The 56,838-nt window shown below is 62.0% G+C and carries 50 protein-coding genes and 2 tRNA genes (2 of these 52 cut by a window edge); 34 read left to right on the top strand and 18 right to left on the bottom strand.

Annotation, left to right across the window (positions count from 1 at the left end):
* Positions 1-1,090 carry the 5' portion of a glycerate kinase gene (locus P3T24_RS21700; protein WP_429405307.1) on the bottom strand. The gene continues 56 nt to the left of window position 1, outside the view, so only the first 1,090 of its 1,146 coding nucleotides appear in the window; its start codon is at positions 1,088-1,090; the stop codon falls past the left edge of the window.
* Between the two features lie 410 nt (positions 1,091-1,500).
* Between P3T24_RS21700 and tig the strand changes: the two genes are divergently transcribed.
* From tig to P3T24_RS21740, 8 genes are all read left to right on the top strand, one after another.
* Positions 1,501-2,847: a trigger factor gene (gene tig, locus P3T24_RS21705; RefSeq protein WP_074264770.1), complete on the top strand. Its 1,347-nt coding sequence runs from the start codon at positions 1,501-1,503 to the stop codon at positions 2,845-2,847.
* A 166-nt stretch (positions 2,848-3,013) separates the two neighbouring features.
* Positions 3,014-3,667, top strand: coding sequence for an ATP-dependent Clp endopeptidase proteolytic subunit ClpP (clpP, locus tag P3T24_RS21710; RefSeq protein WP_074264769.1), 654 nt, complete (start codon positions 3,014-3,016; stop codon positions 3,665-3,667).
* 180 nt (positions 3,668-3,847) lie between these two features.
* A complete protein-coding gene (gene clpX, locus P3T24_RS21715; protein WP_074264768.1) occupies positions 3,848-5,119 on the top strand; it encodes an ATP-dependent Clp protease ATP-binding subunit ClpX in 1,272 nt (423 codons plus the stop codon).
* A gap of 185 nt (positions 5,120-5,304) precedes the next feature.
* Entirely contained in the window at positions 5,305-7,725 is a 2,421-nt protein-coding gene (lon, locus tag P3T24_RS21720) for an endopeptidase La (RefSeq protein WP_074264767.1), read from the top strand.
* Between the two features lie 341 nt (positions 7,726-8,066).
* Positions 8,067-8,339 (top strand): HU family DNA-binding protein, encoded by a 273-nt coding sequence (locus P3T24_RS21725; protein ID WP_007585907.1) that lies wholly within the window; start codon positions 8,067-8,069, stop codon positions 8,337-8,339.
* 101 nt (positions 8,340-8,440) lie between these two features.
* Positions 8,441-8,516 (top strand) — tRNA-Val (locus P3T24_RS21730).
* A 36-nt stretch (positions 8,517-8,552) separates the two neighbouring features.
* Positions 8,553-8,629, top strand: a tRNA-Asp gene (locus P3T24_RS21735).
* Between the two features lie 86 nt (positions 8,630-8,715).
* The gene (locus P3T24_RS21740) at positions 8,716-10,647 is read left to right on the top strand and encodes a SurA N-terminal domain-containing protein (RefSeq protein ID WP_429405303.1); all 1,932 of its coding nucleotides are present in this window, start codon (positions 8,716-8,718) and stop codon (positions 10,645-10,647) included.
* 131 nt (positions 10,648-10,778) lie between these two features.
* On the opposite strand, the gene P3T24_RS21745 is transcribed toward P3T24_RS21740, so the two are convergent.
* Both P3T24_RS21745 and P3T24_RS21750 read right to left on the bottom strand, forming a co-directional pair.
* The gene (locus P3T24_RS21745; RefSeq protein WP_074264765.1) at positions 10,779-11,120 is read right to left on the bottom strand and encodes a hypothetical protein; all 342 of its coding nucleotides are present in this window, start codon (positions 11,118-11,120) and stop codon (positions 10,779-10,781) included.
* Positions 11,121-11,238: 118 nt separating this feature from the next.
* Complete coding sequence (locus P3T24_RS21750; protein WP_074264764.1) at positions 11,239-11,946, bottom strand: arylesterase; 708 nt, start codon at positions 11,944-11,946, stop codon at positions 11,239-11,241.
* On the opposite strand from P3T24_RS21750, the gene P3T24_RS21755 reads away from it, so the two are divergent.
* On the top strand, positions 11,945-12,631 hold the full coding sequence (locus tag P3T24_RS21755) for an ABC transporter ATP-binding protein (RefSeq protein ID WP_074264763.1): 687 nt from the start codon (positions 11,945-11,947) through the stop codon (positions 12,629-12,631). The genes P3T24_RS21750 and P3T24_RS21755 overlap by 2 nt on opposite strands.
* Before the next feature lie 34 nt (positions 12,632-12,665).
* Here P3T24_RS21755 and pgi read toward each other — a convergent pair whose 3' ends face one another.
* The 3 genes from pgi to P3T24_RS21770 form a co-directional block, all read right to left on the bottom strand.
* The gene (pgi, locus tag P3T24_RS21760; protein WP_429437750.1) at positions 12,666-14,288 is read right to left on the bottom strand and encodes a glucose-6-phosphate isomerase; all 1,623 of its coding nucleotides are present in this window, start codon (positions 14,286-14,288) and stop codon (positions 12,666-12,668) included.
* A gap of 258 nt (positions 14,289-14,546) precedes the next feature.
* Complete coding sequence (locus tag P3T24_RS21765) at positions 14,547-16,142, bottom strand: NAD(P)H-hydrate dehydratase (RefSeq protein ID WP_074264761.1); 1,596 nt, start codon at positions 16,140-16,142, stop codon at positions 14,547-14,549.
* A 135-nt stretch (positions 16,143-16,277) separates the two neighbouring features.
* On the bottom strand, positions 16,278-17,579 hold the full coding sequence (locus P3T24_RS21770) for an FAD-dependent oxidoreductase (protein WP_429405297.1): 1,302 nt from the start codon (positions 17,577-17,579) through the stop codon (positions 16,278-16,280).
* Between the two features lie 314 nt (positions 17,580-17,893).
* Between P3T24_RS21770 and purL the strand changes: the two genes are divergently transcribed.
* Positions 17,894-21,964: a phosphoribosylformylglycinamidine synthase gene (purL, locus tag P3T24_RS21775; RefSeq protein WP_429437752.1), complete on the top strand. Its 4,071-nt coding sequence runs from the start codon at positions 17,894-17,896 to the stop codon at positions 21,962-21,964.
* Positions 21,965-22,255: 291 nt separating this feature from the next.
* Here the strand turns inward: purL and P3T24_RS21780 are convergent, their stop codons facing one another.
* From P3T24_RS21780 to P3T24_RS21800, 5 genes are all read right to left on the bottom strand, one after another.
* Positions 22,256-23,035, bottom strand: coding sequence for a peptidylprolyl isomerase (locus P3T24_RS21780; RefSeq protein ID WP_074264758.1), 780 nt, complete (start codon positions 23,033-23,035; stop codon positions 22,256-22,258).
* 10 nt (positions 23,036-23,045) lie between these two features.
* Positions 23,046-23,360, bottom strand: a complete 315-nt coding sequence (locus P3T24_RS21785) for a BolA family protein (RefSeq protein WP_074264757.1) — start codon at positions 23,358-23,360, stop codon at positions 23,046-23,048.
* Position 23,361: 1 nt separating this feature from the next.
* Positions 23,362-23,895, bottom strand: coding sequence for a septation protein A (locus tag P3T24_RS21790; protein WP_074264756.1), 534 nt, complete (start codon positions 23,893-23,895; stop codon positions 23,362-23,364).
* Between the two features lie 188 nt (positions 23,896-24,083).
* Positions 24,084-24,503, bottom strand: a complete 420-nt coding sequence (msrB, locus tag P3T24_RS21795; RefSeq protein WP_074264755.1) for a peptide-methionine (R)-S-oxide reductase MsrB — start codon at positions 24,501-24,503, stop codon at positions 24,084-24,086.
* Between the two features lie 129 nt (positions 24,504-24,632).
* Entirely contained in the window at positions 24,633-26,189 is a 1,557-nt protein-coding gene (locus P3T24_RS21800; protein ID WP_429437755.1) for a protein adenylyltransferase SelO, read from the bottom strand.
* Between the two features lie 155 nt (positions 26,190-26,344).
* Between P3T24_RS21800 and P3T24_RS21805 the strand changes: the two genes are divergently transcribed.
* The 4 genes from P3T24_RS21805 (at position 26,345) to P3T24_RS21820 (ending at position 32,237) form a co-directional block, all read left to right on the top strand.
* Entirely contained in the window at positions 26,345-27,991 is a 1,647-nt protein-coding gene (locus P3T24_RS21805; RefSeq protein WP_429437757.1) for a 3-(methylthio)propionyl-CoA ligase, read from the top strand.
* 153 nt (positions 27,992-28,144) lie between these two features.
* Positions 28,145-30,229, top strand: coding sequence for a 3-hydroxyacyl-CoA dehydrogenase NAD-binding domain-containing protein (locus P3T24_RS21810; protein WP_429437760.1), 2,085 nt, complete (start codon positions 28,145-28,147; stop codon positions 30,227-30,229).
* Positions 30,230-30,321: 92 nt separating this feature from the next.
* The gene (pncA, locus tag P3T24_RS21815; protein ID WP_429288507.1) at positions 30,322-30,951 is read left to right on the top strand and encodes a bifunctional nicotinamidase/pyrazinamidase; all 630 of its coding nucleotides are present in this window, start codon (positions 30,322-30,324) and stop codon (positions 30,949-30,951) included.
* Positions 30,952-31,058: 107 nt separating this feature from the next.
* Positions 31,059-32,237 carry an acetyl-CoA C-acyltransferase gene (locus tag P3T24_RS21820; protein ID WP_429288450.1) on the top strand — a complete coding sequence of 393 codons (1,179 nt, stop codon included), beginning with the start codon at positions 31,059-31,061 and terminating at the stop codon, positions 32,235-32,237.
* Between the two features lie 95 nt (positions 32,238-32,332).
* Here P3T24_RS21820 and P3T24_RS21825 read toward each other — a convergent pair whose 3' ends face one another.
* Positions 32,333-32,851, bottom strand: coding sequence for an LEA type 2 family protein (locus P3T24_RS21825; RefSeq protein ID WP_074264750.1), 519 nt, complete (start codon positions 32,849-32,851; stop codon positions 32,333-32,335).
* Between the two features lie 261 nt (positions 32,852-33,112).
* Between P3T24_RS21825 and P3T24_RS21830 the strand changes: the two genes are divergently transcribed.
* Positions 33,113-33,703 (top strand): BPSL1445 family SYLF domain-containing lipoprotein, encoded by a 591-nt coding sequence (locus P3T24_RS21830; protein WP_074264749.1) that lies wholly within the window; start codon positions 33,113-33,115, stop codon positions 33,701-33,703.
* Between the two features lie 57 nt (positions 33,704-33,760).
* On the opposite strand, the gene P3T24_RS21835 is transcribed toward P3T24_RS21830, so the two are convergent.
* A complete protein-coding gene (locus P3T24_RS21835) occupies positions 33,761-34,747 on the bottom strand; it encodes a zinc-dependent alcohol dehydrogenase family protein (RefSeq protein WP_429437762.1) in 987 nt (328 codons plus the stop codon).
* Between the two features lie 100 nt (positions 34,748-34,847).
* On the opposite strand from P3T24_RS21835, the gene P3T24_RS21840 reads away from it, so the two are divergent.
* The 5 genes from P3T24_RS21840 to P3T24_RS21860 all read left to right on the top strand — a co-directional run bounded on the left by P3T24_RS21840 (position 34,848) and on the right by P3T24_RS21860 (position 39,377).
* Entirely contained in the window at positions 34,848-35,711 is an 864-nt protein-coding gene (locus tag P3T24_RS21840; RefSeq protein ID WP_429437765.1) for a LysR family transcriptional regulator, read from the top strand.
* Positions 35,712-35,921: 210 nt separating this feature from the next.
* A complete protein-coding gene (locus tag P3T24_RS21845; protein ID WP_074264746.1) occupies positions 35,922-36,263 on the top strand; it encodes a PadR family transcriptional regulator in 342 nt (113 codons plus the stop codon).
* Positions 36,260-37,423: a DUF1700 domain-containing protein gene (locus P3T24_RS21850; RefSeq protein WP_074264745.1), complete on the top strand. Its 1,164-nt coding sequence runs from the start codon at positions 36,260-36,262 to the stop codon at positions 37,421-37,423. The genes P3T24_RS21845 and P3T24_RS21850 overlap by 4 nt, the downstream gene beginning before the upstream one ends.
* A gap of 95 nt (positions 37,424-37,518) precedes the next feature.
* The gene (locus P3T24_RS21855; RefSeq protein ID WP_074264744.1) at positions 37,519-38,316 is read left to right on the top strand and encodes a BPSS1780 family membrane protein; all 798 of its coding nucleotides are present in this window, start codon (positions 37,519-37,521) and stop codon (positions 38,314-38,316) included.
* A gap of 80 nt (positions 38,317-38,396) precedes the next feature.
* Positions 38,397-39,377 carry an NAD-dependent epimerase/dehydratase family protein gene (locus P3T24_RS21860; protein ID WP_429437767.1) on the top strand — a complete coding sequence of 327 codons (981 nt, stop codon included), beginning with the start codon at positions 38,397-38,399 and terminating at the stop codon, positions 39,375-39,377.
* Positions 39,378-39,408: 31 nt separating this feature from the next.
* On the opposite strand, the gene P3T24_RS21865 is transcribed toward P3T24_RS21860, so the two are convergent.
* Together P3T24_RS21865 and P3T24_RS21870 are read right to left on the bottom strand one after the other, a co-directional pair.
* Complete coding sequence (locus tag P3T24_RS21865) at positions 39,409-39,876, bottom strand: GNAT family N-acetyltransferase (RefSeq protein WP_429437770.1); 468 nt, start codon at positions 39,874-39,876, stop codon at positions 39,409-39,411.
* 626 nt (positions 39,877-40,502) lie between these two features.
* Positions 40,503-41,417, bottom strand: coding sequence for a TrmB family transcriptional regulator (locus P3T24_RS21870; RefSeq protein ID WP_074264741.1), 915 nt, complete (start codon positions 41,415-41,417; stop codon positions 40,503-40,505).
* Between the two features lie 90 nt (positions 41,418-41,507).
* On the opposite strand from P3T24_RS21870, the gene P3T24_RS21875 reads away from it, so the two are divergent.
* The 13 genes from P3T24_RS21875 (at position 41,508) to P3T24_RS21935 (ending at position 54,101) form a co-directional block, all read left to right on the top strand.
* The gene (locus P3T24_RS21875; RefSeq protein ID WP_074264740.1) at positions 41,508-41,900 is read left to right on the top strand and encodes a RidA family protein; all 393 of its coding nucleotides are present in this window, start codon (positions 41,508-41,510) and stop codon (positions 41,898-41,900) included.
* A gap of 6 nt (positions 41,901-41,906) precedes the next feature.
* Positions 41,907-43,130, top strand: a complete 1,224-nt coding sequence (locus P3T24_RS21880; RefSeq protein WP_429437773.1) for an MFS transporter — start codon at positions 41,907-41,909, stop codon at positions 43,128-43,130.
* Positions 43,131-43,613: 483 nt separating this feature from the next.
* Complete coding sequence (locus P3T24_RS21885) at positions 43,614-44,330, top strand: autoinducer binding domain-containing protein (RefSeq protein ID WP_429437776.1); 717 nt, start codon at positions 43,614-43,616, stop codon at positions 44,328-44,330.
* 121 nt (positions 44,331-44,451) lie between these two features.
* Positions 44,452-45,696: a cation:proton antiporter gene (locus tag P3T24_RS21890; RefSeq protein WP_429437779.1), complete on the top strand. Its 1,245-nt coding sequence runs from the start codon at positions 44,452-44,454 to the stop codon at positions 45,694-45,696.
* Positions 45,697-45,742: 46 nt separating this feature from the next.
* Positions 45,743-46,009: an acyl carrier protein gene (locus P3T24_RS21895; RefSeq protein WP_074264738.1), complete on the top strand. Its 267-nt coding sequence runs from the start codon at positions 45,743-45,745 to the stop codon at positions 46,007-46,009.
* A 38-nt stretch (positions 46,010-46,047) separates the two neighbouring features.
* Positions 46,048-47,454 carry a class I adenylate-forming enzyme family protein gene (locus P3T24_RS21900; protein ID WP_429437781.1) on the top strand — a complete coding sequence of 469 codons (1,407 nt, stop codon included), beginning with the start codon at positions 46,048-46,050 and terminating at the stop codon, positions 47,452-47,454.
* Between the two features lie 11 nt (positions 47,455-47,465).
* Positions 47,466-48,227 carry a hypothetical protein gene (locus P3T24_RS21905; protein WP_429437783.1) on the top strand — a complete coding sequence of 254 codons (762 nt, stop codon included), beginning with the start codon at positions 47,466-47,468 and terminating at the stop codon, positions 48,225-48,227.
* Positions 48,224-49,336 carry a beta-ketoacyl synthase N-terminal-like domain-containing protein gene (locus P3T24_RS21910; RefSeq protein WP_429437786.1) on the top strand — a complete coding sequence of 371 codons (1,113 nt, stop codon included), beginning with the start codon at positions 48,224-48,226 and terminating at the stop codon, positions 49,334-49,336. The genes P3T24_RS21905 and P3T24_RS21910 overlap by 4 nt, the downstream gene beginning before the upstream one ends.
* On the top strand, positions 49,333-49,869 hold the full coding sequence (locus P3T24_RS21915) for a hypothetical protein (RefSeq protein ID WP_429437787.1): 537 nt from the start codon (positions 49,333-49,335) through the stop codon (positions 49,867-49,869). The genes P3T24_RS21910 and P3T24_RS21915 overlap by 4 nt, the downstream gene beginning before the upstream one ends.
* A 64-nt stretch (positions 49,870-49,933) precedes the next feature.
* Complete coding sequence (locus tag P3T24_RS21920) at positions 49,934-51,631, top strand: NAD(P)/FAD-dependent oxidoreductase (protein ID WP_429437789.1); 1,698 nt, start codon at positions 49,934-49,936, stop codon at positions 51,629-51,631.
* Positions 51,628-52,926, top strand: coding sequence for a 4-aminobutyrate--2-oxoglutarate transaminase (gene gabT, locus P3T24_RS21925; protein ID WP_429437791.1), 1,299 nt, complete (start codon positions 51,628-51,630; stop codon positions 52,924-52,926). The genes P3T24_RS21920 and gabT overlap by 4 nt, the downstream gene beginning before the upstream one ends.
* On the top strand, positions 52,919-53,701 hold the full coding sequence (locus P3T24_RS21930; protein ID WP_429437794.1) for a nitroreductase family protein: 783 nt from the start codon (positions 52,919-52,921) through the stop codon (positions 53,699-53,701). The genes gabT and P3T24_RS21930 overlap by 8 nt, the downstream gene beginning before the upstream one ends.
* 94 nt (positions 53,702-53,795) lie before the next feature.
* Complete coding sequence (locus P3T24_RS21935) at positions 53,796-54,101, top strand: hypothetical protein (protein ID WP_429437796.1); 306 nt, start codon at positions 53,796-53,798, stop codon at positions 54,099-54,101.
* A gap of 353 nt (positions 54,102-54,454) precedes the next feature.
* Here P3T24_RS21935 and P3T24_RS21940 read toward each other — a convergent pair whose 3' ends face one another.
* Together P3T24_RS21940 and P3T24_RS21945 are read right to left on the bottom strand one after the other, a co-directional pair.
* Positions 54,455-55,096: an MgtC/SapB family protein gene (locus P3T24_RS21940; protein WP_254368905.1), complete on the bottom strand. Its 642-nt coding sequence runs from the start codon at positions 55,094-55,096 to the stop codon at positions 54,455-54,457.
* A 102-nt stretch (positions 55,097-55,198) separates the two neighbouring features.
* On the bottom strand, positions 55,199-55,618 hold the full coding sequence (locus tag P3T24_RS21945; RefSeq protein WP_429438186.1) for an NUDIX hydrolase: 420 nt from the start codon (positions 55,616-55,618) through the stop codon (positions 55,199-55,201).
* A 194-nt stretch (positions 55,619-55,812) separates the two neighbouring features.
* Between P3T24_RS21945 and P3T24_RS21950 the strand changes: the two genes are divergently transcribed.
* Positions 55,813-56,172, top strand: coding sequence for a hypothetical protein (locus P3T24_RS21950; protein ID WP_429437798.1), 360 nt, complete (start codon positions 55,813-55,815; stop codon positions 56,170-56,172).
* 53 nt (positions 56,173-56,225) lie between these two features.
* On the opposite strand, the gene P3T24_RS21955 is transcribed toward P3T24_RS21950, so the two are convergent.
* Positions 56,226-56,838 carry the 3' portion of a LysR substrate-binding domain-containing protein gene (locus P3T24_RS21955; protein ID WP_429437801.1) on the bottom strand. 362 nt of this gene lie beyond the right edge of the window, so 613 of the gene's 975 nt are visible here — the last part of the coding sequence; its start codon lies off the right edge, out of view; it ends in the stop codon at positions 56,226-56,228.

Below are 56,838 nucleotides of genomic sequence, written 5' to 3' on the forward strand. Positions count from 1 at the left end.
GCGCGGCATCGCGAATCGCGACTTCGAGTGTGATCGGGCCGGGCGCCGGCGAGAAGCAGCCGCTGAAATGTTCGGCAAGGCGCGGCAGCGCGGAGGAGTCCACTGCGCCCGACAACAACGTGGCCGGCACGCCTAAGGCGCGTGCATGCGCGCAGGCGATAAACGGCGCCTTGCCGTGCAGCGTCTGGACATCCGAGCGGCCTTCGCCCGTGATCAGCCAGTCTGCGCCTTCAAGCGCTACATCAAGGCCGATCTGGCGAGCCACGGTTTCCGCGCCCGGTTCGAACTGCGCGCCGAGCATATGCAACGCGAAACCCAGACCGCCGGCTGCGCCCGCGCCTGGCAAGTTGCGAGCCGTGCGCTGGAGAGCCGGTTCGAGCAGATCGGCGAAGCGGGCGAGGGCCGCGTCGACGCTCGTGATCTGTTCGGGTTTCACGCCTTTCTGCGGCCCGAAGATCGCAGTGGCGCCATGTTCGCCCGTGAGCGGATTGTCCACGTCTGACATGCCGACGAATGTCGTATCGGCGAGTCGCGCATCCAGTTGCGAGACGTCGACGCGAGCCAACCGGGCAAGCTGCTCGGGTGTCGGCTCGAGTTCCTCGCCCTGGGCATCGAATAGCTTCATGCCAAGGCCTGCCAGCAATCCCGCGCCACCGTCATTCGTGCTGCTGCCACCGAGCGCCACGAAGAAGCGCCGCACGCCGAGGTCGAGCAGTGCGCGAATGGCTTCGCCCATGCCGCGCGAGCTGCGTGCTTCAACCGGTACGCCCATGCCGACAGGATCGGTAATGCCCACGATCTCGGCCGTTTCGACGATCGCGCTGCCGTCGCCTGTCAGCCCTGTGGCTGCTTCACGCACAGGACCCGCGGCGCCGCGCACGCTCAGGACGCGGCGTTCGCCGCCGCCGGTCAGCATGGCGTCGAGCGTGCCTTCGCCCCCGTCGGCCATCGGGCAGATGCGCACGATGACATCGGGCCGCGCACGCGCTACGCCGGACGCGATGGCTTGCGCCACCTGTTCGGCGCCAAGCGAGCCTTTAAAAGAATCGGGAGCAATGACGACGACGGGCGCGGACGACAGATTCGGCATGGTGTCTCTTGATAGTTGAATTCAGTGCGGAGGCGGTGCGGGCGGGCGCTAGCCCAACGCGTCCGCTAGCTTATCAGCATGCCGCGCGCGACTGAATACGTCGAACAGCATAGCCGGAATGGAGTGACTGAAGAGGCGCAAACATGGGCCCAGGCCGTCAAAACGGCTCTAAACCGACCCGAAACCCGCAGGAAACTGGACAAAAATGGGCGCGAAACTCCGAATCCCGGCTAAGCGCGCGAATAGTTTGCTAAAATATTCGGCTCTTTAGACCCAAACCGTGCTGCCGGTGGCCTGCAAGCCCGCGGCGCAGGCGCTGAATCGATGTGACGCAAGATGCGAAGCGACGTCGAATAGCGGCACGAAGAAGATAACTGATTCGCTCGAATAATTTTAGGACGATTGAAGCCATGGCTAACGTTGTTGAGAACCTCGGCAAGCTCGAACGCCGCGTCACGATTTCCCTGCCGAAAGACACCGTGCAGAAGGAAGTGGACTCGCGTATCCGCCAACTCGCGAAGAATGTGCGCATGCCGGGCTTCCGCCCTGGCAAGGTGCCGCTCAAGATGGTGACGCAACAGTATTCGGGCCAGGTGGAAGCCGAAGTGCTAAGCGACAAGGTTGGCAAGGAGTTCTTCGACATCAGCCGCGCCGAGAACCTGCGCGTCGCGGGTCAGCCGAGCTTCGCGCCGAAGGTCGATGCAGCGGAAGGCGACTACGCTTTCGACGCAACCTTCGAGGTTTACCCCGAAGTCAAGCTGGGCGACGTTTCCACGGCTGAGATCGAGCGCACCACGACCACCATCAGCGAAGCGGAGATCGACCGCACGCTGGACATCCTGCGCAAGCAGCGCGTGCACTTCCACGCCCGCGGCGACGCCGGCGAACATGGCGACGGCGGTGCAGACACCGCAGCCAAAGACGGCGACCGCGTGACGGTCGACTTCGCCGGCAAGATCGACGGCGAAGTGTTCCAGGGCGGTAGCGCGGAAGATTTCGCGTTCGTGCTCGGCGAAGGCCGCATGCTGCCGGAATTCGAAAAGGCAGCGCTTGGCCTGAAAGTCGGCGAAGCGAAGGAATTCGACCTGGCGTTCCCGGCCGACTATCACGGCAAAGACGTCGCCGGCAAGACGGCGCAGTTCACGATCACAATGAAGAAGATCGAGTGGCCGCACCTGCCGGAAATCGACGCTGAATTCGCTAAATCGCTCGGCATCGAAGACGGCGATCTGGTGAAGATGCGCGCTGAAATCAAGGACAACCTCGAGCGCGAAGCGAAGCGCCGCACGCAATCCATCGTCAAGAACCAGGTGATGGACGCGCTGTTGAAGATTTCGGAGCTGGACGTGCCGAACGCGCTGATCGAACAGGACCAGCAGCGTCTCGTCGAAATGGCGCGTCAGGATCTGACGCAACGTGGTGTGCCGAACGCCGCCGACGCGCCGATTCCTGTAGAAATGTTCAAGGAACAGGCTGAGCGCCGCGTCAAGCTGGGCCTCGTGCTCGCCGAACTGGTCAAGGCCAACGAGCTGCAGGCGAAGCCGGAGCAGATTCGTGCCGAAGTCGACGAATTCGCGAAAAGCTACGAAGACCCGAAGGAGGTCGTCCGCTGGTATTATTCCAACCAGCAGCGCCTTGCAGAAATGGAAGCCTACGTCGTTGAAGCCAACGTCGTCGATTTCGTGCTCAGCAAGGCCAAGGTGACGGACAAGGAAGTAAGCTTCGAAGAACTGGCAAGCGCAACGGCGCAAGCGTAAACGTCGCTGCAACGGCGTGCCGGCTGTCGGAGCGACGGCCCGCACGCCGTTTTTTTATAAAGCGTCGTGTTGAGCGGGGTTCGCCGGGGTCGGCGCACTTGAATACTGCGCTGTCGTACTTACCTGTCCGGTACCTGATAAATATTCCCAGACAAGGACCCATTGCATGACCTTTCGCGCCCAAATGCTGGACACGTTGACCTCCCAGTCGTCGCGGGATCTCGAAGCACAGGCGCTCGGACTCGTGCCGATCGTCGTGGAAACGAGCGGCCGTGGCGAGCGTTCGTACGATATCTACTCGCGTCTGCTCAAGGAACGCGTGGTGTTTCTGGTCGGTGAAGTGAACGACCAGACGGCCAACCTCGTCGTCGCGCAGTTGTTGTTCCTCGAAAGCGAAAATCCGGACAAGGACATCAGCTTTTACATCAATAGCCCGGGCGGTTCGGTTTCGGCCGGGATGGCGATCTACGATACGATGCAATTTATCAAGCCGGACGTGTCGACGCTGTGCATGGGCCTCGCGGCCAGCATGGGCGCGTTCCTGCTGGCGGCCGGCGCAAAGGGTAAGCGTTTCACGCTGCCGAATGCACGCGTGATGATTCACCAGCCGCTCGGCGGCGCGCGCGGTCAGGCATCGGATATCGAGATCCAGGCCCGTGAAATCCTGTATTTGAAGGAACGGTTGAATCAGTTGCTGTCGCATCACACCGGTCAGCCGGTCGAGCGTATCGCTCGCGACACCGATCGCGACAACTTTATGTCGGGCGACGACGCCCAGGCGTACGGCCTCGTCGATCAGGTGTTGCATAAGCGTCCATGATCCGGCGCGGTTTTCGCCCCGTTTTTGAGGGCGAGAACACGCCCGTTTATGGTGTGAAATAATTAGAATCGTCCAAGCGCCTGCGGCAAGCGCCGTCACTGCTTTTGCTCATTCGCCCCAACTGCGAGGCAGGGGCAAACGGCGTATCATGTAATCGAGTGTCCGGAGGCTCACACATCTATGGCGGACAAGAAAGGTTCTAACAGCGAAAAGCTGTTGTATTGCTCGTTTTGCGGCAAGAGCCAGCATGAAGTCAAAAAGCTGATTGCCGGCCCGTCGGTATTCATCTGTGATGAATGTATCGACCTGTGCAACGAGATCATTCGTGACGAAGCAGCAGGCGCGGGCATTGAAGCGGGCCTGTCCAAGTCCGATCTGCCGAGTCCGCAGGAAATCCGCGAAATTCTCGATCAGTACGTAATCGGGCAAGAACGCGCGAAGAAGATTCTTGCAGTGGCCGTTTACAACCACTACAAGCGCCTCAAGCATCTCGACAAGAAGGACGAAATCGAGCTGTCGAAGAGCAACATCCTGCTGATCGGCCCGACCGGTTCCGGTAAGACTTTGCTCGCGCAGACGCTCGCCCGCCTTCTGAACGTCCCGTTCGTTATTGCCGATGCAACGACGCTGACGGAAGCCGGCTATGTCGGTGAAGACGTCGAGAACATCATTCAGAAGCTCCTGCAGAACTGCAACTACGAAGTCGACAAGGCCCAGCGCGGCATTGTCTATATCGACGAAATCGACAAGATCAGCCGCAAGTCGGACAACCCTTCGATTACCCGCGACGTGTCGGGCGAGGGTGTCCAGCAGGCGTTGCTGAAGCTGGTCGAAGGGACGATGGCGTCGGTGCCGCCGCAAGGTGGTCGTAAGCATCCGAACCAGGACTTCATCCAGGTCGACACGACTAATATTCTGTTCATCTGCGGCGGCGCGTTCGATGGCCTTGAAAAGGTCATCGTCGACCGTACGGAAAAGACGGGTATCGGTTTTGGGGCCAGCGTCAAGAGCAAGCAGGACCGTGACGCCGGCGAAGTGCTGCGCGAAGTGGAGCCGGAAGATCTGATCAAGTTCGGGCTGATTCCTGAACTGATCGGCCGTCTGCCGGTGGTTGCCACGCTCGGCAAGCTCGACGAAGTTGCTCTGATGAAGATTCTCGTCGAACCGAAGAACGCGCTCGTGAAGCAGTACCACAAGCTGTTCAGCATGGAACGCGTCGAACTCGAGATCCGTCCTGGCGCATTGCAGGCGGTTGCACGCAAGGCGATCCGTCGGAAGACGGGTGCGCGTGGTCTGCGCTCCATTCTGGAACAGGCGTTGCTGGACGTGATGTATGAGTTGCCGACGATGAAAGGGGTTAGCAAGGTCATCATCGACGACAACGTCATCGACGGCGACGGTAAACCTCTACTGATCTACGAAGACGCACCCAAGGTTGCGGGTTCGAATTGATCGGCTTTAAAGGTTTTGCAAAAAAAGCCGTTCATGGCAACGTGAACGGCTTTTTTGTTTATCTTGGGTTAGGATGGTTGTGTTTCCTTTGGAGTCACTGAACTTTTCCCACACGCGGAGGCCTTGTAATCGTTTTTGCAGGCCTCACCTATCGAACGAACTGATACCACTCATGGGGAAATGAAATGTCAGGAACCCAACTCCTCCCGCCGGAACGCACTACGCTCCCGCTGCTCCCGCTGCGTGATGTAGTCGTTTTCCCGCACATGGTGATTCCGCTCTTCGTAGGCCGCCCGAAGTCGATCAAGGCTCTCGAAGCAGCAATGGAAGGCGGCAAGCACATCATGCTCGTCGCCCAAAAGACGGCTGCCAAAGATGAGCCGACCGAAAAGGACATGTACGAAGTAGGATGTATTGCCAACATCCTGCAAATGCTGAAGCTGCCTGACGGTACCGTGAAGGTGCTCGTCGAAGGCTTGCAGCGTGCGAAGACGCTCTCGATCGAAGAGCAGGAAACCCAGTTTTCGTGCGAAGTCATGCCGCTCGAACCCGACCACGCCGACAGCGCTGAAACTGAAGCGCTGCGCCGCGCGATCGTGTCGCAGTTCGACCAATACGTGAAGCTGAACAAGAAGATCCCGCCGGAAATTCTGACTTCGCTTTCGGGCATCGACGAAGCCGGCCGTCTGGCCGATACGATCGCGGCGCATCTGCCGCTCAAGCTCGACCAGAAGCAACACATCCTCGAGATGTTCCCGGTCATCGAGCGCCTCGAGCACCTGCTCGCGCAACTCGAAGCCGAGATCGACATCCTGCAGGTGGAAAAGCGCATCCGTGGGCGTGTGAAACGCCAGATGGAAAAGAGTCAGCGCGAGTACTACCTGAACGAACAGGTCAAGGCAATCCAGAAGGAACTGGGCGAAGGCGAAGAAGGTGCGGATCTCGAAGAACTCGAGAAGCGCATCACCGCTGCGCGCATGCCGAAGGAAGCCAAAAAGAAGGCTGACGCCGAGCTGAAGAAGCTCAAGCTGATGTCGCCGATGTCGGCTGAAGCTACCGTCGTGCGCAACTACATCGACACGCTGATCGGCTTGCCGTGGCGCAAGAAGAGCAAGGTCAACAACGACCTCTCGAATGCGGAACGCGTGCTCGACGAAGACCACTTCGGTCTCGAGAAAGTCAAAGAACGTATTCTCGAATATCTTGCTGTCCAACAACGTGTGGACAAGGTCAAGGCGCCGATTCTTTGCCTCGTTGGGCCTCCGGGTGTCGGTAAGACGTCGCTGGGTCAATCGATTGCACGCGCAACGAATCGCAAGTTCGTGCGTATGGCACTCGGTGGCGTGCGCGACGAGGCCGAGATTCGCGGCCACCGTCGGACCTACATTGGTTCGATGCCTGGCAAGATCCTGCAAAGCCTGACCAAGGTTGGCGTGCGCAATCCGCTCTTCCTGCTCGACGAAGTCGACAAGATGGGCCAGGACTTCCGCGGCGACCCGTCCTCGGCGCTGCTGGAAGTGCTCGATCCGGAACAGAACCATACGTTCGCCGATCACTACGTCGAAGTCGATTTCGATCTGTCGGACGTGATGTTCGTTGCGACGTCGAACTCGCTGAACATTCCGCCGCCGTTGCTCGACCGGATGGAAGTGATCCGTCTGTCAGGTTACACGGAAGACGAGAAGGTCAGCATTGCGCAACGTTACCTGTTGCCCAAGCAGAAGAAGAATAACGGCCTGAAGGAAGGCGAGGTCGAAGTCACGGAAACTGCAATCCGCGACATCATTCGTTACTACACGCGTGAAGCGGGTGTACGTTCGCTCGAGCGTGAAATTTCGAAGATCTGCCGCAAGGTCGTGAAGATGCTTCTGCTGAAGAAGGCAGAGGGTGCGGTGACGGTCGACGGCAGCAATATCGACACGTTCCTTGGTGTGCGCAAATACGACTTCGGTCTGGCCGCGAAGGAAAATCAGGTTGGCCAGGTCACGGGTCTCGCGTGGACGGAAGTGGGCGGCGATCTGCTGACCATTGAAGCCGCGGTGATGCCGGGTAAGGGCAACGTGACTCGCACGGGTTCGCTGGGCGACGTGATGAAGGAATCCGTCGAGGCAGCACGCACGGTGGTCCGCTCGCGTTCGCGCCGTTTGGGTGTTAAGGACGAAGCGTTCGAGAAGCAGGACATTCACATTCACGTGCCGGAAGGTGCGACGCCGAAGGACGGTCCGTCCGCCGGTATCGCGATGACGACCGCGCTGGTGTCGGTGTTGACCGGTATTCCGGTGCGTGCCGACGTCGCGATGACGGGCGAAATCACGTTGCGTGGTGAAGTGCTGCCGATCGGTGGCCTGAAAGAGAAGCTGCTCGCAGCGCATCGTGGCGGCATCAAGCTGGTGCTGATCCCGGAAGAAAACACCAAGGATCTCACGGAGATTCCGGACAACGTGAAGAATGCGATCGAAATCGTGCCGGTCCGCTGGATCGACAAGGTGCTCGAACTCGCACTCGAACGTGTCCCGCAACCGTTGCCGGAAGAAGAGCCGAAGCCTGCTGCGCCTGTCGCAGCGGAGGCCGGTAAAGACGCCGCAACGGAAGTGGTGAAGCACTAAGCCAATTCGTAGCAGAGTCTGCGCATCAACAGAAACCCGCGGCATTGTCCGCGGGTTTTTGCTATCTGCAGGTCGCACAAGGCGTTGCATTTGCCTTCGTTGTCCCACTCTTTGGATTAATGGCGCCGCATGCAACCCGTCGTTTTGCGCCGCAGCGCCCGGTCGCAAGATTTCGTCATAAAAGCGGATAGCAAAGTCCCCTCGAATCCGGCGCAACCCCGCTTGACATAAGGCTTTCGGCCAATTCTAATTGGTTGGCTCGGCGTCCTTGCCGTGCTGCGTTATTACCCGGCGCTATAAAGCGCCATTACGATTGCCCAAAAACATTCTCGGGGGTTGGAATGAATAAAACGGAATTGATCGATCACATTGCACAACAGGCCGATATTTCGAAGGCGGCGGCGGGGCGTGCATTGGATGCTGTGATCGGCGGCGTCAAAGGCACGTTGAAGAAGGGTGGTTCGGTGACGCTGGTCGGATTCGGCACGTTTGCAGTTGGCAAGCGCACGGCACGCACGGGACGTAATCCGCGCACGGGCGCTGCGATCAAGATCAAGGCAGCCAAGGTGCCCAAATTTAGGCCTGGCAAAGCACTAAAAGATGCGCTAAACTAATCGACTTGCTGCATAAGGGTGGTGCGTTTCGGAAGGCTCAGAATGCTGAAGAGCGCGGCGCGACTTAGGTAGTAAACAGGTATCACGCAGAATCGCGGAGCGGGTGCTTAGCTCAGTTGGTAGAGCGGCGCCCTTACAAGGCGTAGGTCGGGAGTTCGAGCCTCTCAGCACCCACCAGTTCCCGGTTCAGCATGCAGTGCATACGCAGTATAAGGAGTGGTAGTTCAGTCGGTTAGAATACCGGCCTGTCACGCCGGGGGTCGCGGGTTCGAGTCCCGTCCACTCCGCCAGTATCCTTGAAAGGCGAACTCCGGTTCGCCTTTTTTATTGCCCGCTGTTGTAATATCGGGCGTTCTGTTTTTGGCATCCTTAACGCATGCTCGATTTTTTTCGCAATCACAAACGCCTGATGATGTTCATGCTCATCCTCGTCATCGTGCCGGGGCTGGGTTTTGTGGGTATTCAAGGCTTCCGTGGCTTCTTTGACGAGAGCGCCAACGTCGCCAGCGTCAACGGGCACAAGATCACCCGTGCCGAGTATGACGACGCGATGCGTCAACAACTCGACCGCGCACGTCAGATGCTCGGCGCGAATTTCGACATGAAAATGTTCGACACGCCCGAGCGTCGCAAGCAACTGCTCGACGGGTTGATCGAACAGCGCGTGCTGAACGATGAGACGCAACGTCTTCATCTGACGGCATCCGACGACGCAGTGCGTCGCGTGTTGCTGAACGACCCGGTGATTTCGTCGCTCAAGAATCCTGACGGTTCGATCGACGTGAACCGCTACAAGGAACTGCTCGCCATGCAGGGCATGACGCCCGATCAGTATGACGAGCGCGTGCGCTATACGCTGGCCACGCAGCAGTTGCCGGCCAGCATCGAGGGCAGCGCCTTCACGTCGAAGACACTGGCGCAGAACCTCACGACGCTTGCCGAACAGCAGCGTGAAGTACAGAGTCTCGCGTTCAATCCGCACGACTATCTCGCCAAAATCCAGCCGACCGACGCGCAGTTGCAGGCGTACTACGACGCGCATCGCAATGAATTTGCGACACCCGCCACCGCGACCATCCAATACCTCGTGATGTCGCCGGACGCGCTGGCCGCTGGTCTGCAACCCTCGGACGCGGATCTGAAAAAGTTCTACGACGACAACATCGCGCATTACCAGACTGCCGCGCAGATGCGCGCGAGCCTGATCCTGGTGTCCGTAGCGCCGAACGCGAGCGCGGACGACAAGGCCAAGGCAAAGCAGAAGGCCGATGCCTTGCTGGCGCAAGTCAAGGCGCATCCGGACGACTTCGCGAAGATTGCCCAGGAGAGCTCGCAGGATCCTGCTTCGGCTTCGAAGGGTGGCGATCTTGGCTACTTCGGACGCGGCATGATGGCCGGTGGCCAGGCGTTCGACGACGCTGCATTCAAGCTGAAGAAGGACGAGATCAGCGATGTCGTGCCGACCGACGTGGGCCTGCTGATCCTGAAGGCGACGGATGTAAAGCCGTCTGTCACGCAGCCCTTCGACACGGTCAAGGATTCGATCGCCAAAGACCTGAAGGCTCAACTCGCGGCCAAGGCATTCAGCGATGATTCAGATGGCTTTACGTCGTTGGTGTACGAGAAGGCCAAGAGCCTGCAGCCGGCAGCCGACAAGTACAAGCTGCAGATCCAGACTGCAACGGTGACGCCGCAGCCTAACCCTGCGTTGCCGCTCACGAGCCCGCTGAACAACGCGAAGTTCCTCGCCGCGGTATTTGCGAACGACTCGGTGCAGTCGCATAACAACACGCAGGCTATCGACGCCGGCAGCAACACGCTGATCGCTGCGCACGTCACTGCCTACAAGCCGGCGGCCGTGCCTCCGCTCGACACCGTCAAGGACGCTGTGCGTCAGAAGGTCATCGCCGTACAGGCCGATGAGGCGGCACATAAGGACGGCATCGCCAAGCTTGCCGAGTTGCAGAAGTCGAATGCGACTACCGGTTTTGCGGCGCCACTGAAGGTCTCGCGCAATGACGCCCAGGGCTTGCCAGTCGCCGCATTGAGCGCAATCTACAAGGCCGACCCGCAGAAATTGCCGGCCTACGTGGGTGTCGACCTGGGTGATGCGGGCTATGCGGTGTATCGCGTGAATGCGGTGTTGCCTGGTGCACCGGTCGATCCACGCCGTCTCGTCGCCGCGCAGCAGGAGATCGCGCAGTCGGAAGCGCAATCCGAAGTGGAAGCTTATGTCGAAGCACTGCGCGCGCGTTCGAAGATCAAGTTCTACGGCTCGCTGGATAGCGCTCAAGCGGGTGGCGACTGATTGAGTTGAAGTCCACGCGCGGTGCCAGCAGCAAGCCGCACGCACTTTTCAAGGAATCACAAAAAAACCCCGCATTTGCGGGGTTTTTTCTTATCTGGCGAACTTCACCAGAGGCATTGTTGAGGGGAGCCTTAGAGGCAAGCGCTGATGGAGCTGGTTGCGTCGCTGCTCGCACCGCCACCACCGCTGCGGAAGCCGACCCACGAGCCGGTGCCATTACCCGGGCGCACCACAGCGGCCGCGCCGTTAGGCGGTTGCTGGCCCGGCACATACACGTCGACAGCCTGATTGTTTGCCAAGGTAGCTTGCGAGACGACCTGCTGTTGAGTGCCATCTGCCCACTTGTGGGCAATACATTGCGCGACGGCTGCTGGAGGTTGCTGGCTTTGTCCCACGGACTGGACGCCAACCGGCGGTTGAGCGGCGCAGGCAGAGATTGCCACGGTCAAAGCGATAAGCGGTAAGTATTTCACGTCATCTCCTCACAAAAGCGCTCAAAAACGAGCCGGATTTCGCGGTTAGCGAAAGTGTCTGATCGACCTTCCCCTGTGCGCGTTCCTCGCTCGTTCGCAACAAGTTGTAAGAAGCTTGTCAGTGTGAGGAACCCGTGCGCAACAACGGCTTGACGGTCGGCCACACGTTGTCAAGTAGCACGGGCTGTGCCTGCTGGGTCGGATGCATCTGATCCGCCTGGAACATGTCTGGTTTGTCCGCGATGCCGGCAAGCAGAAACGGCACGAGCGAAACATGCAGGTCCTTCGAGATCTGCTCGTAGACTCCGTGGAACTTTTGCGTGTAGTCGGGGCCGTAATTGGGTGGCACGTACATGCCGATCAGCACGACCTTTGCATGCGCCTGTTGTGCCTGTTCGACGATCGTGCGCAAGTTGTCCTCGGTGGTCGGCAAGGGGACGCCGCGAAGCGCATCGTTGGCGCCTAGTTCGACGATCACGATGCTCGGTTTGAGGCGCTGTATCAGTTCGGGCATGCGGGCGCGTCCGCCACTTGTCGTGTCGCCGCTGATGCTTGCGTTTGCAACGCTATAATCGATCCGCTCATTGGCAAGACGCTGGCGCATCAATGCAACCCAGCCCGTATCGCGGGGCAAGCCATACTCGGCTGAAATGCTGTCGCCGAGAACCATGATGACCGGCCTGGCCGTAACGGTTGCGTTGGGTGGATTGGCGGCACGGGCCGCAAGCGGTATTGCCGAAAAGGCCATCATGAAGAGGCCGGCGGCTGTGTTCAAAGCGGCGGCGCGCGGCGCAGCCAGGCGCACTTTCAATCTACGCCTCACCATGCAAAAGAAAACTGATCCAGTCATCGAAGTGCGGGGATTGTGCAAGAGGGTTAAGGATGCGACGGGTGAACTGACGATTCTCGATGATATCGATCTTTCCATCGAAGGCGGCAGCAGTGTGGCGATTGTCGGCGCATCCGGGTCCGGCAAGTCTACGCTGCTCGGTCTGCTTGCAGGTTTGGACAGCGCCACCTCGGGGTCGGTTCGGCTGCTCGGTCAGGAACTCACCGAGTTGAGCGAAGACGAACGCGCCGCGTTGCGCAACGGCTCGGTCGGCTTTGTGTTTCAGTCTTTCCAGTTGATGCCGCATCTGACGGCGCTCGAGAACGTGACCTTGCCGCTCGAGTTGCAAGGCGGTATCAGTTCGCGCGATGCGGCAGCGAGAGCGCGCGGCTTGCTTGAACAGGTGGGGTTGGGGCAGCGCACGCGTCACTATCCCAAGCTGCTCTCGGGAGGCGAGCAGCAACGCGTTGCGTTAGCGCGCGCGTTTGTCACGCATCCGGCCATTCTCTTTGCCGATGAGCCGACCGGCAGCCTCGACGCGGCCACAGGCCATGCGGTGATCGATCTGATGTTCGAGATGAACCGGGCCAACGGTGCGACGTTGATTCTCGTCACGCATGACATCGAACTCGCGCGCCGTTGCGATACCACGGTGACGATCGAGGCAGGGCGTCTCGCCTGAGACACTGCCTGCCCCGACACCGGGGTTCACATACTCAACGCTTCAAAGCTGCCCGTGCGCGTGCGATCAATGCCGAGGTCGACGAATCGTGCTTCGCCGGATCGACGCTCGCTGAGGTCAGATCGGCCTCGACCACCTTGCCGAGAATCTTGCCCAGCTCGACGCCCCATTGATCGAACGAGTTGATGTCCCACACCGTGCCCTGCACGAGTACCTTGTGCTCGTAAAGCGCGATCAGTGCGCCGAGCGAACGCGCGGTCAGCGCCTCCAGGATAATCGTGCTCGACGGACGGTTGCCCGGGAACATCAGATGCGGCGCCAGTTCCGGCTTGTCCGGGCCCGCTACCTTCTTCGCTTCCTCGAGCGTACGGCCGAGCATCAGCGCTTCGCTTTGCGCGAAGCAGTTGGCCAGCAGCTTCGGATGATGGCTCGCCAGCGGATGCTCGGGAGTGAGCACAGCGATGAAATCGATAGGTACGATCGTCGGGCCCTGGTGCAGCATCTGGAAAAACGCATGCTGGCCGTTCGTGCCCGGCTCGCCCCACGTGACGGCTGAAGTCGGATAGTCGACCATCGCGCCATCGAGGCGTGCGGACTTGCCGTTACTCTCCATCTCCAGTTGCTGAAGATACGACGGCAGGTAATGCATCGCCTCGGAGTACGGCGCGACCAGGTAGCTTTGCGAGCCGAAGAAGTTGCGATACCAGATGCCGATCATCCCGAGCAGCACGGGCAGGTTGCGCTCGAGCGGAGCCTCGCGGAAGTGCTTGTCCATGTCGTCCGCGCCGGCGAGCAGTTCGTCGAACTGCTTCGGTCCGATCGCGATCATGATCGAGAGGCCGACGGCCGACCACAGCGAATAGCGGCCGCCCACCCAGTCCCACATCTGGAAGACGTTCTCTTTGGCGATGCCGAACTTGACGACTTCAGCCGTGTTGGCCGACACGCCGACGAAGTGTTTCGCGAGCGCGTTTTCCGGGCAGCCCTTCTCGATGAACCAGTCGCGCAGCGAGCGCGCGTTGGTCATGGTTTCGAGCGTGGTGAAAGTCTTCGAGACGATGATGGCGAGCGTCTCTTCCGGGTCGATGTCCTGCATGACGCGGTAGAGATCGGCGCCGTCGACGTTCGACACGAAGTGGCTGGTGATCTCCGGCGAGGCGAGGTGATGCAACGCATTCGTCACCATCTTGGGACCGAGATCCGAGCCGCCAATACCGATATTCACGACATAGCGAATCCGCTTGCCGGTATAGCCGGTCCACTCGCCGCTCCGAATCTTGTCGGCAAACGCCGCCATCTTGGCGCGTTCGGCCGTGACTTCGGCGTGGAACGGGGCTTTCGGATCGGAGGCGCGCAGCGCAGTATGCAGCACCGCGCGGCCTTCCGTCGGGTTGACGATCTCGCCCGCGAACATGGCGTCACGGCGTTTCTCGACACCCGCTTCGCGGGCCACCTGCACGAGCAGCTTGAGAGTTTCGTCCTTGATGCGGTGTTTGGAGAAATCGGCCGCGAGTCCACCGCCAGCGTACGCAAAGCGTTCGGCACGGGTGGGAGCGGGATCGTTCGCGGGGGCGAACCAGTCGCGCATATGCTCATTGCGAATCTTGTCGTAATGGGCTTGCAGCGAGGACCAGGCGGGGAGCGTGTTCAACGTCATGAGATCGTCCGTCTAACGAAGGGGCACGAAAGAAAGGCAGTGCGCGCGAGGCGCAGCCGGTGGGATGCTCGGGCGCGCTATCGGGGCTTCGGGTTCGCAACGGTTCCCGGCCGGACAGCGCAGTACTTCAGTATAGCGGCCTTGACGCGAAGCGGGCAGGCAGTTGGACGCCGGATTCAGATAGCGGGATTGGGCGGGACAAGCCTCGCCCGCTACCCGGGTCCGGCAACGCCGACTCCGGTTTGCACCTCGAGCTGTTCAGGCTGGATAGAACATCCGGTTCAGCAGTTTGCGTACCATCGGCGCCAGTTCGCCTGCCGTCAAGCCTGCGGGGCCGTCGCCCTGGGCTGTTAGCGTATCGGCAGCGAGGCCGTGCAGATACACGCCCGCGAGCGCTGCCTCGTACGGTGGCAAGCGCTGGGCCAGCAACGCTCCGATGATGCCGCCGAGCACGTCGCCAGTACCGCCTGTCGCGAGCGCGGCGTTGCCGGTCGGGTTGACCGCAAGCCTGCCATCGGGCGCGCCAACCACCGTGCCGGTGCCTTTCAGCACGATGACGCAGGCGAAGCGCGCGGTCAGCGCGCGCGCGGCGGCGAGCCGGTCGCGCTGCACGGTGGGGACATCGCAGCCGAGCAGCCGCGCCGCCTCGAGCGGGTGCGGCGTCAGCACGCACGGATCGCCCTTTGCTCCGCGGGCGGCGACCTTTGCGGCAAGCGCAGGATCCTTCGAGACCAGGTTCAATGCGTCGGCGTCCAGCAGCTTAGGAACGTCGAGCGGCAACACGTCGTGCAGCGCCTGGGTCGCGCGGTCGCGATGACCCATGCCGCAGCCGATGGCCAGTGCGTCCATCTTGTCGAGCGGCAGATCGTCGATGGCGTGCAGCATCAGCTCGGGATGGGGCGGATCGTAGGGCGGGGCGCCTGCGCCAAGCAGCGCCACGTGGATTTTCCCGGCGCCGCAATGAAGCGCCGCGCGCGCTGCGAGAATCGGCGCGCCGCACATGCCGGAGTCGCCGCCGACCACGGCGAGGCTGCCGAACGAGCCCTTGTTGGTCGAGAAATCGCGCGAAGGGAGGTACGGTGCGAACAGCGCCGGGGCATTGAGTTGCACACCGCCGGTACGAGCGACCGTGGCCGTCGTGTCCAGGCCGATTGGCGCGACGGTCACCGCGCCGGCCAGATCGCGCCCGGAAGCCATGAAGAGTCCTGGCTTGGCGCCGATGAACGTCACCGTGTGCGTGGCTCGCACTCCTGTGCCGGACCCAACCACATTGCCCGTGTCGCTATCGAGCCCGCTCGGCACGTCGAGCGCCAATACGCGGCCTTGCCGCTTCGCACGTTGTGACAACTGTTGAGCAAGCGTGGCGAACACGCCTTCGAGCGGCCGGGTCAGGCCGATCCCGAACATGCCGTCGACCAGCCAGCCGTAGCGCTCGAAAGAATCGGGCGCTGACGTGCTGATCGGAACGCCTGCCGCGCGCGCCTCGCCGAGCGCCCAGCGGGCGTCCTCCGGTTTGACTTCGACGGGCATACAGACTTCGACCGCGACGCCGGCGATATGCAACTCGGTCGCGACCACCAGCGCATCGCCGCCATTATTGCCGGGACCGGCGACGATCCAGACTGTCGCGGCAGAACCGCTCGAGCGCGCCGACGCGATCTGCCCGGTCAGGAACAGCGCGGCGGCGCGGCCGGCACGCGCCATCAGTTCGTGCGGCGGCAGCGCGGCCGCGGCGCTGACTTCGAGCGCACGCAGATCGGCGACGCTCAGAAGCGCGAGCGGTCGGTCGTGCGTGTCGATCAGGCCGGAGAGGTCGGAAGGATTGTGGGGACTGACAGATGCGGCTTCGTTCATGGCGGCGTCAAGCGATGGCCCGGGCGGGCACGGAACCGTCATGGTAGTGCGAATGCACGTAAGGGGTGGAACTGTTCGGCCAGGTTTCGTCGCACGACGGCGCCCGAGGACTCTCAGGGCGCCTCAGTCTCAGTTTCAGTATCGAAACCGCTCAGGCCGCAACGCGGCAAGCGTATCCGCCGGCAATTCGGGCGCGCTGCCGCCGATCAGATCCGCCACCAGTTTCGCGGCCCCGCAGGCGAGTCCCCAGCCAGCAGGTCCGTGCCCCACGTTGACGAACAGGCGCGGATGCAACGCATTGCCAACCATCGGCAGGCCATCCGGCGAGAGCAGCTTGAGGCCATCCCACGACAAAGCCGCCGAGATCTTGGCCGCGCCCGGAATCCAGTCGTGCGTGGCCTGACCGAGCAGGGCCAAAGCATCCTTGGTGACCGCTTCGGAAAGCGGCTTGTCGGTCTGTCCGGCGCCTTGCAGCACCGCGCCGCCGGCGATGCGAAGCCGATGATTCATCCGCGTGATGGTGATGCGTTTCACCGCGTCGACGATCGCCACATGCGGCACGCATTCTTCGTGAGCGATCGGCGCGGACAGCGTATGCAGCCGCAGCGGATGCAAGGGCACCCGCAGACCGAGCCGCTCGAGCAGCGGCACCGAGCCGGTGCCGGCCGCGACCACGATCGCGTCGGCGTTGATCACGTCGACTTCGCGCGACGAAGTGACTTCGCCGAGCCGCGGCGCCAGTTCGACCGCTGCGCGCTCCCCATCGAGCCGGATGGCATCGACCTCCCGGTTCAGCATGAACTGCACGCCGCCTTCGGTATCGAGCGTCTGCTTGATGAGCTTGGTGAAGAGGGGGCAGTTCGCGGTGCGTTCCTGGTCGAACAGCACGCCGCCTGCAAACTCGGGATCGGTCGGCACCGAATGTTCGAACGCCGCGCACTCGGCAGGCGTCATCACGTGGTGCGGCACTTCATACTGGCGCAGCAATTCGAGCGCCGGCTGGGTCAGCTCCCATTCCTGCGCAGAGCGCGTGAGGTAGAGCACGCCCTCCGTCTGTTCATATTCGAGCCCGAAGCGCGCTTCCATATCGGCCATCGCCTCGCGCGAGGCCTCGATCAGCGGACGCAGCAGCCCGTATTGCCGGCTGAAGGCCTGCGGCTCCTGCCATGTTGCCAGTTGCCGCTCGAACAGGCGGGCGCCGCCGTTGAAGCCGGTCTTGCGGATGACGCCGTTTTTGGCGGCCTGGCGGCTCTGCATGAAGGTCGGCCCGAACCAGACGTCGAGCGGCGTCGGCAGGACGGTGCCGCCATGGCCATAGGTCGCGCCCTGCGCGACGGTCGCAAAGCGTTCGACTACGCAGACCCGGTGACCGGCGGCGCGCAACTGATAAGCGGTGGCGACGCCCACAATTCCGCCGCCAATGACGATAACATCCATGTTTGCTTCGATTTTCCGGTGGAACGCGGACTGACGGGCGTTCCCCGTATGCGTGACATGCGGCGCGTGCAGAGGACCGCTGCGCCGATCTGGTGAAACGCCGAATGATAGCAGTCAATCGGCCCAGACGCGCAGGCGTCCGAGGATCGGGAATTCGGCCGGCCGCGCGTGCCAACGCGTGCCAAAACCGCACGCATACACCGCCCGGACGCTTGCGGGAGGGCCGCTCGCGGGTCTTCCCGGGGTATAATCTTGGACTTCTCTTTCGCCTCACGTCGCCCGCACGCGCGACTCATCGACGCAACGTCAAGTCCATGGCCCACTTCTCGTGTTTCCCCGGCGCTTCGGCCCTCTCCGATTTCCGTCAAACCCGCCTGCTCGAGACGCTTACGCGTATCGACGCCAACATCACCGGCGTGCACGGCCAGTATCTGCACTTCGTCAACGCGCAGGCGCCGCTCACGGCTGAAGACAGTGCGAAGATCGAAGCGTTGATGCACTACGGCGACCCGTTCGTCGAGGTCAAAGAGCGCGGCAACAGCGAGACCTTTCTCGTGGTGCCCCGTTTCGGCACGGTGTCGCCGTGGGCCAGCAAGGCAACGGACATTGCGCACCACTGCGGCTTGACGCAACTGCGCCGTATCGAGCGCGGCGTCGAATACACGGTGACGCTCAAGAGCGGCCTGCTTGGCAAGAAGACGTTGTCCGACGAAGCGCGCGAAGCTGTCGCCGCCGCGCTGCACGACCGCATGACCGAGAGCGTGGCGCCGTCGCGCGATCACGCCATGCATCTGTTCGACGAACTGCCGGCCAAGCCGCTGCAAACGGTCGATGTGCTGGGTCACGGCCGCGGCGCGCTGGAAACGGCCAACCGGGAACTGGGCCTCGCGCTCGCCGAAGACGAAATCGACTACCTCGTCGACGCCTTCACGAAGCTCGGCCGCAACCCGACCGACGTCGAACTGATGATGTTCGCGCAGGCCAACAGCGAGCACTGCCGCCACAAGATTTTCAATGCGGAGTGGACCATTGACGGCGAGAAGCAGGACATCTCGCTGTTCAACATGATCCGCAATACCGAGAAGCTCAATCCGCAGGGCACCATCGTCGCATACTCGGACAACTCGGCAATCATGGCCGGCGGCCAGGCCGAGCGGTGGTTCCCGCGCAAGCCGGCGGCTGAAGGCGAACTGGCTGAGCACTACGGGCGCCACGTCGAACTGACGCACACGCTGATGAAGGTGGAAACGCACAACCACCCAACCGCGATCTCGCCGTTCCCGGGCGCTGCGACCGGCGCGGGCGGTGAAATCCGCGACGAAGGCGCAACCGGCCGCGGCGCGCGTCCGAAGGCCGGTCTCGCGGGCTTCACCGTATCGAACCTCGACTTGCCGGATGCGCGCGAAGCATGGGAAAACGCCCGCGACGCCGTGCAGCCGGTCGGCCACCGCAATCCGGCTGACGAGCAGCAAATCTATGGCCGCCCGGACCGCATCGCATCGCCGCTGCAGATCATGATCGACGGTCCGCTCGGCGGCGCCGCGTTCAACAACGAATTCGGCCGCCCGAACCTGGGTGGCTACTTCCGCACTTACGAGCAGAACGTTGCGGGCACCGTGCGCGGCTATCACAAGCCGATCATGATCGCGGGCGGCATCGGCAATATCTCCGATCAGCACACCCACAAACATGACTTGCCGGAAGGCTCGCTGCTGATCCAGATCGGCGGCCCGGGTATGCGCATCGGCATGGGTGGCGGCGCCGCCAGCTCGATGGCAACCGGCACCAATACCGCCGAACTCGACTTCGACTCGGTGCAGCGTGGCAACCCGGAAATCGAGCGGCGCGCGCAGGAAGTCATCAACGCCTGCTGGCAGCTCGGCGAGAAGAACCCGATTCTGAGCATTCACGACGTGGGTGCGGGCGGTCTGTCGAACGCGTTCCCGGAAGTGGTGGACGGCGCGAGCAAAGGCGCGATTTTCGAGTTGCGCAAGATCCAGCTCGAAGAGAGTGGCCTGTCGCCGCGCGAGATCTGGTCGAACGAAGCGCAGGAGCGCTATGTACTGGCGATTGCGCCGGCCGATCTGCCGGAATTCCAGGCAATCTGCGAGCGCGAGCGCTGCCCATTCGCGGTGATCGGCACGGCGACCAACGAACGTCAGTTGAAGCTGATCGACGCCGAAGAGAAAAACGACGACGCGCACCAGCCGGTCGATATGCCGATGGAAGTGCTGCTCGGCAAGGCACCGCGTATGCATCGCGACGTCAAGCACGTCGAGACCACGCTGCTGCCGGTGGATGTCACCGGTATCAACCTGTCGGAAGTAGCGGTGAGCGTGCTGCGTCACCCAACGGTGGCGAGCAAGTCGTTCCTGATTACGATCGGCGACCGCTCGGTGGGTGGCACGACCGCGCGCGACCAGATGGTCGGCCCGTGGCAGGTGCCGGTTGCCGACGTGGCGATCACTACCATGGACTACGCCGGCTATCGCGGCGAAGCCATGACGATGGCCGAGCGCACGCCACTCGCCGTGATCAATCCGCCGGCGTCGGGCCGTATGGCAGTCGGCGAGGCCGTCACGAACATTGCGGCGGCGCCGATCGCGTCGCTGGACAAGCTGAAGCTGTCCGCGAACTGGATGGCCGCTTGCGGCGCGCCGGGTGAAGACGCGGCGCTGTACGACACGGTCAAGGCGATCGGCATGGAACTGTGCCCGGCGCTCGGCATCAGCATTCCGGTGGGCAAAGACTCGCTGTCGATGCGTACCAAATGGGACGACCAGGGCGTGGCGAAGGAAGTGGTCGCGCCGGTCTCGCTGATCATCTCGGCGTTTGCGCCGGTCGAAGACGTACGTGGTCATCTGACGCCGCAACTGCGTCGCGTCGACGAAGCGGGCGACTCCGTGCTGATCGCGATCGACCTGGGACGCGCCAAGCATCGCCTCGGCGGCAGTATCCTGGCGCAGGTCACGCAACAGGTGGGCGACACGACGCCGGATGTCGACGACGCCGAAGACCTGAAGCGTTTCTTCGCCGCGATCCAGGCGCTGAATAGCGACGGCAAGCTGCTCGCTTACCACGACCGCTCGGACGGCGGCCTGTGGGCGACGGTCTGCGAAATGGCGTTTGCGGGTCATGTGGGTGTGTCGCTGAACGTCGACATGTTGACGCTCGATCCAAATCACGAATTCGACTACGGCGACGCTAAAGACTGGGCCAAGCAGACCAGCGGCCGCCGTGAAGACCGCACGATCCGCGCGCTCTTCAACGAGGAACTGGGCGCGGTGATTCAGGTGCGTGCTCAGGATCGCGATGCGGTGCTGGCCTCGCTGCGCGAACATGGCCTGTCGGCATGCTCGCACGTGATCGGCAAGCTCAACGAACGCGACGCGATCGAAATCTACCGCGACGCGAAGAAGATCTACGAAGCGCCGCGCACGGAACTGCATCGTGCGTGGAGCGAAGTGAGCTGGCGCATTTCGCGTCTGCGCGACAACCCGGCTTGTGCCGATGCCGAATACGACGCGCTGCTCGATGCCGCCGATCCGGGTATCACGCCGCAGCTGAGCTTTGATCTAGCGGAAGACGTGGCCGCGCCGTTTGTTGCCAAGGGTGCCCGCCCGCGCGTGGCGATCCTGCGCGAGCAGGGCGTCAACTCGCACCTCGAAACCGCGTATGCATTCGACCGCGCCGGTTTCGACGCCTACGACGTACATATGAGCGACCTGCTGGCTGGCCGCGCCACGCTCGCCGATTTCGCGGGCGCCGTTGCGTGCGGCGGCTTCTCTTACGGCGACGTGCTGGGTGCAGGCGAGGGCTGGGCGAAGACGATCCGCTTTAACGCGCAACTGGCCGATATGTTCGCCGTCTTCTTCGCCCGCAAGGACACGTTTGCACTCGGCATCTGCAATGGCTGCCAGATGATGAGCAGCCTTGCATCGATGATCCCGGGCGCCGAGGCATGGCCGAAGTTCACGCGCAACAAGTCGGAGAAATTCGAAGCGCGCTTCTCGCTGGTCGAAGTGCAGCAGTCGCCGTCGCTGTTCTTCAGCGGCATGGAAGGCTCGCGCATTCCGGTGGCCGTCGCGCACGGCGAAGGTTTCGCGGACTTCTCGCAGCAAGGCGATGCGTCGAAGGTGGCGGTGGCGATGCGCTTTGTCGATCACCGCGGCCAGGCTACGGAGCAGTATCCGTTCAACCCGAACGGCTCGCCGGATGGCATCACTTCGGTGACAACGCCTGATGGCCGCTTCACGGTCCTGATGCCGCACACCGAGCGCGTGCATCGCACGGTGCAGATGAGCTGGCATCCGCAAGGCTGGAACGCGAACGACGGTAGCCCGTGGTTGCGCGTGTTCCAGAACGCGCGTCGCTGGCTGGGTTGATGGGCATACGCTGCTGAAGGGAAGGGGCCGCGGCAAGCAAGCCGCGGCGGGCGTGGCAGCGGCGGTGGGAGTGGCAGCGGCGACGGTGAAAATCTGCCGCCGCATCGAGCCAGACGGCGCCGTGATGCCGAGAATCAGGCTCGCAAAAATCTGAAGCCGCCGTTAAAAACAACAAAGCCGCCCAAGGGCGGCTTTGTTGTTTGCGGGCCAAGCTAAACGTGTGGCCCGGCCAGTAAGCGGTTGGCGGGTGACACCCCAGGACAAAAGCCCATCAGCGCAACCCCCTACCCGTTACTGCACCTTCGCGTTCTTCCGCAGACTCTCTTCAAACGCCTGCAGTTTTTCTTGCTGGATCTGCTGAACGATCTGCTGACGCACCTGTTCGAGCGGCGGCGGCGCGGTATCACGGGTGTCGTCCAGACGAATGATGTGCCAGCCAAACTGCGTGTGCACCGGCGCGTCGGTCATCTGGCCTTTCTGCAGCTTCTCGGCCGCAGCGGCGAATTCCGGCACGTAGGCCTTCGGATCCGACCAGTCGAGGTCGCCGCCGTTCTTGCCCGATCCCGGGTCCTTCGAGTATTGCTTGGCGAGATCTTCGAAGCTCGCGCCGGCCTTGATCTTGGCGATCAGGTCTTTGGCCTGGGCTTCGTTATCCACGAGGATGTGGTGCAGGTGATATTCCTTGCCGCCAGCATCCTTCACGAGCGCGTCGTAACGTGCTTTGACTTCCGCGTCGCTCGGCTGGTTGTTCTTCACGAAGTCTTCGATCAACGCGCGCAGCACGACGGTCTGCTGGGCGACCGCGACTTGCGCCTTGACGTCCGGGCGGTTCGGGATGCCGCGGCGAGCCGCTTCCTGCATCAGGATTTCGCGGTTGATCAGTTCTTCGCGCACGGCTGTCTGCAACTGCGGCGAGTCCTGCTGACCCTGTTGAACGAGTTGAGCGACGAGCGCATCGACGCGTGCTTTGGGAATCGGCGTGCCGTTCACGACGGCGATGTTCTGTGCAAACACAGGCGCAGCCGCAAAAGCGGCCAGCAATACCCAGAGGCGGGTTTTCTTCAAGGTCATCGGAAGTTTCCTAACGGGACAGCAAATCGAATTCTTCGGGCGTGTAGGCCGTGATTGCGAGCGCGTGAATGCCTCGCTGCATGGCATCGGCCAGCGCATCATACACCAAGCGGTGCCGTGCCACGCGGGGCTTTCCGGCGAATGCAACCGCAACAATCGTGACACTGAAATGACCGCCTGCGGAGGCGCCCGCATGCCCCGCATGTTGGGCACTGTCATCGCGCACGGTGATCGAGGTAACCGGCGCGAGCGCCGCGGCGAGGCGTGTTTCGATCAGCGCGACGCGTTCGGTGGTCGTAGCATGCAGGAAAATGTCGTCGCTCATATCACTCTTCTTCTTTCATGTACTTCGACAGCCATAGGCTCTGGCCGACAATGAACACCACGAGGCACCCGGTCGCGCCGAACAGCTTGAAATTGACCCAGGCGTTGGTCGAGAAGTGGTAGGCGACGAACAGGTTGAGGATGCCGAGCAACACGAAGAACACCGCCCAGATCACGCTCAACTGGCTCCACGTGCGGTGCGGCAGCGTGATCTGCTTGCCCATCATCGCTTCGATCAGGTTTTTGTTGAACGCCAGTTGCGACACGATCAGCGCCACCGAGAAGGCCCAGTAGAGCACGGTCGGCTTCCACTTGATGAAGGTATCGTTGTGCAATACAAGCGTTGCGCCGCCGAACACCGTGACGACGCCGAGGCTGACCCACAGCATCGGGTCGACCTTGCGGTGACGGAATGCCACCCAGGCAATCTGCACCAGCGTCGCGACGATCGCCACCGCCGTTGCCGTGAAAATGCCCCACAGCTTGAATGCGACGAAAAACAGGATGATCGGGAACAGATCGAACAGGAATTTCATTATCTGGGCGGGGACGAGGAGGAATGAGGAAAAATAGGCGCGGAGTGAAGGGCGCCTTGCGCCCATATTATGCGTGCAGTGTGTACCCGTCGCGGCAGCCGGCTGGCGGCCGGCGCCAGGTGGCCGGTTCGCAAGCTGGCTGAAGGGTCTATCGCGTCTGTCCCGGGGCTGGCGTTGCCTGCGTTGCGTTACTTGGGCTCGAATTGTAGCGCAGCCGAGTTAATGCAGTAGCGAAGCCCGGTCGGCGCCGGACCGTCTTCGAACACGTGGCCCAGATGGGCGCCGCAATTCTTGCACTGCACTTCGATGCGCAGCATGCCATGCGAGCGGTCGGTTTTCTCGGCGATCACTTCGCCGTTGATCGGCTTGAAGTAGCTCGGCCAGCCGCAGCCGGCGTCGAACTTGGTGTCCGATTCGAATAGCGGCGTGCCGCAGCAGACGCAGTCGTAAATGCCCCGATCCCAGTGATCGTGGTAACGGCCGGTAAAGGGGCGCTCGGTAGCGGCGTGGCGGGTGACCTGATACTCGATGTCGGAGAGCTGGTTGCGCCATTCGGCATCGTCTTTCTGCACCGCAGCGGGGGAGGTCTTGGTGTCGTCGGAGTTCATGGTCGGTTCCTGTCTCGGGTTGTCTCTATCTGGGTCTGATTCTGGGTCGGGTCTGCCAGGGAGCTGGCTCATCCACGCTACGCGTGCTGCGAAGAAACGGTACCAGGCAGCAGTACGCCAACGCGAGCTTTACGACGAGCAACTGACTTCCAGCGAACTGGCCCAGTCGGGTGGCAGCGCGGCGTAAGCTTCGTGTTCCGGTTGGTCGTCGAAAGGACGGCGCAGCACTTGCGCCAGCCGCTCGACTTCCGAAAAGTCCTTCTCCCTGGCGCGGCGAATCGCCGTTTCAGCCAGATGATTGCGGAGAATGAATTTGGGGTTCACGCGGTTCATTGCAATGGCGCGCTCAGCATCGTCGAGTGTTTCTTCGGACAGCCGCGCGCGGTAGTCGTTCACCCAGACATCGAAGGCCGGGCGGTCGAGAAACAGGTCGCGAACCGGCGCGTCGCCGCTCGCGTCGTGCTTCGAAACGCGGGCCAGATTGCGGAACGTGAGGGTGAAGTCCGCGCGGTTCGCCTGCATGACTTCAAAGAGGCGGTTGGCCAGGGCGTCATCGCCCGGACGTTCGGTTTGCAGGCCGAGTTTGGCGCGCATGCGGCGCTCCAATGCGGGTGCAAAACGGTCCTTGAAGCCTTCGAGTACCCGCTGCGCGTCTTTGACCGCTTCCTCGCTGCGCACGCTTTCGTCGTGCTGCTGACCCAGCAGCGGCAGCAGCCCTTGCGCCAGACAGAAGAGATTCCAGTAGGCGATCTGCGGCTGCATCCGGTACGCGTAACGGCCTTGCGAATCGGAGTGATTGCAGATATAGCCGGCATCGAAACCATCCAGAAAGCCGAACGGACCGTAGTCGATCGTGAGGCCGAGGATCGACATGTTGTCCGTGTTCATCACGCCGTGACAGAAGCCAACTGCCTGCCATTGCGCGAGCAGATCAGCCGTGGACAACACCGCTTCGTTCAGTAGCGCCAGATACGGATCGTCCGCTTCCTTGCAGTGCGGATAAAAGCGTTCGATGACGTGGTCGGCGAGCGACTGCAATGCATCGACCCGATCGTTCGCATAGAAATGCTCGAAGTGGCCAAAGCGCACGAAGCTCGGCGCGACCCGCGTGACGACCGCGGCCGTTTCCACTTCCTCGCGGCGCACCGGCTGGTCGGAGCCGATCACACACAGCGCGCGCGTGGTCGGAATACCAAGGTGGTGCATCGCTTCCGAGCACAGATACTCGCGGATCGACGAGCGCAACACCGCGCGGCCGTCGCCCATGCGCGAATAAGGCGTGCGTCCAGCGCCCTTGAGCTGCAGCTCATAGCGGGCACCGTGGTGCTCGACTTCGCCGAGGCCAAGTGCGCGGCCGTCGCCGAGTTGCCCGGCCCACACGCCAAACTGATGTCCCGAGTACACCGACGCATAAGGCATCGCCTCCGCGGGCCAGTCGCGGGTGGTGTTGCCGGAGAAGAACTCGGCGAAGGCGGGATCGCGCACTGCTTCAGGGTCGAGGCCGAGCAACGCGGCCGTATCGGCGGCAAACCCGACCACATAGGGGGCGCTGAGCGGCGCAGCCGGCAAGCGGGTCATAAAGACGCCGCCGAGTTGGGCAAATGCGCCTTCGCGCGAGGTGCCGAGGGCCTCGGCGAACGCCGCCATCGGCCCGGACAGGCCGGCAATGCTTGGGGAAAACGACATGTTGAGCGCCTCTGGATTAACCGATATTGTAAGTCGGCGCCCGCGGCGCTGCTGGCCGGCCGGTTGTTCGCGCCGCCAATGGTCGAACCAGCCAGTCGCCGCGAGCCAGCCGACCTGAGAGAGATGACACAAATACCGCGAGGAGACCGCTGCTTATGACGACGCCGTTGCTGGGCCAGATGATGGACACGCCGCTCAACGTGTCGTCGCTGCTGGCGCATGCCGCGCGGCATTTTGGCAACACGGAAATCGTCTCGCGGCGGCTCGAAGGCGATATGCATCGCTACACCTACCGCGACTGCGAAAAGCGCGCCAAACAACTGGCGCAGGCGCTGATCGCGCTCGGCGTGCAGCCGGGCGAGCGGATCGGCACCTTGGCCTGGTGCGGCTACCGGCATCTGGAGGCGTACTACGGCACGACCGGCTTCGGCTCGGTGTGCCATACGATCAATCCGCGTCTTTTTCCCGAGCAGATCGCCTACATCGTCAATCATGCCGACGACAGCTACGTGCTGTTCGATATCAGCTTCGCCGATCTGATCGACACGTTGGCGCCACAGTGTCCCAAGGTGCGCGGCTGGATCGCGCTGACGGACGACGCGCACCTGCCCGATATGCAGACGCCCGTGTTGAGCTACGAGACACTGCTCGCCGCACAGGATGGCCTCTACGAATGGCCGCTGATCGACGAGCGCGCGGCCTCGTATCTTTGCTACACCTCGGGCACGACCGGCAATCCGAAGGGTGCGCTGTACTCGCATCGCACGACGGTCTTGCATGCGTACGGTGCTTCGCTGCCGGATGCGATGAGCCTGTCCGCGCGAGACTCGGTGCTGCCTGTGGTGCCGATGTTCCATGTGAACGCATGGGGCATTCCGCACGCAGCGCCGCTGACGGGCGCGAAACTCGTGTTCCCCGGCAAGGACCTCGACGGCAAGTCGCTCTACGAATTGATGGAAGCGGAACGCGTCACGTATTCCGCCGGCGTGCCGACCGTCTGGCTCGGCTTGCTCACGTATATGAAGCAGGCCGGTGTGCGCTTTTCGTCGCTCAACCGCACGGTGATCGGCGGCTCGGCCTGTCCGCCGGCGATGCTGCGCACCTTCCAGGACGAATACGGCGTCGAAGTGATTCACGCGTGGGGCATGACCGAGATGTCGCCGCTCGGCACCCTGGCGAAGCTCACGTGGGAACAGTCGCAGCGCTCGCCTGACGAGCAGCGCGAACTGCTCGAGAAGCAGGGCCACGTGATCTACGGCGTCGATATGAAGATCGTCGACCCGGACGGCAATGAGTTGCCGTGGGACGGCGTCGCGTTCGGCAATCTGCATGTGCGCGGACACTGGGTGATCGACCGGTATTTCCGCAATGACGATTCGCCGCTCGTCGACGGCTGGTTTCCGACCGGCGACGTCGCCACCATCGATCCGGACAGCTTCCTGCATATCACCGATCGCAGCAAGGACGTGATCAAGTCAGGCGGCGAATGGATCAGTTCGATCGACGTTGAGAACGTCGCAATCGCTCACCCCGCAGTGGCGGAGGCCGCGTGCATCGCGTGCGCGCATCCGAAGTGGACCGAGCGGCCTTTGCTGGTGGTGGTCAAGCGCAAGGGCGTCGAGGTGACGCGCGACGAGCTGATTGCGTTCTATCAGGGTAAGGTCGCGAAATGGTGGATCCCCGATGACGTGGTGTTCGTCGACGAGTTGCCGCATACGGCCACCGGCAAGTTGCAGAAGCTGAAGTTGCGCGAGATCTTCCGCGATCACGTGCTGCCGTCGGCGCTCGAAGGCGCGACCTGACGCATTGCCGTCAATGACCCAGGGGAAACCCTTTCCGCAATAAATTGAACGAGCGTGCTTTTTTGTGTATTCTGCTTGCTGACCCGGAATGTCGGACAATGAACCGGCACAGGCAGTGCGTAATGCGCGGCCTTACCGCATGGAGGCAGGCAGATGGCAGTGGACTATACGACTCATGACGGCGTTGCCGTCATTACGCTAAACAATCCCCCGGTCAATGGGCTCGGTCTGTCGACGCGAGCCGGCATCGTCGAAGGGCTCGAGCGCGCGCAGAACGATCCGGCCATCAAGGCCATCGTGCTGACGGGCGCCGGCAAAGCCTTTTCGGGCGGCGCCGACATCACCGAATTCAATACTCCCAAAGCGACCCAGGAACCGACGCTGCACACGGTCATCAAGGCCGTCGAAGGCAGCACGAAGCCGGTAGTCGCCGCGATTCACAGCGTCGCGATGGGCGGTGGTCTGGAACTCGCGCTTGGCGCGCATTACCGGATCGCGGCGCATGGCGCGCAGATCGCGCTGCCGGAAGTGAAACTCGGCATCCTGCCGGGCGCTGGCGGCACGCAGCGTCTGCCGCGCGCAATCGGGCTGGAAGCCGCGCTCAACATGATCGTTTCGGGCGCGCCGGTGATGTCGGAGAAGCTCGCCGGCTCGGGACTGTTCGACGAGGTGGTGGAAGGCAATCTGGCTGAAGCCGCGCTGGCTTTCGCACGCAAGGTCGGTGCGCAGGCCGGAGCGCATCCGAAGGTGCGCGATCGCAAGATCGAGCACGCCAACGCGGAAGGTTTCATTCAGTTCACGCGCAACACCGTCGCCGCGATGGCGAAGAATTTTCCCGCGCCGCTCAAGTGTATCGACGCAGTCGAAGCGGGCGTGAAGAACGGCTTCGACAAGGGCCTCGCGTTCGAACGTGAGTGCTTTGTTGCGTTGGTGCAAACGCCGGAAAGCCGTGCGCTGCGTCATGCGTTCTTCGGTGAGCGTGCGGCCAGCAAAATTCCCGATGTGCCTTCGGATACGCCGGTTCGCGAGATCAAACAGGTGGCTGTGATCGGTGCCGGCACGATGGGTGGCGGCATCGCGATGAACTTCATCAACGCGGGTCTGCCGGTCACGCTGCTCGAAACGAAGCAGGAAGCACTGGACCGCGGCCTCGCGACGATCCGCAAGAACTACGAAGCCACCGTCAAGAAGGGCAAGCTGAAGCCCGAGGCAGTGGAACAGCGCATGGGGCTGATCACGCCCACGCTTTCCTACGACGACCTCAAACACGCCGACCTGATCGTGGAAGCGGTCTTCGAAGAACTGGGCGTCAAGGAACAGGTGTTCAAGCGCCTCGATGAAGTGGCGAAGCCCGGCGCGATCCTCGCCTCGAACACCTCCACGCTCGATGTCGACAAGATCGCTGCTTTCACGAAGCGTCCGCAGGACGTGGTCGGCATGCACTTCTTCAGCCCGGCCAACGTGATGAAGCTGCTCGAAGTCGTGCGCGGCAAGGAAACGGCGAAAGACGTACTCGCCACCGTCATGCAACTGGCCAAGAAGATAAAGAAGACGGCAGTGGTGTCGGGCGTGTGCGACGGCTTCATCGGCAACCGCATGATCGAGCAGTACATCCGCCAGGCGCTCTTCATGCTCGAAGAAGGCGCGCTGCCGGCGCAGGTCGACAAGGCCATCGAAAAGTTTGGCTTTGCAATGGGCCCGTTCCGCATGAGCGATCTCGCCGGCAACGATATCGGCTGGGCGATCCGCAAGCGCCGTTATCAGGAACATCCGGACATGCATTACTCGAAGATCGCCGACCGTCTGTGCGAGACGGGCCGCTTCGGGCAGAAGACCGGCAGCGGCTGGTACGACTACAAGGCGGGCGACCGCACGGCGTATCCGTCGAAGCTGGTCGACGAGATGATTGTGTCGTACTCCCAGGAGACGGGCGCGCAGCGCCGCAAGATCAGCGACGCGGAAATCGTCGAGCGTCTGGTGTTCGCGTTGACCAACGAAGGCGCGAAGATTCTCGAAGAGGGTATCGCCTCGAAGGCGTCGGATATCGACATGGTGTACCTCACCGGCTACGGTTTCCCGCTCTATCGCGGCGGCCCGATGCTGTATGCCGACACCGTGGGCCTCTACAACGTCGAGCGGGCAATTCGCGGTTATGCGGCGCGCGCGAACGGCGATGCGTGGCAGCTGGCGCCGAGCATCGCGGAACTCGCCGGGCAGGGGCGCGGGTTCAACGGCTAGACGCATCTGTTCGGCAGAGGCTGCCCAGCTGTCCACCGGTGAGCGGACTGAGTGAAGTGAGCAAGGTGAACGAGATGGCGCGAGGTGCCGCGATGAAAGATGCCGAGGACGTACTGCTGGTCATCGACGTGCAGAACGATTTCATGCCGGGCGGTGCGTTAGCCGTTGCGCATGGCGATGAAGTCGTGCCGGTCATCAATCGGCTCGCGCGCGGCTTCAGTCACGTGGTGCTGACGCAGGACTGGCACCCGGCTTCGCACGTCTCGTTTGCCGCTAACCACGCGGGCCGCTCGCCGTTCGAGATGCTCGCGCTGCCGTATGGCGAGCAGGTGCTTTGGCCCGTCCACTGCGTGCAGGACACGCCCGGGGCCGCTTTGCATCGCGACCTCGACATTGCCCATGCACGCGCGGTGATCCGCAAGGGGCACCATGCCAGCGTCGATAGTTACTCGGCCTTTCTCGAGGCCGACCGCACGACGCCCACCGGTCTTGCGGGTTATCTGCGCGAAGTGGGCGTGAAACGCGTCTGGTGCTGCGGCCTTGCGACGGATTACTGCGTCGGCTGGTCCGCGCTCGATGCCCGGACAGCGGGATTTGAAGTTGCGCTGATCGAGGACGCTTCGCGCGCCATCGATCTCAACGGTTCGCTCGACGCCGCCTGGCGCGATCTGCATGCCGCAGGTGTCAGGCGCGTGCAGTCCGCGGAGCTGCTGGGTCAATGAAGGCCCGCGGGTTGGCAGGCTGAAACACAAGGTAAAGCGCGGTCAGCCGGTTCAGCGGTTCACCGCTGCGAGCGAACCACACTCAACATTTGAAGCAGGAGACTTGCATGACTGACGCCGTAATCGTATCGACCGCCCGCACGGGTCTTGCCAAATCGTGGCGCGGCGCTTTCAACATGACGCACGGCGCGACGCTGGGCGGCCATGTGACGCAAGCCGCGGTCGAACGCGCCAAACTCGACCCGGCCCGCGTCGAAGACGTGATCATGGGCTGCGCGAATCCGGAAGGCGCAACGGGCGGCAATATCGCGCGGCAGATTGCCTTGCGCGCCGGTCTGCCGGTCAGCGTGCCGGGGATGACGGTCAACCGTTTCTGCTCGTCGGGCCTGCAGACGATTGCGCTCGCCGCACAGCGCGTGATCGCCGGCGAAGGCGACGTGTTCGTGGCGGGCGGGGTCGAGTCGATCTCGTGCGTGCAGAACGAGATGAACCGCCACATGATGTTCGAGGGCTGGCTGAACCAGAACAAGCCCGAGATCTACTGGTCGATGCTGCAGACCGCCGAAAACGTCGCGAAGCGCTATTCGATTTCGAAAGAGCGCCAGGACGAATACGGCGTGCGTTCGCAGCAGCGCGCGGCGGCCGCTCAGGAGGCCGGCAAGTTCAACGACGAGATCGTGCCGCTGACAGTGCTGGCAGGCGTCGCCGACAAGGCGAGCGGTCGTCTGTTCACCAGGGAAGTGACGATCGCCGCTGACGAAGGCATCCGCGCGGATACCACGCTCGAAGGCGTGTCGAAGATTCGTACGGCGATGCCGGGCGGCGTGATCACGGCCGGCAATGCAAGCCAGTTTTCCGACGGTGCGTCGGCCGCTGTGGTGATGAACGCGAAGGTCGCCGAGCGGGAAGGGCTGCAGCCGCTAGGCATTTTCCGCGGCTTTGCGGTGGCCGGCTGCGAGCCGGACGAGATGGGCATTGGTCCGGTGTTCGCCGTGCCGAAGCTGCTCAAGCAGGCTGGGCTGAAGGTCGAGGATATCGACCTGTGGGAATTGAACGAAGCGTTCGCCGTGCAGGTGCTGTATTGCGCCGACAAGCTCGGCATCCCGCAGGACAGGCTCAACGTGAACGGTGGTGCGATTGCCGTTGGCCATCCGTACGGCGTATCGGGCGCGCGTCTGACCGGACACGCGCTGATCGAAGGCAAGCGGCGCGGCGCGAAACTGGTGGTCGTGACGATGTGTATCGGCGGCGGGCAGGGCGCAGCGGGTCTGTTCGAAGTGGTGTAAGCGGCGCCTCAGGTTAGCCGCTGAGGCTGGAAGAGGAGGAGCCGTTTAGATGCGCCGCACGGTCAAGCGATGCTCCTCACTCGCCTGACTCTGTTTCACTGGCCGGCCAGGCCCGGCCCGGATCTTGGCAGCGACAGCACGCCCTGATCGAGAAAGCGCGTCCCACCGCCCGTCAGGCCGCCTGCGAGCCTGCCGTGCAAGATGTATGGGTACTCGCCGGGCGGCGTATCGCTGCCCGCGACCGAATAGGCCTTGTTCACCACCGCAAAGGCCGGCGCGGTCACCGGCACGTTGACAACCGTCTCGCCATAGCCCGGCGCCTCGCCGGGCTGATTGCTGACGCCGCTGGCAAAGTCGGCACCGTTCAGCTGCAGATCGATGGAGACGCCGCTGAAGCTAAGCGAGCCGCTGTTTGGGTTCTGGATACGCAGCTTTACGTTGTAGCGCATCTCGGCCCCCTGGCTGGCGATCGGCTCGAGCCCGGCGATACTGACGTGCAGCGGATCGTTGTTGCCAAACCACCCGGCGCAGCCGCCGAGTGCGAACGCTGCAAACAGCCCCGCCGTCAGCAGACGGGCAGAGCGGCCAGACAACAGCAAACGAAGAAAGCGCATAGCCGGAACCTCGAGTCGAACTGGATTGGGCGCTATTGTAGCGGGCAAACGTAGTGCGTATCGCAGTGTGGATTCGAACTTGGCGCATCGACAACGGTCCCATCTCCAACCGCGTGACTTCGCTCCCGACATTCGTCATCGGGCACACCCGTATGTCATTCCAATGAAACGCTTGCAGAGGGACGCAAAAGCGACTTCAATGCCGTACTAACGTGGTTTGCGCTGGCGGTCGATCAACTCTCTCTTCATAGGAAAGCCACGATGCACAGACGTCAATTCATTACCGGCACCGGTGTGCTCCTCGCGTCGAGCGGCCTGACACTGGCAGGTTGCACCACCACACCGCTCGGCTCGGGTGAGACCGCCGAGGACTACACGCAAAAGCGCAACACTATCAACGCCGGTATTGATTCGACACTCGCGCGTCTGCAGAGCACCGTGAATGGTTCGCAGGAGATCATCGGCAAAGCGCGTGGGGTGCTGGTGTTTCCGTCTGTGTTTGCGGCGGGCTTCTGGTTCGGTGGGCAGTACGGGCAGGGCGGCTTGCGCGTCGATGGCCAGACCACCGGCTACTACAGCACCGTCGCCGGTTCGTTTGGGTTGCAGATTGGCGCGCAATCCAAGGCGATCATCTTCGCCTTCCTGACCCAGGAAGCGCTCGACCGTTTCACGCAAAGCCAGGGCTGGGCAGCTGGTGCCGATGCGACCGTCGCGCTGGCGAAGATCGGGGCTAACGGCAATCTGGATACGTCGACGGCGATGAGCCCGGTGGTGGCCTTCGTGCTGACCAACGCAGGGTTGATGGCCGGCATTTCGCTGGAAGGGACCAAGGTTTCGCGGCTGGTTATCTAGGTTCGTGAGCCGCCGGGCATTTTCCTGCTTCATGGAAGCAGGCTGGGCGCCGCTCGCTCATGCCACCTCCACCACAATTTTTCCGCGCGCTGTGCCGCTTGTGATGGCTTCGTAAGCCAGTTCTGCTGAAGCCAGATCGAAGCGGCGCGCATCGAGCCGCGGCTGGAGTTTGCCGGCTTCCGCGAGACGCGTGGCTTCGCGAAGCATGGCGCCATGATGCGCGCGATGCTCGCCGCTCAGAAGCGGATACAGGGTGAACACGCCCGAGTAGCTGGCTTCGCGAAACGAGAGCGGCGCGAGTGCATGCGTTCCCCATCCCAAGGCGCTCACTACGTGCCCAAAATGTTTGACGGCCGCGAACGAGGCATCCAGTGTCGCGCCGCCAACGGTGTCGACTACCACGTCGAAGCCGCGTCCCTCGGTTAAGGCTGCTACATACTGCTCGACACTTTGCGTGCGATGGTCGATTGGTGTCGCCCCGAGACTCGCGACGAAGTCGTGATCGCGAGCGCTGGCCGTGGCAAACACCTGGGCGCCAAGCGCGACTGCGAGTTGAACCGCGACGTGCCCGACGCCGCCCGCGCCACCCTGGACCAGTACCGTTTGGCCGGCCTGCAGCCGCGCCCGGTCGACGATACCCGCGTAGGCCGTGATAAAGGCGAGCGGCAGGGCGGCGGCTTCGCGCATCGACAGATTCGCCGGTTTGAGCGCGAGCAGGTTGACGTCCACGGCTGCGTACTGGGCGAGCGAGCCCTGAATGCCGCCCACGCCGCCGGTCATGCCGTACACCTCGTCGCCCACCTTGAAGGCGTCGACGCCGGGGCCGACCGCTTCGACTACCCCTGCCATATCGATGCCCAGAACCAGCGGCAATGGATGCTTTGCATGCTCGCCGCTGCCGGCGCGGATTTTTGTATCGAGCGGATTCAGGCCGCTCGCTGCGATACGCACCAGCACCTGACCGTGCGCCGGATTCGGCCGTGCCAGTTCGGTGAGTTCGAGGGGGCCGTGATAGCGGTTGAGAACTAGGGCGTGCATCGACATGATGATTTCCTTTCCGATTGAGTCAGCGCTTCGATACCTTCATACTCCGTCATGCGAAATGGTATGTAAATCAACATTTTTGACCGGATAGCAAACAAAAATGACTGACCGGGAGTTGGAATGGAGTGACGTCCGCGTGTTCCTGGCGATTGCCCGCAACGGCACGCTCGGCGCAGCGGCGAGACAAACCGGCCAGACCCAGCCCACTATGGGGCGGCGTCTGCGTGCGTTGGAGGAGACCGTGGGGCACGCGCTGTTCCAGCGCACCCGCGACGGTTTCGTGCTGACCGACGAAGGCGCCGCGGTTCTCGCCCATGCCGAGCGCATGGAAGAAGAGGCGCTTGGTTTCACACGAGCGCTGGCCGGCAAGGACGCGCATCTGACCGGCCTGCTGCGCGTATCGTCGTCGGACTGGTTTGGCGTCCATGTGCTGACGCCCGTGTTTGCGCGGTTTCTGGCCCAACACCGGGGCGTGTCGCTCGAACTGGTGACGGATTCGCGCCGTTACAACCTGGCCCGCCGCGAGACCGATCTGGCGTTTCGCATCACGCCGTTCGAGGAGGCCGATGTCATCCAGCGCAAGCTGATGCATATGGAATACGCCTTGTACGGGCGCATCGACCTCGTCGCGCCGCGGGCCGGCGACGGGGAAGGGCACACGCTCGTCAGCATGGATAGCGCGTTTGGCACGCTGCCCGATGTGGAGTGGGTCAGGCGCATGCTGCCGAAGGCGCGGATCGCCTTTGGCAGCAACAACCGGGGCGCGCAGGCGCGGATGTGTGCGGAAGGGGGCGGTTTTGCGGTGCTGCCGTGCCCGCTGGGCGATACGACCCCTGGATTGCGGCGGATCGATCTGGGCGAAGCGCCGCCCGGCCGGGACGTCTGGCTCGGGTACCATCGTGACTTGCGGCGGGTGGCGCGCCTGCGGGCCCTGCTGGATGTGACGATAGAGGCGCTCGGCTAGAGGCGCTCGGCGTAGAGGCGCTCGGCTAGAGGCTCGGCAAAGAGGCGCTCGCCACCCCAAATCCTCACGTCAGAGATATGTATAAAACGGTACCTTGCATAAAACAGTAGACCCTGCTACATTTCAGCCATGGTCACCGAGGCCAGCAGTCCGTCCGGTGACAGTGCATAGCACGGTACCTTGCACCACACACTACACCCGTGGAATTTGATGAAAACGCAGTTAAAAAAGGGAACGCTCGATATGTGCGTATTAGCCGTCCTGGCCCGTGGGGACAGCTACGCGTACGAACTGGTGTCGACGCTCGCGGAAACAATGGAAATCAGCGAAGGTACGATTTATCCGTTGATGCGCCGTCTGCAAGCCGAAGCCTGGGTGTCGACCTACCTCGTCGAGTCGAGCTCGGGGCCGCCACGCAAATACTACTCGCTGACGGGCACAGGTCGCCGCAGTCTGCTGGAGATGGAAGAGGAATGGCGCAGTTTCGTGGATGAAGTCAACGGCGTATTGTTGCAACCCGCTACAAAAACGAACACAGGGGATACCCCATGAAGCAGGAAGTATTCATTGAAGCACTACGGCAGGAATTGAGCAGTCTGCCGAAGCCTGCGGTCGATGAAATCATTGCGGATTATCGCGAGTACATTGGCGACGCGCTGGCCGCTGGGCGCCGCGAGGAAGAAGTGATCGCAGCACTGGGCGACCCGGTCAAGCTCGCCCGCGAACTGAAGGCACAGGCAAGCTACCGGCAGTGGCAGGACCGCCGTTCGTTCGGCAACCTGATTCGCGTGATCATGTCGATCTCCGCGCTGGGCCTGCTGAATGTCCTGCTGCTGATCCCGTTCATGGTGTACCTGGCTTTGCTGACGGCGGGCTACGCGGTGTCGGTGGGACTCACGATTGCTGGGCTGGTCGGCGTGATTGCGTTGAGCGGCCATCACTTCTTCGGCAAGATGTCCCACGAGACGCTGCCATTCGGTTTTAGCAACAGCGAGCACGCGAAGGGGGCGCACGATCTCGGCGCGAGCGTTGCCCGTGCAGCGGGTGCGTCCGACGCGTCGGGCACGCAGGAAGCGGACAAGGACGATAGCGATAGCGACACCCCGGGCAACCTGAAAGGCCTGAAAATCGTCGGTGATCGCTTTGTGATCGATCTGCAGGACGACAGCAAGCTTTCGCTCGTGACTCGCGCCGGCGCTATCGAAATCAAGAAGGATGACGACAATTTCAAGTTCGAAGCGACCTCCGACGCCGCCCGGCAATTGCTGACGAAAGAGAAAGACGGCACATGGAGCATTGCCCGCGACGACGTGGTCGACCTCGATCTGAAAGATGACGACGAGCATGTGTCGCTCGCCCGCACCGGCAAGGATGCCAAGTCGATGGTCTGGGACATCTCCACCGACGACGGCGACCACGTCACGCTGCAGGAAGACCAGCAAGGCAAGCCGAGTCACGTGACGGCACAAAGCGGCCCGGATTCCGTGGATATCGGCGACGGCAAGGTCGCCATCGACGATGGCCACCATAAGATCCGCGTGGCGACATCGGGAAGCGAATACACCTATGCGATCGTGATGCTGCCCATCGGTCTCATCGGCCTTGCGTTGTGCATCTGGTTGACACGAATTACCTGGCGCGCCGTATCGCGCTACGTAAAGCGACAACTCGACGTCGTCTCGGCGAGTCTCGATCGCCAGCAGCCGTCCTGAATAAAAAGTAGCTGAAATACCCGAACACCGAAGTACCGAATTGCCGAACCCTTAGTAGTACGTATAAACCTTTCGCTATAACTGAGGAAACTGTCATGAACATCGATTATCCGAGCGACGTTTCTAAGCAAACCCGTCTCCATCGTGCGCCGGCACTGCCTTTTTCCGGTGGAAGAGAAGTCAATCCCCTGCATATCGCCGACTGGCTGGTGAGCGGCGTACGCGCCCTGAGCATGCAGCCGGTGCTGTGGCTGAGCGTTCTGTTGATCTGCGCCGATTTCGCGACGCTGCTGGGTTTTCTGCCGCTGCTGCGCCCGCTGGCGGTGCTGCTGGCGCCGCTCGCGGTCGGCGGCCTGATGTTCGTGCAGGACGGCGCCAGCAAGGGCGAACCCGTATCGGTGCGTGAGATGTTCGCGGCGCTGGCGCGGCGCAGCAACTCGCTGTGCGTGATTGGGTTGTACGGCGCAGCAATTGTCGCCGTGGGCTATCTGATCCTGCTGGCAACGTTCCATGTCTCGCTGAACATGTCGGTCACGGCAGCCGGCGTGCACAACTTTTCAATGAGCTACGGTGGCGACCATGGCGTGCGCGGTGCGCTCGAATCGCTGCTCGGCGCGTCGATCTTCGCTGTCGCGATCGCCTCGGCCTGCTTCGCACCGGCTCTGGTGATGCTGCACGACATGACCCCGCATGACGCCATGATCGCAAGCCTCAGCGGTGCCGCACGCAACTGGCCCGTGACGCTGATGTACTTTGCTGCGATGACCGTGGCCGTACTGTTCGCACCGATGGTCCCGCTGGCCCTGCGCGCCCTGGTGCTCACGCCGGTGTTGACCGCCGTGCCGCTGCTGTCGATCTACGGCGCCTATCGCGACGTGTTTATCGGCCGGTAAGCCGGAGGCGGATGTGCGCAGCACGCATCTGCGATGATGTTGCATGAGCGTAGTGATCCTGATGTGGCGATGGAGCGAGCATGAGAGTGCTGATCATGGGGGGAACCTTGTTTCTTGGCCGCCATATTGCCGAGGCGGCCCTGGAGCGGGGGCACGAGGTGACGCTGTTCAATCGCGGTCTTCGGAATCCCACGTTGTTCCCGGCAGCCGAAAAGCTGACTGGCGACCGGAACACGAATCTGACTGCGTTGGCGGGCCGCCGGTTCGACGCGGTCATCGACCCGTCGGCTTACGGTCCCGAGCAGATCGATCTGCTGCTCTCGACGCTTGGTGAGCCGCCCGCACACTACACGTTCGTGTCGACCATTTCCGTGTACGGCACGTATCCGCCGAAGCGCCGCTACGATGAAAGCACGGCCGTGGTTGCGGGGCATGAAGGCTACGGCGCACTGAAAGCGCGCGCGGAGGAAGCGCTTCTGGCGGCCATCCCGGGCCGGGCCGCGGTGGTGCGGCCGGGGCTGATTGTCGGTCCATACGACCCCACCGGGCGTTTTACCTATTGGCCGTGCCGGGTCGCGGCGGGTGGACAGGTCCTGGCGCCTGGGCGTCGCGAGCGGCCGGTTCAGTTTATCGATGCGCGAGATCTTGCCGAGTGGTCGGTCCGCCTTGCGGAGGATCGCGTTGCCGGCGTCTATCACGCGGTGGGTCCACAGGCCGCGCTGACGATGGGACAGTTCCTCGACGAGTGCGTGCGGATAGCCGGAAACGACGCCGAACTCGTATGGACTCCGGACGACGAGGTTCGCGCAGCGGAGATCGAAGGCTGGACCGAACTGCCGCTATGGATCGCTGAAGACGATGCCGAAGCCGGCGGGATCTTCGAGGCGGACAATCGGCGCGCGCTCGGGCAGGGGCTTACGTTCCGCCCGGTGGCGCAAACTATTGGGGACACGCTTCAATGGTGCTGGGAATCTGGTGCGGCAGCGGATTCGCCGGTGGGTGTTCAGACCTTGAGCACGGAGAAAGAGCGCGCAACGCTCGCTCGTCTGCTGGTGCGCTAAAGTCTGCGCGGCAGTTCGGCCGTGCGTGCTGTTACACCGGCGTCTTCAGGGACAAATCCTTTTCCATAAACACACTCAACGGATCGGGACGGTAATCCGCAAACGGCTCGCGAGTGACAAAGCCCGCGCGTCGATAGAGGCCGAGGGCCGAATGACTGTCGACGCCGGTTTCAAGGCGCAGCCAGCGCACCCCGTGCGCACGGGCTTTGAGCTCGAGTGTGGCGAGCATGGTCTTTGAGAGTCCCTGGCCACGTGCCTGCGGCTCGACCCACATGCGTTTGACTTCCGCCCAGTCGCCTCTCAGGACCACCGCGCCGGTGGCCAGCGCCGTGCCGGCTGCATCGCGCGCCACGTGAAAGAGCACGCTGGGTTCGCGCAACGCGTCGATCGGCAACAGATGGTTACTCTCTGCCGGGTACAGGCTCGCGGCTTCGGCGTCGCCATGTTCGAGCAGGGCAATGATGTCGGCTTGGGCGGGATCTTCGATGGCGATGTTCATTGAGGAGAAAGTCTTTCGTCTACGGATTCGATCGTCGCAATGATAGCGGTCAGCGAAGTCTTGCTGCGTAAGATTCCGAAATGCAGCCTGAGCCAATACCGCGCGGGGATTATCCTTATCGGGTTCCGGCACTATGATAATCTGCCGGGCACGCCCGGATTAGCGAGGCAAACGAGAAGCGGCCGGGTTGTGACAAGACACTCATTGTGTCCAGTCACAACCCGGCCGCTTCGCGGCGGGTAAATAAAAGATTTACCCGCAAATGACGCCGTGTAATGCGATACTACCAGTCTCTCAGGTTCTGGCCCGGCCCTCGAAATAGGCCAGAATCTTTCCACCGACCCTTTATGGGTCGGTTTTTTTTTGTGACTCACTTTTAACTACACTACTGAAGTAGGGTATATGCCCTACCAGCGTAGTGTAATGGTCTTCGGCGCCTTTTACTAGGTGGTTATCTCGTTTTTCAGAGGACCTTACCTGGGCCGACAGAAGGGAAAGTGCCGTCAGCGGGCCCAGAGTCGCGGGCGATCAGACGAGCCAGGTTTGTTGCCGGCAATCTGTGGTGGCGCAGGGAGGTCTGATGAAACGCACCCTCATGGCAAAGACCTTGAGGACACCACGACCGCCTACGTCTTGTCGGTCCGGTTTCCCGACGCTCGCGCCGGACTTTTCCGTCTGACTGTGGATGCAGGCGCGGCGGTTTTGTTTTTCTGTTTGGGTAACTGAACGGTCCTGGCTGCCAGGAGCGCCTGCATCAAATCGCTGTTGAGGGCTTTCTCGAAGGCCCGTGGGCCCATCGAGTTAATCAGGATGCGGCCCATGACGTCGGCCTTGACGTACTCAATAGCGAGGAGGCTGATGACCTGATTAGTAGTGAGTACCGCTTCCTCATTGGCGGACGGCCCGAACTCCGCGGTGATGGCGTCCTGCTCATCCGCCACGGCAACGGCCAACCGGCGCCCTTCGAGCCTGGCCCGGGCGCTTGCGCCGCATTCGCGCAGGTCGTAAAACCGGGGGCCATTAAGCGTTGCAGTCCCATAGATCGCCACATGAACATCGACGCCACGCGCCGAGGCCGCCTCGATCGCATCGCGCAGCGGTTCCATTTCCTCGTCCCAGATCGCCGCGAACAGGGTTTGCCGCGCACTGTCTATGGTGGTCTGAAATGCTCTGATGATTGCGTTTCTGTCGCGCAGCGACCAGACAAGTCCAAGCTCACGCGCCGCAGGTAGCGACGACAGCCCCTCGTTGACAAGTTCGATATCGCCCTCGAAGCGCTCCCGCAGTCGCGCCAGCACCTCGGCATACGGAACCGCCGCATACCGGACCGGTTCCGACCGATGCATGAGAACCGCACCCTTGGTATCCAGACGTTGAAGCGTCTCGTAGATTTTCGACGGCGGCACGCTGGAGAGCTTGCCGACCTCGTGGCCATTCATCGGCGAACGTTGCAGAAGGGCGCAATAAGCTTGCGCTTCGTATTGTGAGAAGCCGAGGCGAATCAGCGCGGATATCAGCTCGGCGGGAATCTGTGTAGTCATATCGCGTGAGACTAGCACATGTCATATTGGCCTTGTACACTACCGAGGTAGTGTAGCCATTTACTCGAGGTGCAATACAAGGAGCGCAGCATGAAAAAACGGTATTCGTCGGGTTCGAGCTGGGAAGCGTCCATCGGATATTCCCGCGCCATCCAGTCAGACAACACGCTGTACGTGTCGGCAACGGCGGCGAGCGGACCGGATGGTTCAATCGTCGGCGACGATCTGTATACGCAGACCAAAACCATTCTCGACAAGCTCGGCACCGTGTTGACCGATGCCGGCTTTGGGTACCAGGACGTCGTGCAAAGCCGCGTGTACGTCACTGACATTGCTCATTGGCAGGACGCGGGCCGCGCTCATGGAGAAGTGTTCGGCGATGTTCGTCCAGCATTGACGCTGCTGCACGTGCTGCCTTTCGTCGATCCGAAGATTCTGGTCGAGATCGAAATCACGGCAGTCAAAAGCGATTCGGCCTGGTAAGCGGTCATGAATCGCGTCCCGCGCGGGAGCGCCGGGGGCGGACGGGAAACACCGCATCGGTGGCTGACCGCCTTCATCTCGATGGCCGCGGGCGTGGCCATCGCGAATAACTACGCGCTCCAGCCGGCTCTTCCCGCTGTCGCACAGAGTTTCCACCTCCCGCTCACGGCCATGGGCATCGTCGCCGGCAGCATGCAGGCCGGCTACATGGCGGGTATCGTCCTGCTGGTTCCGCTTGGCGACAAGGTTTCTCCCGCGCGAATCGTCTCCTGGCAATTCGCGGTGCTGGCCATGGCGTTGATCGCGGCGGGGTACGCGCCGACACTGCCTGCGCTGACCATCGCGGGCTGCGTGATCGGTGCGATGGCAACCAACGCGGTTCACCTTGCCACAGTCGCGTTTCGCGCCTCGAAGCCGGAGTCGCGTGGCCGCGCGGTGGGAACGGTGGGGATGGGGATATCTGCGGGCATCCTGCTGAGCCGGTTTGTGGGTGGCCTGCTATCGCAGGCCACAAGCTGGCGCACGATGCTGATGCTGTTCGGGGTTGCATCGTTTCTGCTCGCTTGCCTCACGCATCGCCTGCTGTCCAGAGACGTGCAGCGCAGTGAACACGGTTACCTCGGTTTGCTCAGGTCGCTACCCTCGGTGCTATTCCGCTATCGGCTATTGCAGGAAGGCGTGATCGTTGGAGCGTGCTGGTTTTTCGTTTTCAGCATGCTGTGGGTCACCCTCGTATTGGCCGTAGCCGGCGCGCCGCTCAATCTGAATGCCGGCCAGGCGGGTATGTTCAGCTTTGCCGGCGTGCTGGGATTGTTTGCCACCCGCGCGGCAGGGCGTGCGGCGGACCGGTTCGGGTACCGGCCGGTCATAGCGTGCGGCTTCGCGTCGGTGCTCGCGGGCGTGGCGATATTGCTCGTCGCCCGTTCATCCATAGCGGGAACGGCAATCGGCCTGGTGCTCTTCGATGTCGGCTGCTTTTCCGCACAGGTGGCCAATCAGACCCGCTTGCTGGCGATCGATGTCAATGCGCGCAGTCGCATCTATAGCGTGTACATGTTTTTCTATTACGCCGCTGGCGCGCTGGGCTCCGTGCTCGGGCCGTTGCTGTTCGCCCGTTACGGATGGGACCTGGTGTGCACGGTAGGCATCGCAATGTCAGCACTGGGTCTCGCGATCACCTGTGCTCATCATCTCGGCGGACGGCGACGCGGTGAACCGGCGCTCGAATAGCACGCTGCAGCGGCATGGCAGGGGCGAATCCGAAGCACAAATGACGTGGCCGCGCTACGCTCTGACTCGCTGGGCGTCAAAGCCGCCCTCCAATGATTTCATAAGCAGGTAAATCAGGCCAATGACGGGGAAGGGTGTGTCACGACTTGCGTTGCTCCGCTCGCCGGGTTTGTGGTTGTGTGGAGGCCCGGCAATGGGGCGAAGCCATGCCGGATTTCCAGCCTTGCGTAAGTGAGGAAAGGGAATCTCCAGGGCTGAAGTCGGCATCCTCCTGATCTGCGCATGGCTAATCACGCTCAATTCAAGGCATAGGAATGGGTTCGGCTATCGATGCTGACCTGACTAACTATTTGCATGCGCGCTGAACAGGCATTTCTTGCGCAAAAGCGTTTCATCGTTTTACTGCGCCTTCTCCCTCTGTAAGCCCGACCCGCCCCGGTTGCCGCGCTCTCTCCGGATTTCATGTTTTCGGAGAGGATTCCCATGCGTAAGTGGTACGAGGAACAGCTACAACGTGTCGCCGGCCACGATATTTCCGACGAAGAGCTGGACAGAGAAATTACCGATAGCGCCAAGGCGCTCAGTTTCGACTTCTGGATGTTCGGGGTTCGCTTGCCGGTCCCCGTGTCGCGCCCGGCCATCGAGGTCCGCGGTAACTATCCGCCGTCGTGGCAATCGCGATACCGCACGCCTGGCTACGTCGAGATAGATCCGATACTGCGCCATTGCAAGGTGTCGTCGGTTCCGCTGATATGGACGGCTGAAGCGCCTTCGTCCGAGCGGCAATACTGGGACGAGGCCAAGGCGCACGGTATTCGCTACGGATGGTCGATGTCGCTGCGCGGTCAGTTCGGCGCCATCACGTGGTTCACGCTGGCGCGGGACACCCATCCGATTTACCCGGATGAACTGGCCGTCACGGAGTGTCCGATGATCTGGCTCGCGCACTTCGTCCACGCAAGTCTCGGCGCAAGGTTGTTGCCGGCCATGTTCACGGACGGCATGCCGCACCTTTCGTCCCGCGAGCGCGAGGTCATGGGTTGGACCGCCGAAGGAAAAACCGCGTCGGAAATCGGAGCGATTCTGGGCATCGCGGAGTCCACCTGCATTTTTCATATCACCAATGCCACGCGCAAGCTGGGTGCGGTCAGCAAGACGCACGCGGCCGTAAGAGCTGCTGTTCTCGGGCTCATCGGCTAGGCGCGGAGCGCCGGATCGCGCGGCATTGCGCTGCACCCCTCCCATTTCCTGGAGCTGCCGGGCTACGTGCGTTCGCGCTACTTTCTGCCTCGGGCTTCACTCGTCTCGACACCAGATCGCAATGTACTTTCTCCAGCTCGCAATCATCATCCTGGCGTGTCATGCGTGCGGCTATCTGGCGGAGCGCGTCGGCCAATGCCGGGTGGTTGGCGAAATCACGGCGGGGCTTCTACTGGGACCTTCTGTCCTCGGGGCGCTCGACCCGGGTATCCACGACCTCATCTTCCCGGTGAGTTCGGCATCGAGCATGTCGCAGCTAGGCGAAGTGGGCATTGTCCTGCTCATGTTCGAGATCGGCATGCACCTTCACCCTCCGGAGCGGCGCAGCGCTGCCCGGTTGGGTGCCGGATTGCGCCTGCCCGGACTGATCGCGGCCCTGGGACTCGTGATGCCGTTTGTTCTCGGCGTGGCAGTAGCGCTCTGGTCGAAGGACGTCCTGGCGCCAGGCTTTCCGACCGTTCCGTATGTGCTGTTTTGCGGCGTTGCGCTGGGGGTGTCCGCAGTGCCGGTGATGGTGCGTATCGTTGTCGATCTCGGGCTCAATACGAATCCGCTGGCGAAGACGGCGCTCTCGGCCGCCATGCTGACCGATGTGGCGGGCTGGATGCTGCTGGCCGTGGTTGCGTCAATAGCACATGTGCACAACGGCGTGGGCGAGCTGACGCTTGCCCTCGGTGGCATTGCGCTGTACTCGATCGGGTGCGTGGTCATCACGCGTTACGCGGTTCAACCCATGTTGATACGGGCGGCGCAACGCAACGATATGCAGGCCGTGTTCACCATCGTCACGTGCTTTGTCATGGTATCGGCCGGCATCACTGCCAGTCTGGGTTTTCACAGCGCCTTCGGCGCGCTGCTTCCCGGGATGCTCCTGCGCGACGTCCCAGCCGTGCGGGAACAATGGGACAGATGGTTCGGCGGCTTCCTTCGCACCATTCTGATGCCGGTCTTTTTCTCGTACGCGGGACTGCACACATCGATCTCCCTGATCGAAGGGGGCAACGCCTGGTTCTGGCTCTGCGTGTTCCTGGGGGCAGGATTTGCCGGGAAGTTCGGCGGCTCCTATCTTGCCGCGCGGATCTGCGGCCTCGCGCCGGGCGACGCGGCATTCATCGGTTCGCTCATGAATGCGAGAGGCTTGATGGAACTCATCGTGCTCTCGATTGGACTGCAACTGGGGATTCTTCCGCCCAAGGTCTACACGATGCTGGTTCTGTTTGCTCTCTTCACTACTGCAATGACGACGCCCCTCGTGCGCCGACACATGCGGGCGGGAAATCAACCGTTGGCGGATCCGCAACGCTAGACGGTTGCGTGATCTTCAATCCAGTCTTCCTTTCCTGAAGGTAACCATGAACGTAAGCAGGCAAGAGATTGTCGAGCGTCTTCGTAACATCGTCGCAACACGCCTTGACGTGGATATTTCACCGGATCGGATCGGCCTGACCGATGGCTTCCTGTCCGTAGTCGGGATCGACTCCGTTGGCTTTATCGAACTTCGCTACCAGTGTGAGGAGGAGTTCGGAATCAGGATCGACGAGAACGATTTCGTGCCGGACAACTTCCTGAACTGTGACGTGCTGTCCGGATTTCTTCTGACGAAGCTGAGCGCGCTCTAGTCTCAAACCAGACTCCAGGTTTAACAATTTGGATACCTATGCATATAACGGACTTCGATCATCTGATTACCGAAACATCGAGCGTCGCGTTGCCGGAAAGCGATGCGGCAGCCCCCGGCCAACTGGTTGCCGGATTGCGGGCACGTGCTCTGCCGGAAGGGGCCGCGGTGCTGATTTGCATGCCTAACGGCCGCAACCTGCTGAAGCTCTTCTGCGCGCTAGTGGCAGCGGGCTATGTGCCCGCGATGTTGCCGCCGGCCACACCCGTTCTGCGTCTACGTCAGATGGCGGAAGACTTTGGCGCCGTTGCTGTCGTCAGGCCGCGGCTGGGTGAGGAGTTGTGCAAGGAACTGCACATTGAAGCGGTCAACCGGCGGGCGGGTTGGGAAGTCGGCTTCTTCCGCACGCTTGCGAAACCGGTCACCGAGCCGGGCGAAGTGATCCTGACCACCTCGGGCACCTCCTCGCACTTCAGCAGCGGTTGCGTGCACTCCTTCGACTCGCTCAGGGCCAATGCACACAAACATGCGGCTGAGATTAACCTGGGTGCGACGGACACGATGCTGATCAACCTGCCGTTGTATTACTCGTTCGCGCTGGTTGCCCAGGCAATCGCGAGCATCGAGTGTGGCGCGAGGCTGGTTATCAGCGGGCCGCCGTTCATCGGTTCGCAGTACGTCACGGATCTGGCGCGCCATCGGGTTACGGTGAGTTCCGTAACGCCGGTCCTGATGCGGACCTTGCTCGCGCATTCCGCTGCCGCGCTGCCGGAGACCGTCCGCGCGCTCACAGTGGGGGGCGACTTCCTTGCACCCGATCAGGCGGCGGCCTTCGTCCAGCGTTATCCGGGCAAAGAACTTTACCTGACCTACGGCGTCACCGAAGCGGGGCCGCGCGTCTCGACCGGGCGGGCTCATGAGGCGAACGCAAAGCGGTTTGCTTCCGTCGGCCGTCCGATGCCCGGCACCCTCGTGCGCCTGCTTGACGTGGACGGACCGGCGCAGGAGGGCGAACTTCTCGTCCATTCGGACACGCTTCTGAAGCGGAAGATTGGTCGCAACGCCCAGAGTCCGCTGATCGAAATGGATGGACAGACGTGGCTGAAAACCGGCGACATTTTCGAAATCGACGAGGACGGTCATCTCTTCTTCAAGCACCGGAAATCGGACTTCATCGTGCTGAACGACGAGAAGGTGAACCTGGCTGCGATCAAGCAGTTCTGCCGTGCGCTGCCAGGCGTGTTGACCTGCAAGACGCGATCGATCCGGCGTGCCGATACCGTCGACGGATATTTTCTTGAGATCACGGTGGACGATATGCTGGTCGGGCCGGCCGAGGCCGACGCGATGAAGGCGGAGATCATGAAGGGGTTAAAGCATATCGAACGCCCGAGCAGCCTGACGCTGACACCGGTGAACCGGCAGCAGTACGAATTTTACAAATGAGGATGTGTACCGTGAATCCGGGCATTGACGAGCTGACTCGCGCAATCATCGCGAAGTACGAGTTGAAAACCATCGAGGACGTGCTGCAGATTATTCCCCTGCACATGTGCCATATCACCCAGGAGCCGGAGGTTTTCAAAACCTGGCCGGCCAATCTTGTACGCCTGACCTATCCTCGCGTGGAATGGCCCCAGCATGAAGCGGTCTACGCGCGCTATCGGGACGAGGTGATTCCGTCGCTCTCCCTCGGCGACTATCTGAGCGCATTTATCGAACCGGACCGTCCGCGCCTGCCGTGTTTCTGCACCGAGATGAGCGATGTAGCGGGCACGCTCGTCAGCGCACTGCTCGCGCAACCGGTCTATGCGATCCGCAAGATCTACGTCAATTACCTGTATCTGCCACAACCCTGGCACTCCTTGAATGCGCTGGTGACTGGCGGACGGATTCGCTACTTCGATTCCTCCGCCTACCGGCAGGTCTTTGACAAGTCGCGCCGCAAATTCGTGCGCCCTGACCAACTTCCTGGCTTCGATAAAGCGGACGTGGAACCGCGCTTTCTGGTTAGCGATAACTGGCTGCAAAGCGAACCCTTCGCGCGGACGATTTCGCTGATGGGGGCCGCGATAAACGACAGTTTCTACCCGAATCCCATCGACAGCGACAAGCCTGACGAGTATCTACGCATCTACGGTCAGGCGAGGCGCACAGAACACGTGCCGCGTAATGACGCGAGCCTTGCCTGCATGCCGGCGCAAGGAGATGCGCCATGAGCGAACTCGCGATCACAGGTATGGCCTGGCACACCGCGTTGGGCCGCACGCTATCAGGCGTGTGGCAGCGGCTGCTCGACGGTGAGACTGGGATTGCGCCGTCCCCCTCGCCGCATGAACTGAAGAACGACCGGGTGGCGAAGATTGCGCTGGCAGACCGCGCCGACGCACGCGACACCCTCGAGCACCTCACCCGGCAAACCGTTGCTGCCGCGGCGGAGTATGCGCAACTGGATCTACCGCGTCAGGCGGCGCGTACATGGTTGATTGTAGGAACGAGCTTCGGCGCGCGGCTTGACGACCCGTTTGCCGCCGCTGAACCGCTCGAGCGCTGGGTGCAGGAGATCGCCGACGGATTCGGACTCGAAGCGGTTGCGTTGTCCACTGCCTGCTCCTCCGGATCGGATGCTCTTCTGCTTGGCGCCGAGCTGATCCGCGCTGGACTTGCCGACCGCTGCATTTGCGGTGGCGCAGACGTGCTGGGAGACTCCAAGCGCCTCGCGCATTCTGCGTTGGGCACCATGTCGTCGACCACGTTGCGCAGCTTCGATCACCGTCACGACGGCACGATTCTCGGCGAGGGCGTTGGCTTTCTGGTCCTCGAACGGCGCGGCGATCGTCCGGTGCGGCCGCTCGCGATCCTGCGCGGCGCAGGCTCATCCAACGATGCAGCGGGTTTGACCGCGCCCGACAAAGACGGCAACGGCATCAGGCTCGCCATCGAGCGGTCGCTGAAAAACGCCGGGCTGCGCTACGAGGATATCGGCGTGGTGAATGCGCATGGTTCAGGAACCCTGACCAACGACCGGATCGAGAGCGCCGCATATCTCGCGTTATTTGGCCACTCGCGGCCCGCGATTTTTGCAACGAAGGGAGCGTTTGGCCATTCGCTCGGGGCAACTGGCGCGCTCGAGGCGATCGCGTTGATTCTCGCCCTGCAGCAACAGGTGATACCCCCCATACACGGACTGGAAGAACCCATCGCGGGTTTCTCGCTGCCCATGCCGATGGGCCGTCCTGGATCGATTAGCACGGCCTATGGACTCAGTCTTACGGTCGGCTTTGGCGGCTTCAACACCAGTCTGGTTTTTCAGGGGGCAGCGGCATGACAGGCGAGACCCTGGCATGGGCGCGCGGTTACGCCATCGTCGACAGCTGCGAACGTAGGAGCATGGCTTACGAGCAACTCGATCCTGAAATCGGGAACGGTCTCAGGAACGCTGATCCGACGGTATGGCCCGTGCTCGACTCGGTCGCAACGCTGTACCGCGCGAACCGTGCCCTGCTTGAGCCGCATAGGGACCACGTCGGCATCATCCACTACGGCAGCGCCTATCCGAAAGCCATTGCGCAGCGCGTGATAGCCGATATGAGCCGCAACGGCCGGGTGTCGCCCGCGGCATTCATCAACGCGAACGCTGGCGCCGCGCTTTCGATCTGTTGCACCCGCTTCGGCTTTCGCGGACCCACCATGAACCTTACGATGCCGGCCGCCAGCGCACGGACGCTAGTCGACGTGCTCGCCGCGCGATGGCTGGGGCAGGGCAGCGCACGCTATCTGATCCTCGTCGCAGCCGATTTCGAGGCGGCAGCGGACATCCGGGTGACCGGCACGTTGATCAGAAGGCTTGACCTCGGCTGAAGCGAGCGGTCGAACACACTCTCCACATTACCAGATGTAACGCCTATATATAGGAATGCAAACTATGAATTACGATCATGACGTTGCCATCATCGGTTCTGGCATTTCGGGTTCGATGCTTGCCGCGATTCTCGCCAAAAACGGCGTGAACGTCGTCGTGCTGGACGCGGGTACGCACCCGCGCTTCGCGGTCGGCGAGTCGATGGTGCCGGAAAGCGCCGTGCTGCTTGAATTGATGGCGGAGCGTTTTGGCATCCCCGAGCTGGCCTATCCGGGCAACATTGCCGAGATCAACCGGCATATCGGCTCGTCGGCGGCGGGTGTCAAACTGGCCTTTAGCTTCGCATGGAACGGCTTTCGCAAGGAACACGATATCGCCGATGTGGTGTCGACCCCGGTGCTCGCGCCGGAAGCCCACCTGTTTCGTCAGGATATCGATGCGTACTATGTCGCGCTTGCGGCCCGTCTCGGCGCGGTTATCAGGCAGCAGGCACGTATCCAGTCCATTGACGTCGCAGGGGAGGGCGTCACGCTGACACTTGCCGACGGTCAGCGCCTGCACACACGCTTCGTAGTCGACGCCGCGGGTTTCCGCGCGCCGCTCGCCGACGCGTTGCAACTGCGCGAAGGCGCCCGGCCGATGCAGGCAAACACGCGCTCGCTGTTCACGCATATGGTCAACGTCGACCTTTACGAGGATGTGATCGCACCGATCGAGACACACGGTTCGCCGACTGCGTTGTCACAAACTACGCTGCATCACATGTTCGACTGCGGCTGGCTGTGGATCATCCCGTTCAACAATCAGCCGTTCAGCACCAATCCGCTGTGCAGTGTCGGACTGCAGTTCGATATCGACAGGCACGGCCCCGCGAGCCGCGATCCGGAACGCGAATTCCAGCAGTTTCTGGCTGACCATCCATCGGTGGCAAAACACTTCAAAAACGCCTCACGGGTTCGGGAATGGACCGTTGCACCGCGCCTGAACTACACGAGTCGCGAGACGGTGGGCGACCGGTATTGCCTGCTCGGACATGCCGTGGGATTCGTCGATCCGCTGTTCTCGCGAGGACTGGTCAACACATTCGAATCGATCGCAAGACTGGCACCGACTCTGCTGAAATCGCTCCAGGCGGACCGCTGGCAGCGCGAGGACCTGTTGCCGCTCGAGCGCTACAGCCTCGAAGTCGTACGCATCAACGACCGCCTCGTTGCCAACTCGTACACCGCGTTCCGGACGTTTCCGCTATGGAATGCATGGTTCCGCCTCTGGCTGAGCGGTAGCTATATCGGCGTGCTGCGTTTGCGCCGGATTCTTGCCGACTATCTGGCTGATCGGGATAACGAAGCATTGGACGCGGCGTTTGATAAAGCGACCTATCCTGGTCACCTGTCGATTGAAAGCCACCGCTACGAGCGGATGTTCGACGCCGCGTGTTCGGCGATGGAACGCTTCAAGCGCGGCGAGACTGGCGAAGCGCAAACCATAGCCACGTTACACCGTTTGTATGTGGAGAACCGCGAGCACCTGCCGCTCGACTTCTCGGACTTTGCCAACCGTTACGTCTCGCGACCGACGGCTGAATTTGCGAAGTCGCTACTGGATTGGGCGAACCACGCACCCGACGGCCTCGCGGCCAAGCTCGCGCGTGGTCCGAACGCGCGGCCGTTCGAGTTCCTCGACCGCTATCGCTACGGCGACCGGTTAGCGCTTGCCGCGCGTGCCGACGAACGTCTCGCAGAAATCCGGGCGAGCCTATGAGCGTCACCAACGAAACGCTGCTCAGCCGCCGGCAGGCCGCGGTTGCGCGCGGCGTCAACCAGGCACATCCCATTTTCGCGGCGCGGGCGTTAAACGACCGCATCTGGGATATCGACGGTAACGAGTACATCGATTTTACGAGCGGCATTGCCGTGCTCAACACGGGGCATCTTCACCCGGATGTCGTCGAAGCGGTCCAGCGGCAATTAGGCCGTTTCGTTCACACCTGTTTCGCTGTGCTGCCGTACGAGTCCTATGTTGCGGTATGTGAACGGATCAATGCGCTGGCTCCGGGCGATGGCCCTAAAAAGACCGCCTTGTTCACCACGGGTTCCGAAGCCGTTGAAAGCGCGATCAAGATCGCCCGCGCGCATACGAAGCGCAGCGGTGTGATTGCCTTTACCGGCGCTTATCATGGCCGCACGCTAATGGCCCTGGCAATGACCGGCAAGGTGGCACCCTACGCGTCAGGAATGGGCCTCATGCCAGGCCATGTCTACCGCGCGCTGTATCCGGACGCGCTGAACAACATCGACGTCGACGCGGCGCTTGGCAGCGTTGAACGCATCTTCAGAAACGACGCTGCCCCCGAAGACATTGCCGCGATCATCTTCGAACCGGTGCAGGGCGAGGGCGGAATACAGGTGGCCCCGCCTGGATTCGTCGCGAAGTTGCGTGCGTTGTGCGACCGTGAAGGGATTGTGCTCATTGCCGACGAGGTGCAAAGCGGTGCCGGCCGCACGGGTACCTTTTTCGCGGTCGAGCAGATGGGAGCGACGCCGGACCTTTTGGTGTTCGGTAAATCGGTGGCCGGCGGATTACCGCTCGCGGGCGTGACGGGCCACGCCAGTGTGATGGACGCCGTGGGGCCCGGTGGCCTGGGTGGTACCTACGCCGGCAACCCGCTGGCCTGTGCGGCCGCGCTGGCCGTACTCGACGTCATGGAGCGGGAGCAGATCCTGGCGCGCGCCCGTCAGGTTGGCGAGATCACGCGCACGGCGCTGCTGGCGATGCAGCAATGCTATCCGTTGATTGCAGACGTGCGAGGACTCGGGGCGCTGATCGGCGTCGAGTTGCGCACGCCCGACGGGCAGCCGGCAAAAGACCTCACCAGCAAGCTTGTGACGTCGGCGCGCGATGAGGGACTGCTGTTGCTCGCGGGAGGGACACACGGCAACGTCCTGCGTATGCTGGCACCGCTGACGGTCGAGCTGCGGACGCTCGAAGCGGGGCTGCGCATCCTCGACCGGTGCTTTTCGATGCTGTGCCGACCGGAGCCTGGACGCCATGACTGACCTCTCCAGACTTCTCAACGGACATCGCTCGATCCGGCGTTACAAGCAGGACCCGATTGCGCGTGAACTGATCGACGCGGTATGTGCCGACGCAATGGCCGGGGCTTCGTCGTCCGGGAATCTGAACAACGTCTCGCTGGTTTTGACACAGGATGCACAGCGCAGACAGCAGTTATACGAGCTGCATGCACGACAGCCGATGATCCTGCAGGCTCCCTTGCTGGTGACCTTTGTTGCGGACTGCTACAGGACGCGGCGCTGGCTCGCGCGAGGTGCGGCACGCGACAATTTCAACAACCTGATGGGCTATCACATTGCACTATGCGACGCGATGATCGTGGCGCAGAACGTCTGTCTGGGATTCGAGGCTCGCGGCCTGGGTGTCTGCTACATGGGCTCGACGCTATCCGTGATGAGCGGCATCGCGGCGGCCCTGAATCTCCCGGATACCTGCGTGCCGGCGGCGACGATTGTCGCCGGGTATCCGGACGAAAATCCCGACAAACGTGACCGGTTGCCGATGTCCGCGCTGGTTCACGAAGAGTTTTACCGCGACCCGAGCGACGAAGAAATCGATGCGAGCTATGCCGAACGCGAGCAGCGCGCCTGGCCGCGGCACATGTCCACCACGGCCGCGCGGTCGAAGCTCGAACTGCATGGGATCACGTCGATGGCGCAGTTGTACTCAAGTCCGCTGAAATACGACCCGGAGGTTTTCCACTCCGATTCGCGACGGTTGCGGGAATTTCTGGAGTCGAAGCATTTCATCTCCTGAAAGCCGTTGCGTTTTGCGTTGCAGGCGCTGGGTACGCAAGGCGGGCGAGTGATAAAGTCAATGCCCTCAAGACTGCAAGATGGGAGCAAGACCGATGAAAGTTCTATGCACTGCGCTGCTCGCCACTGTCGCGCTAACGGCTCACGCCGCCGAGCCCGCACCTAACCAGCAATGGCGCGCGATCCCGGCGTCGCTCCATGACGTCATCATGAACGGCTATAAGCTCGTCTCGGCGTTCGACACGCCCGCACAACAGTCATCGAGGACCGTGCGCACCTATGTGCTGCAGAAGGACGACGGCCTCGTCCAATGCACCGAATCCCACGACGGCGCCGTTGGCGAATTCAGATGCTCCGAAATCGTCCAGCCCTATCTGGCATCCCTGCAGGGCAAGAAGTAGGATTTGCCGGCCGCAGGAGCGGATGGTCGGAACGGGAACGTGAGGGAAAAATACATTGTCACGAGATCAGTGAACTTCACGTCCAAACAGGTCATCCACGATTTTCCGCGCAGCGCTATAGCCTCCCATAAGGGCGCTGACTTCGGTATCAAACGGGCGTCCGCCAGCCTCACCGAATCGGAGAGGCGAAAAAATCGCAACTGCCGTTCCTGCCTGAAAGACCCTGACTACCGCGACGTACCCAGAACGCCCTGCCAGTCGTGTGATCGGCGGTAAGCTGAATTGCGACTCGACAGATACCTGAAGAGTGAACCCTTGATATTCATACGTTCGCATCATGAACCGTTCCGCCATTACTTTTCGTGACGACACTCGCGCACGCCTGGCATGGCTCCCAGCCGCGTACAGATCGCAGTGAACTCGGGTGATGACGCGCGAGACAGGGCAATCTGCACATCGTCGAGCTCCGGGTCGTCTTCGGACTGCTGAACAATGAACTGCTTGACCCGGACGCTTCCAGTTCCAAGTGCGCGATGCAGACTGTCCAGAGAAACGCTTCCGCGCTCGGCCAGTAGCTGGATGTTGCGCTGTTGCCGCACGGAGATAAAGCGACGCTCCAGCGGCTTCATCCCGGCAAGGATGATCAGGATAATGACTGTCGCGCCGATAGCTGCGGTGTACATGCCTCCGCCCACGGCGAGTCCGATTCCTGCAACCGACCAGAGACTGGCCGCGGTTGTTAGACCGCGCACAACCTCGCCGCGCAGCAGGATCGATCCGGCGCCGAGAAAACCGATGCCTGATACCACCTGGGCTGCGACCCGCGAAGGATCCAGTACGACGTTCTTTTGAGTCAGCGCGTCTGCGAAGCCGAACGCGGACACGAGCATCATCAACGACGCGCCGACGCATACCAGCATATGTGTACGCAAACCCGCGGCCCAGTTCAGCCTTTCACGCTCAAAACCAATGACACTGCCCAGCAGGGCCGCCATAAGCAGGCGAGACAGGATTTCGAAATTGCCTATCACAATGAAGTCCGCAAAACGTTAAGTCGCGCCGAATGGTTGCCGCGGAGCGGCTGGACAGCCTCGCAGCTACGCGCTAGCGGCAGCTTTGCTATCGAGGTCGACGGCGGGGACCGCTATTGTGACATTTTTGTGACTGACGAGCAGCCGGACAATTTCTCTGGTCGGCACGCTAGTGATGACGTTCGACACCTGTTTTGGCCGAATCCAGCGGCACCGGGATATCTCATTGCTGGCTGCGGGCGTGAGGTTCGTCGGCAGGTCCACGAGGAACACGTGATGTCTTTTGGTTAGACCGCCAAACTGGAACAGAAACGAGAAGCCATCGATCCCGAGGGCGGTCTCTTCCAATAGCTCTCTTCGCGCCGCCTCGACTGGCGACTCGGAGCGCCGGATCGTGCCACCCGGCAGCGACCAGCGCGATCGGCCGCGAGTCACGAGGAGGATTTTGTCGTGTTGTCTGCACACCACGGTCGCTCTTTCTTTCATCATCACCTGATCTTTGTTCCGGTGCTATCTTTGAAGCGTATGGCGCGGCATTCCGCTCGATGGGGTTCGACGGCTGCCACGTTGACTCGATATGAAAGTGAAGTTGCCGGGACCAGAAGGCTGAAGTGGAGTTCATCCTTCAGGAGCCAGCCTGCTTTCTGTTCCCGACGTTATTGTGACGGGGAGAAAATTCAATGAAAACCCGCTCGTCATTCGAGATCTGCCTGCCGCTGGTTGTGTTTGGGGTGGCATGCCTTGCGTCGCTCCCGACGCTGATTCTTTCGCTGCTCTGGCTAACGCTTGGCGCCTGCTCGGTCGGCCACCGCTCGCTGGAAGAATTTCCTGCTGACGGAATCCCACGACATTGGCTTCACGGGCCCCGCAGCATAATCCTCTGGCTCTACCACCTGGCATGGTGGCCGTGGTACATGCGATCGGAATTGCAACAACTCGGCGGTTCCATTGCGAATGCACTCAGCAAGATGCGACACCATGGGCGTAACGGCACGACGGACACGTCCTCAAAACGACGGACTCACGACGAAGAAGGATAACGGCCCGCGGCACCACCCGTAGGGGCCTCCTCGCCAAAGCCCATGAGTCACTCTCACAGACCGGCCCGCCCGGATTGCCCGGAACTCTGCCCAGCCATCGATGTGATCCATTCTTCAAAGGCTACGACTGCGCCGTCGGTGGCGCGATCGGCGTTGATCACAAGCGCGTAGTCGGCGGCGCGCCATGTTGGCGCTGCAATCGGGCACACGAGGCGCCCCGCGGCAATCTCGCGTCCGATCAGCGGCAGCGATGCCAGTGTGACACCCAGACCCTCCACCGCTGCGGCAAGCTGGAGGTGTACGTGCTCGAATTCGACATGACGGGCCGTCCGCAGGTCGGGCGCGCCAGCCTCCCGAAGCCAGTGCGACCAGGCTGTGCGCGTACTGGCGGAATGCAGCAGGGTGTGATGGCGCAGATCGGTCACGTCCACAATGGGGTGCTGGCGCAGCAGTGCAGGGCTGCAGGCGGGCAGACGCAAGTCGGCCATCAGCGTGCGCGACACGACGCCAGCGCCTTGTTCGGGTCCGGAGCGAACGCCGATGTCGAAGGCGTCGCCGATATAGCGCAACTTGCGCGATGTGGTGGACACGCGCACGTCAATGTCGGGGTAACGCGCCTGGAAGCCGGCCAGACGCGGCAGCAGCCAGCACAGCGCGAAACTCGCC

Origin of the sequence: Paraburkholderia sp. GAS33 (assembly GCF_050436645.1) — a bacterium.
Lineage (GTDB): Bacteria > Pseudomonadota > Gammaproteobacteria > Burkholderiales > Burkholderiaceae > Paraburkholderia > Paraburkholderia phenazinium_B.

Excerpts from the sequence above, each read along its gene's own strand:
- P3T24_RS21800 (WP_429437755.1), bottom strand. The coding sequence starts at position 26,189 with ATGTCGTTTTCCCCAAGCATTGCCGGCCTGTCCGGGCCGATGGCGGCG.
- P3T24_RS21835 (WP_429437762.1), bottom strand. The coding sequence starts at position 34,747 with ATGTCGATGCACGCCCTAGTTCTCAACCGCTATCACGGCCCCCTCGAA.
- P3T24_RS21765 (WP_074264761.1), bottom strand. The coding sequence starts at position 16,142 with ATGAACGAAGCCGCATCTGTCAGTCCCCACAATCCTTCCGACCTCTCC.
- P3T24_RS21930 (WP_429437794.1), top strand. The coding sequence starts at position 52,919 with ATGACTGACCTCTCCAGACTTCTCAACGGACATCGCTCGATCCGGCGT.
- P3T24_RS21855 (WP_074264744.1), top strand. The coding sequence starts at position 37,519 with ATGAACATCGATTATCCGAGCGACGTTTCTAAGCAAACCCGTCTCCAT.
- P3T24_RS21900 (WP_429437781.1), top strand. The coding sequence starts at position 46,048 with ATGCATATAACGGACTTCGATCATCTGATTACCGAAACATCGAGCGTC.
- gabT (WP_429437791.1), top strand. The coding sequence starts at position 51,628 with ATGAGCGTCACCAACGAAACGCTGCTCAGCCGCCGGCAGGCCGCGGTT.
- P3T24_RS21840 (WP_429437765.1), top strand. The coding sequence starts at position 34,848 with ATGACTGACCGGGAGTTGGAATGGAGTGACGTCCGCGTGTTCCTGGCG.
- P3T24_RS21945 (WP_429438186.1), bottom strand. The coding sequence starts at position 55,618 with ATGAAAGAAAGAGCGACCGTGGTGTGCAGACAACACGACAAAATCCTC.
- P3T24_RS21810 (WP_429437760.1), top strand. The coding sequence starts at position 28,145 with ATGGCAGTGGACTATACGACTCATGACGGCGTTGCCGTCATTACGCTA.
- P3T24_RS21935 (WP_429437796.1), top strand. The coding sequence starts at position 53,796 with ATGAAAGTTCTATGCACTGCGCTGCTCGCCACTGTCGCGCTAACGGCT.
- P3T24_RS21825 (WP_074264750.1), bottom strand. The coding sequence starts at position 32,851 with ATGCGCTTTCTTCGTTTGCTGTTGTCTGGCCGCTCTGCCCGTCTGCTG.
- P3T24_RS21940 (WP_254368905.1), bottom strand. The coding sequence starts at position 55,096 with ATGGCGGCCCTGCTGGGCAGTGTCATTGGTTTTGAGCGTGAAAGGCTG.
- P3T24_RS21885 (WP_429437776.1), top strand. The coding sequence starts at position 43,614 with ATGCGTAAGTGGTACGAGGAACAGCTACAACGTGTCGCCGGCCACGAT.
- P3T24_RS21860 (WP_429437767.1), top strand. The coding sequence starts at position 38,397 with ATGAGAGTGCTGATCATGGGGGGAACCTTGTTTCTTGGCCGCCATATT.
- P3T24_RS21770 (WP_429405297.1), bottom strand. The coding sequence starts at position 17,579 with ATGGATGTTATCGTCATTGGCGGCGGAATTGTGGGCGTCGCCACCGCT.
- P3T24_RS21830 (WP_074264749.1), top strand. The coding sequence starts at position 33,113 with ATGCACAGACGTCAATTCATTACCGGCACCGGTGTGCTCCTCGCGTCG.
- P3T24_RS21845 (WP_074264746.1), top strand. The coding sequence starts at position 35,922 with ATGAAAACGCAGTTAAAAAAGGGAACGCTCGATATGTGCGTATTAGCC.
- purL (WP_429437752.1), top strand. The coding sequence starts at position 17,894 with ATGGCCCACTTCTCGTGTTTCCCCGGCGCTTCGGCCCTCTCCGATTTC.
- P3T24_RS21950 (WP_429437798.1), top strand. The coding sequence starts at position 55,813 with ATGAAAACCCGCTCGTCATTCGAGATCTGCCTGCCGCTGGTTGTGTTT.
- P3T24_RS21880 (WP_429437773.1), top strand. The coding sequence starts at position 41,907 with ATGAATCGCGTCCCGCGCGGGAGCGCCGGGGGCGGACGGGAAACACCG.
- P3T24_RS21875 (WP_074264740.1), top strand. The coding sequence starts at position 41,508 with ATGAAAAAACGGTATTCGTCGGGTTCGAGCTGGGAAGCGTCCATCGGA.
- P3T24_RS21890 (WP_429437779.1), top strand. The coding sequence starts at position 44,452 with ATGTACTTTCTCCAGCTCGCAATCATCATCCTGGCGTGTCATGCGTGC.
- P3T24_RS21915 (WP_429437787.1), top strand. The coding sequence starts at position 49,333 with ATGACAGGCGAGACCCTGGCATGGGCGCGCGGTTACGCCATCGTCGAC.
- P3T24_RS21870 (WP_074264741.1), bottom strand. The coding sequence starts at position 41,417 with ATGACTACACAGATTCCCGCCGAGCTGATATCCGCGCTGATTCGCCTC.
- clpP (WP_074264769.1), top strand. The coding sequence starts at position 3,014 with ATGACCTTTCGCGCCCAAATGCTGGACACGTTGACCTCCCAGTCGTCG.
- P3T24_RS21850 (WP_074264745.1), top strand. The coding sequence starts at position 36,260 with ATGAAGCAGGAAGTATTCATTGAAGCACTACGGCAGGAATTGAGCAGT.
- P3T24_RS21780 (WP_074264758.1), bottom strand. The coding sequence starts at position 23,035 with ATGACCTTGAAGAAAACCCGCCTCTGGGTATTGCTGGCCGCTTTTGCG.
- P3T24_RS21790 (WP_074264756.1), bottom strand. The coding sequence starts at position 23,895 with ATGAAATTCCTGTTCGATCTGTTCCCGATCATCCTGTTTTTCGTCGCA.
- P3T24_RS21910 (WP_429437786.1), top strand. The coding sequence starts at position 48,224 with ATGAGCGAACTCGCGATCACAGGTATGGCCTGGCACACCGCGTTGGGC.
- P3T24_RS21785 (WP_074264757.1), bottom strand. The coding sequence starts at position 23,360 with ATGAGCGACGACATTTTCCTGCATGCTACGACCACCGAACGCGTCGCG.
- P3T24_RS21740 (WP_429405303.1), top strand. The coding sequence starts at position 8,716 with ATGCTCGATTTTTTTCGCAATCACAAACGCCTGATGATGTTCATGCTC.
- P3T24_RS21920 (WP_429437789.1), top strand. The coding sequence starts at position 49,934 with ATGAATTACGATCATGACGTTGCCATCATCGGTTCTGGCATTTCGGGT.
- pgi (WP_429437750.1), bottom strand. The coding sequence starts at position 14,288 with ATGACGTTGAACACGCTCCCCGCCTGGTCCTCGCTGCAAGCCCATTAC.
- P3T24_RS21820 (WP_429288450.1), top strand. The coding sequence starts at position 31,059 with ATGACTGACGCCGTAATCGTATCGACCGCCCGCACGGGTCTTGCCAAA.
- P3T24_RS21750 (WP_074264764.1), bottom strand. The coding sequence starts at position 11,946 with ATGGTGAGGCGTAGATTGAAAGTGCGCCTGGCTGCGCCGCGCGCCGCC.
- P3T24_RS21725 (WP_007585907.1), top strand. The coding sequence starts at position 8,067 with ATGAATAAAACGGAATTGATCGATCACATTGCACAACAGGCCGATATT.
- clpX (WP_074264768.1), top strand. The coding sequence starts at position 3,848 with ATGGCGGACAAGAAAGGTTCTAACAGCGAAAAGCTGTTGTATTGCTCG.
- pncA (WP_429288507.1), top strand. The coding sequence starts at position 30,322 with ATGAAAGATGCCGAGGACGTACTGCTGGTCATCGACGTGCAGAACGAT.
- P3T24_RS21865 (WP_429437770.1), bottom strand. The coding sequence starts at position 39,876 with ATGAACATCGCCATCGAAGATCCCGCCCAAGCCGACATCATTGCCCTG.
- P3T24_RS21895 (WP_074264738.1), top strand. The coding sequence starts at position 45,743 with ATGAACGTAAGCAGGCAAGAGATTGTCGAGCGTCTTCGTAACATCGTC.
- msrB (WP_074264755.1), bottom strand. The coding sequence starts at position 24,503 with ATGAACTCCGACGACACCAAGACCTCCCCCGCTGCGGTGCAGAAAGAC.
- tig (WP_074264770.1), top strand. The coding sequence starts at position 1,501 with ATGGCTAACGTTGTTGAGAACCTCGGCAAGCTCGAACGCCGCGTCACG.
- P3T24_RS21805 (WP_429437757.1), top strand. The coding sequence starts at position 26,345 with ATGACGACGCCGTTGCTGGGCCAGATGATGGACACGCCGCTCAACGTG.
- lon (WP_074264767.1), top strand. The coding sequence starts at position 5,305 with ATGTCAGGAACCCAACTCCTCCCGCCGGAACGCACTACGCTCCCGCTG.
- P3T24_RS21755 (WP_074264763.1), top strand. The coding sequence starts at position 11,945 with ATGCAAAAGAAAACTGATCCAGTCATCGAAGTGCGGGGATTGTGCAAG.